At 46.4% G+C, this 57671-nt stretch carries 49 protein-coding genes, 2 tRNA genes and 1 riboswitch (2 of these 52 running past the window's edge); of the genes, 11 read left to right on the forward strand and 40 right to left on the reverse strand.

Annotated elements, in window-relative coordinates; genetic code table 11:
- From rsmH to AC1DLI_RS15780, 8 genes are all read right to left on the reverse strand, one after another.
- A protein-coding gene (gene rsmH, locus AC1DLI_RS15745; protein WP_477604087.1) for a 16S rRNA (cytosine(1402)-N(4))-methyltransferase RsmH crosses the window boundary here: on the reverse strand, positions 1-380 show its start. Its footprint begins 571 nt before the window's first position; 380 of the gene's 951 nt are visible here — the first part of the coding sequence; its start codon is at positions 378-380; the stop codon falls past the left edge of the window.
- A 29-nt stretch (positions 381-409) separates the two neighbouring features.
- Positions 410-847, reverse strand: coding sequence for a division/cell wall cluster transcriptional repressor MraZ (gene mraZ, locus AC1DLI_RS15750; protein ID WP_308997985.1), 438 nt, complete (start codon positions 845-847; stop codon positions 410-412).
- Between the two features lie 146 nt (positions 848-993).
- Positions 994-2019: a DUF4349 domain-containing protein gene (locus AC1DLI_RS15755; RefSeq protein ID WP_477604090.1), complete on the reverse strand. Its 1026-nt coding sequence runs from the start codon at positions 2017-2019 to the stop codon at positions 994-996.
- A gap of 114 nt (positions 2020-2133) precedes the next feature.
- Entirely contained in the window at positions 2134-3399 is a 1266-nt protein-coding gene (locus tag AC1DLI_RS15760; RefSeq protein WP_308997983.1) for an adenosylhomocysteinase, read from the reverse strand.
- 22 nt (positions 3400-3421) lie between these two features.
- Positions 3422-5062: a bacillithiol biosynthesis cysteine-adding enzyme BshC gene (gene bshC, locus AC1DLI_RS15765; protein ID WP_477604092.1), complete on the reverse strand. Its 1641-nt coding sequence runs from the start codon at positions 5060-5062 to the stop codon at positions 3422-3424.
- A 148-nt stretch (positions 5063-5210) separates the two neighbouring features.
- Complete coding sequence (locus tag AC1DLI_RS15770) at positions 5211-5606, reverse strand: DUF3397 domain-containing protein (protein ID WP_477604094.1); 396 nt, start codon at positions 5604-5606, stop codon at positions 5211-5213.
- A 6-nt stretch (positions 5607-5612) separates the two neighbouring features.
- Positions 5613-6608, reverse strand: coding sequence for a ketopantoate reductase family protein (locus tag AC1DLI_RS15775; protein ID WP_477604096.1), 996 nt, complete (start codon positions 6606-6608; stop codon positions 5613-5615).
- A gap of 152 nt (positions 6609-6760) precedes the next feature.
- Positions 6761-7411: an RsfA family transcriptional regulator gene (locus AC1DLI_RS15780; protein WP_477604098.1), complete on the reverse strand. Its 651-nt coding sequence runs from the start codon at positions 7409-7411 to the stop codon at positions 6761-6763.
- Between the two features lie 276 nt (positions 7412-7687).
- Between AC1DLI_RS15780 and AC1DLI_RS15785 the strand changes: the two genes are divergently transcribed.
- Entirely contained in the window at positions 7688-7924 is a 237-nt protein-coding gene (locus tag AC1DLI_RS15785) for a DUF2626 domain-containing protein (protein WP_053375484.1), read from the forward strand.
- Positions 7925-8059: 135 nt separating this feature from the next.
- Here the strand turns inward: AC1DLI_RS15785 and AC1DLI_RS15790 are convergent, their stop codons facing one another.
- Positions 8060-9220, reverse strand: coding sequence for a class I SAM-dependent methyltransferase (locus tag AC1DLI_RS15790; RefSeq protein WP_477604100.1), 1161 nt, complete (start codon positions 9218-9220; stop codon positions 8060-8062).
- A gap of 81 nt (positions 9221-9301) precedes the next feature.
- On the opposite strand from AC1DLI_RS15790, the gene AC1DLI_RS15795 reads away from it, so the two are divergent.
- On the forward strand, positions 9302-10402 hold the full coding sequence (locus tag AC1DLI_RS15795) for a coiled-coil domain-containing protein (RefSeq protein ID WP_477604102.1): 1101 nt from the start codon (positions 9302-9304) through the stop codon (positions 10400-10402).
- A 77-nt stretch (positions 10403-10479) separates the two neighbouring features.
- On the opposite strand, the gene AC1DLI_RS15800 is transcribed toward AC1DLI_RS15795, so the two are convergent.
- Positions 10480-11772 (reverse strand): ABC transporter substrate-binding protein, encoded by a 1293-nt coding sequence (locus AC1DLI_RS15800; protein ID WP_477604104.1) that lies wholly within the window; start codon positions 11770-11772, stop codon positions 10480-10482.
- A gap of 138 nt (positions 11773-11910) precedes the next feature.
- Positions 11911-13242 carry a PhoH family protein gene (locus AC1DLI_RS15805; RefSeq protein WP_477604106.1) on the reverse strand — a complete coding sequence of 444 codons (1332 nt, stop codon included), beginning with the start codon at positions 13240-13242 and terminating at the stop codon, positions 11911-11913.
- 119 nt (positions 13243-13361) lie between these two features.
- Here AC1DLI_RS15805 and AC1DLI_RS15810 point away from each other — a divergent pair, with 119 nt between their 5' ends.
- Positions 13362-13901, forward strand: coding sequence for a YhcN/YlaJ family sporulation lipoprotein (locus tag AC1DLI_RS15810; protein ID WP_308997974.1), 540 nt, complete (start codon positions 13362-13364; stop codon positions 13899-13901).
- Positions 13902-13940: 39 nt separating this feature from the next.
- Here AC1DLI_RS15810 and AC1DLI_RS15815 read toward each other — a convergent pair whose 3' ends face one another.
- The 7 genes from AC1DLI_RS15815 to AC1DLI_RS15845 form a co-directional block, all read right to left on the reverse strand.
- Positions 13941-14183 (reverse strand): hypothetical protein, encoded by a 243-nt coding sequence (locus AC1DLI_RS15815; protein ID WP_477604109.1) that lies wholly within the window; start codon positions 14181-14183, stop codon positions 13941-13943.
- 81 nt (positions 14184-14264) lie between these two features.
- Positions 14265-15314 (reverse strand): LCP family protein, encoded by a 1050-nt coding sequence (locus AC1DLI_RS15820; RefSeq protein ID WP_477604111.1) that lies wholly within the window; start codon positions 15312-15314, stop codon positions 14265-14267.
- Between the two features lie 17 nt (positions 15315-15331).
- Positions 15332-15604 carry a hypothetical protein gene (locus AC1DLI_RS15825; RefSeq protein ID WP_477604113.1) on the reverse strand — a complete coding sequence of 91 codons (273 nt, stop codon included), beginning with the start codon at positions 15602-15604 and terminating at the stop codon, positions 15332-15334.
- Positions 15601-15912, reverse strand: a complete 312-nt coding sequence (locus AC1DLI_RS15830) for a YlaH-like family protein (protein WP_477604115.1) — start codon at positions 15910-15912, stop codon at positions 15601-15603. Before AC1DLI_RS15830 ends, AC1DLI_RS15825 begins: the two co-directional genes overlap by 4 nt.
- Positions 15913-16091: 179 nt before the next feature.
- A complete protein-coding gene (gene typA / locus AC1DLI_RS15835) occupies positions 16092-17933 on the reverse strand; it encodes a translational GTPase TypA (protein ID WP_477604117.1) in 1842 nt (613 codons plus the stop codon).
- Between the two features lie 38 nt (positions 17934-17971).
- Positions 17972-18454, reverse strand: coding sequence for a hypothetical protein (locus tag AC1DLI_RS15840; protein WP_308997968.1), 483 nt, complete (start codon positions 18452-18454; stop codon positions 17972-17974).
- A gap of 164 nt (positions 18455-18618) precedes the next feature.
- Positions 18619-19284, reverse strand: coding sequence for a TerC family protein (locus AC1DLI_RS15845; RefSeq protein WP_477604119.1), 666 nt, complete (start codon positions 19282-19284; stop codon positions 18619-18621).
- 137 nt (positions 19285-19421) lie between these two features.
- Here AC1DLI_RS15845 and AC1DLI_RS15850 point away from each other — a divergent pair, with 137 nt between their 5' ends.
- The gene (locus AC1DLI_RS15850) at positions 19422-20117 is read left to right on the forward strand and encodes a TerC family protein (RefSeq protein WP_477604121.1); all 696 of its coding nucleotides are present in this window, start codon (positions 19422-19424) and stop codon (positions 20115-20117) included.
- A 285-nt stretch (positions 20118-20402) separates the two neighbouring features.
- Here AC1DLI_RS15850 and AC1DLI_RS15855 read toward each other — a convergent pair whose 3' ends face one another.
- The 19 genes from AC1DLI_RS15855 to AC1DLI_RS15945 form a co-directional block, all read right to left on the reverse strand.
- On the reverse strand, positions 20403-22052 hold the full coding sequence (locus AC1DLI_RS15855; RefSeq protein WP_477604123.1) for an MGH1-like glycoside hydrolase domain-containing protein: 1650 nt from the start codon (positions 22050-22052) through the stop codon (positions 20403-20405).
- 97 nt (positions 22053-22149) lie between these two features.
- Positions 22150-23481: an ABC transporter substrate-binding protein gene (locus tag AC1DLI_RS15860; RefSeq protein ID WP_477604124.1), complete on the reverse strand. Its 1332-nt coding sequence runs from the start codon at positions 23479-23481 to the stop codon at positions 22150-22152.
- Positions 23482-23614: 133 nt separating this feature from the next.
- Entirely contained in the window at positions 23615-24451 is an 837-nt protein-coding gene (locus AC1DLI_RS15865; RefSeq protein ID WP_477604126.1) for a carbohydrate ABC transporter permease, read from the reverse strand.
- 7 nt (positions 24452-24458) lie between these two features.
- Positions 24459-25373: a carbohydrate ABC transporter permease gene (locus tag AC1DLI_RS15870; protein WP_477604128.1), complete on the reverse strand. Its 915-nt coding sequence runs from the start codon at positions 25371-25373 to the stop codon at positions 24459-24461.
- A 63-nt stretch (positions 25374-25436) separates the two neighbouring features.
- Positions 25437-27038: a response regulator gene (locus AC1DLI_RS15875; RefSeq protein ID WP_477604130.1), complete on the reverse strand. Its 1602-nt coding sequence runs from the start codon at positions 27036-27038 to the stop codon at positions 25437-25439.
- Entirely contained in the window at positions 27013-28833 is a 1821-nt protein-coding gene (locus AC1DLI_RS15880) for a sensor histidine kinase (RefSeq protein WP_477604132.1), read from the reverse strand. Before AC1DLI_RS15880 ends, AC1DLI_RS15875 begins: the two co-directional genes overlap by 26 nt.
- 180 nt (positions 28834-29013) lie before the next feature.
- On the reverse strand, positions 29014-30234 hold the full coding sequence (thiI, locus tag AC1DLI_RS15885; RefSeq protein ID WP_477604134.1) for a tRNA uracil 4-sulfurtransferase ThiI: 1221 nt from the start codon (positions 30232-30234) through the stop codon (positions 29014-29016).
- A 2-nt stretch (positions 30235-30236) separates the two neighbouring features.
- Positions 30237-31385 carry a cysteine desulfurase family protein gene (locus AC1DLI_RS15890; protein ID WP_477604136.1) on the reverse strand — a complete coding sequence of 383 codons (1149 nt, stop codon included), beginning with the start codon at positions 31383-31385 and terminating at the stop codon, positions 30237-30239.
- Positions 31386-31478: 93 nt separating this feature from the next.
- Complete coding sequence (locus AC1DLI_RS15895) at positions 31479-32153, reverse strand: lytic transglycosylase domain-containing protein (protein WP_477604138.1); 675 nt, start codon at positions 32151-32153, stop codon at positions 31479-31481.
- A gap of 81 nt (positions 32154-32234) precedes the next feature.
- Positions 32235-32975 carry an HAD family hydrolase gene (locus AC1DLI_RS15900; protein WP_477604140.1) on the reverse strand — a complete coding sequence of 247 codons (741 nt, stop codon included), beginning with the start codon at positions 32973-32975 and terminating at the stop codon, positions 32235-32237.
- 174 nt (positions 32976-33149) lie between these two features.
- Positions 33150-33752 carry a nitroreductase family protein gene (locus AC1DLI_RS15905; protein ID WP_308997961.1) on the reverse strand — a complete coding sequence of 201 codons (603 nt, stop codon included), beginning with the start codon at positions 33750-33752 and terminating at the stop codon, positions 33150-33152.
- A 147-nt stretch (positions 33753-33899) separates the two neighbouring features.
- Positions 33900-35504, reverse strand: a complete 1605-nt coding sequence (locus AC1DLI_RS15910; RefSeq protein ID WP_477604142.1) for a DUF2339 domain-containing protein — start codon at positions 35502-35504, stop codon at positions 33900-33902.
- Complete coding sequence (locus tag AC1DLI_RS15915) at positions 35501-36232, reverse strand: YwaF family protein (protein ID WP_477604144.1); 732 nt, start codon at positions 36230-36232, stop codon at positions 35501-35503. The genes AC1DLI_RS15910 and AC1DLI_RS15915 overlap by 4 nt, the downstream gene beginning before the upstream one ends.
- A gap of 85 nt (positions 36233-36317) precedes the next feature.
- Positions 36318-37016: a response regulator transcription factor gene (locus AC1DLI_RS15920; RefSeq protein ID WP_477604146.1), complete on the reverse strand. Its 699-nt coding sequence runs from the start codon at positions 37014-37016 to the stop codon at positions 36318-36320.
- Between the two features lie 31 nt (positions 37017-37047).
- Entirely contained in the window at positions 37048-38418 is a 1371-nt protein-coding gene (locus AC1DLI_RS15925; protein ID WP_477604148.1) for a sensor histidine kinase, read from the reverse strand.
- Positions 38419-38557: 139 nt separating this feature from the next.
- Positions 38558-39601, reverse strand: a complete 1044-nt coding sequence (locus AC1DLI_RS15930; RefSeq protein WP_477604150.1) for a hypothetical protein — start codon at positions 39599-39601, stop codon at positions 38558-38560.
- Between the two features lie 2 nt (positions 39602-39603).
- Positions 39604-41379, reverse strand: a complete 1776-nt coding sequence (locus tag AC1DLI_RS15935) for an HSP90 family protein (protein WP_477604152.1) — start codon at positions 41377-41379, stop codon at positions 39604-39606.
- A 167-nt stretch (positions 41380-41546) separates the two neighbouring features.
- Entirely contained in the window at positions 41547-43313 is a 1767-nt protein-coding gene (locus AC1DLI_RS15940; RefSeq protein WP_477604154.1) for a methyl-accepting chemotaxis protein, read from the reverse strand.
- A gap of 85 nt (positions 43314-43398) precedes the next feature.
- Positions 43399-43483: riboswitch (cyclic di-GMP riboswitch) on the reverse strand.
- A 74-nt stretch (positions 43484-43557) separates the two neighbouring features.
- Positions 43558-44328, reverse strand: coding sequence for a DUF1836 domain-containing protein (locus tag AC1DLI_RS15945; RefSeq protein WP_477604156.1), 771 nt, complete (start codon positions 44326-44328; stop codon positions 43558-43560).
- 255 nt (positions 44329-44583) lie between these two features.
- Between AC1DLI_RS15945 and AC1DLI_RS15950 the strand changes: the two genes are divergently transcribed.
- Positions 44584-45903, forward strand: a complete 1320-nt coding sequence (locus AC1DLI_RS15950) for a hemolysin family protein (RefSeq protein WP_477604158.1) — start codon at positions 44584-44586, stop codon at positions 45901-45903.
- Between the two features lie 67 nt (positions 45904-45970).
- Here AC1DLI_RS15950 and AC1DLI_RS15955 read toward each other — a convergent pair whose 3' ends face one another.
- Complete coding sequence (locus AC1DLI_RS15955) at positions 45971-47092, reverse strand: glycerate kinase (protein WP_477604160.1); 1122 nt, start codon at positions 47090-47092, stop codon at positions 45971-45973.
- Between the two features lie 95 nt (positions 47093-47187).
- Between AC1DLI_RS15955 and AC1DLI_RS15960 the strand changes: the two genes are divergently transcribed.
- Positions 47188-47263 (forward strand) — tRNA-Thr (locus AC1DLI_RS15960).
- Positions 47264-47272: 9 nt separating this feature from the next.
- Positions 47273-47349, forward strand: a tRNA-Pro gene (locus tag AC1DLI_RS15965).
- Positions 47350-47416: 67 nt separating this feature from the next.
- Here the strand turns inward: AC1DLI_RS15965 and AC1DLI_RS15970 are convergent.
- Together AC1DLI_RS15970 and AC1DLI_RS15975 are read right to left on the reverse strand one after the other, a co-directional pair.
- Positions 47417-48796, reverse strand: a complete 1380-nt coding sequence (locus tag AC1DLI_RS15970) for a M48 family metallopeptidase (protein WP_477604162.1) — start codon at positions 48794-48796, stop codon at positions 47417-47419.
- A 424-nt stretch (positions 48797-49220) separates the two neighbouring features.
- The gene (locus tag AC1DLI_RS15975) at positions 49221-51977 is read right to left on the reverse strand and encodes a glycoside hydrolase family 2 protein (RefSeq protein WP_477604164.1); all 2757 of its coding nucleotides are present in this window, start codon (positions 51975-51977) and stop codon (positions 49221-49223) included.
- A gap of 339 nt (positions 51978-52316) precedes the next feature.
- On the opposite strand from AC1DLI_RS15975, the gene AC1DLI_RS15980 reads away from it, so the two are divergent.
- The 4 genes from AC1DLI_RS15980 to AC1DLI_RS15995 all read left to right on the forward strand — a co-directional run.
- Positions 52317-53312: a substrate-binding domain-containing protein gene (locus tag AC1DLI_RS15980; RefSeq protein WP_477604166.1), complete on the forward strand. Its 996-nt coding sequence runs from the start codon at positions 52317-52319 to the stop codon at positions 53310-53312.
- Entirely contained in the window at positions 53309-54760 is a 1452-nt protein-coding gene (locus AC1DLI_RS15985; protein ID WP_477604168.1) for a sensor histidine kinase, read from the forward strand. Before AC1DLI_RS15980 ends, AC1DLI_RS15985 begins: the two co-directional genes overlap by 4 nt.
- The gene (locus AC1DLI_RS15990; RefSeq protein ID WP_477604170.1) at positions 54735-56078 is read left to right on the forward strand and encodes an AraC family transcriptional regulator; all 1344 of its coding nucleotides are present in this window, start codon (positions 54735-54737) and stop codon (positions 56076-56078) included. The genes AC1DLI_RS15985 and AC1DLI_RS15990 overlap by 26 nt, the downstream gene beginning before the upstream one ends.
- 226 nt (positions 56079-56304) lie before the next feature.
- On the forward strand, positions 56305-57671 hold the 5' portion of the coding sequence (locus AC1DLI_RS15995) for a sugar porter family MFS transporter (RefSeq protein ID WP_477604172.1). 7 nt of this gene lie beyond the right edge of the window; only the first 1367 of its 1374 coding nucleotides appear in the window; the start codon lies at positions 56305-56307; its stop codon lies beyond the right edge, outside the window.

The following is a 57671-nucleotide window of genomic DNA, read 5'->3' on the forward strand; positions in this document are numbered from 1 at the left end:
GCATCATGATTGTAGCTGAAACCTCGCTCCGCCTCGTCTAACTGCGGACTGGAAACTCCTAAATCAAACAATATTCCGTCGACCTGCGGTATACCGTCAAGCATTGGAACGTCACAGCCTCTTAGCTCCTGCTCCAAATCTCGGAAATTGCTTCGGACCAGCGTTACTTTATCCATATAAGGAGCAAGCCTAACGCGAGCATTGTCCAGCGCCAAGTCATCCTGATCGAATGCGATTAACCGCCCTCCTTCGCCTAAACGGGACGCAATAAGCTCGCTGTGTCCCGCCCCTCCAAGCGTACAATCGACGTAGATGCCGTCCGGCTTAATAGCCAAACCGTCAACCGCTTCTTCCAAAAGTACTGTAATATGCTGAAACACGCCTCAGCCCTCCATTCTTGTTGTCCATTCTAGAAGTTGAAATCGAAATCAACGAGCTTCTCAGCGATTTCGTTAAAGGTTTGCTCTGATTGCTCGTAATAGCCGTCCCATGTCTGCTTGCTCCAAATCTCAACGCGACTGGATACGCCGAGCACCATACAATCTTTGTCCAGCTTTGCATAATCGCGAAGATGGCTAGGTATATTTACCCTTCCCTGTTTATCAAGCTCACATTCGGTCGCCCCGGAAAAGAAAAACCGGGTAAATGCCCGTGCGTCTGATTTCATCAGCGGCAGTGATTTTAGCTTTTGCTCCAATACGCTCCACTCACTCATGGGATATACGAATAAGCAATTGTCTAAACCGCGGGTAGCAATAAACGAGGCGCCAAGCGAATCTCGGAATTTGGAAGGTATGATGATGCGGCCTTTCTCATCAATGCTATGTTGATATTCACCCATAAACATGATTTCGAACCACCCCTTCCCCCATATCCACCACTTTGCCCCACTTTTCCCCACTAAGATACAATAGTTCGCCACCTAAAATAAAAATCCTGCTCCATGAGCAGGATTTTTCTAAAATATTTCATAGTATTAATGATTATTAATAATTAAAGAATTGGCTCCTGGCGATCATCTTCCTTATCATCAGTATTCGTCTTCTTATTATCTTTTCGTTTACCTTTGCGATAAAACCACAAAACAGGAACTCCGATTATAGCTAGCAGCACCAACACGGGAACGGCACCAGCCAGCACCACCAGCAAAAAGTTAATTGCATCCCACACGACTTTCGTGCTGTTTACTAAAGCATCCGACATCCGTCCGCCTAATTTCGGATACTCATTGCTTTTATTTTCTAGTGTTTGATTCGTTTGGTACATCCGCAGTTCGACTGTCGAGAAGGCTACATTATTATCCAAATAACGGATTCGGCCTTTTATACGTTCTATTTCCTCCTGCACCTCAGAGAGCTGCTGCGAAAATTTCAGCAAATCATCAGCCTTTACCGCTTTATCCATCATGGATAACAGCCTTGTCTCTACCAGCTGTCTAGCCTTCAATCGGGATTCGAGATCGACATATTCTTCCGATACGTCTTTCCCTCCGATATTCCGTTCAAAATCATTATGTTTGATTTCCTCGATTCGGTCTATGAAAGACATGAATCCGGAAGCTGGCACTTTAATGGTGTAGCTCGCGCCAATTTCTCCTTCATGCTTCGTGTCTTGAAACTGCAGGATATAAGCTCCGCTCTGATGGATGGCATTGCGCAGCGAGGTTCCGGCAGCTTCCAATTCATCAACCTGCATGCTAAGTGTAGCTGTGTAAATAATTTTTTGATTAATACCATTCCCATCCGCAGCCGTCTCCGATGCGAACCCTCCGCCAGCTGTCGCAGTCGTTCCACTTTCTTCATCAGGAGCAACATTACTGGCAGCTTCAGCTTCACTTCCTGCCATGCCCGCATTTTCATTGCCTGCCGCCATTGAATCGGATTTGGAATCCGATCCTCCCCATCCGTTTGAAGACGACGTATTCCCGTTAGCAGATGAGCAGCCCGCCATCGCCATGAAAGAAATCAAAAGCAGAAAAATGAACGCATTTTTAACCAACCCGTTTTTATATTTAAGCATCGTGAAACCCCCTTCTGTTTATTACCCTTCAGACGATGGCTGGGAATAAAAGGTTACATGATTATGTAGTCAAATAAAAAAGAAGCCGCGAGCAATCGCGGCTTCTCTGCTTTATTATTCCGTTTCTTTCCAGCTATCCAAATACGACTTCTGCTCATCTGTCAGCTTATCAATGCCGAAGCCAAGCGACTGCAGCTTCAGTCTCGCAACCTGTTCATCAAGCTCGTAAGGAACATTGACAACTTTACTGCCAATTGCTTTGTACTGCTCGTTAACGTATTTCAAAGCTACGGCTTGAAGCGCGAATGTCATATCCATAATTTCCGCTGGATGTCCGTCACCCGCAGCCAAGTTAACTAACCGGCCTTCCGCAAGCAAGTAAATGCTGCGTCCGTCCTGCAGCTTATATTCTTCGATATTCCGTCGAACGGTTCGAACGCTTGAAGACAACGCAGCAAGCTCAGGCTTATTCGCCTCCACATCAAAGTGTCCGGCGTTGGAAATGATAGCTCCATCCTTCATAACCTCATAGTGCTCGCCGCGAATGACATCACGATTTCCCGTAACCGTAACGAAGAACTCGCCAACCTTGGCTGCTTCGATCATCGGCATAACCGCAAAGCCGTCCATGTATGCCTCAACCGCTTTAATTGCATCAATTTCCGTTACGACGACGTTTGCGCCAAGACCCTTCGCACGCATCGCAACACCTTTTCCGCACCAGCCATATCCTACAACAACGACCGTTTTACCAGCAACCATCAAATTCGTAGTGCGGTTGATACCGTCCCATACCGATTGGCCTGTGCCGTAGCGATTATCAAAAAGATGTTTGCAATAGGCATCATTTACCGCTACCATTGGGAACCGCAGTGAACCATCCTTCTCCATCGCTTTCAGCCTAATGATCCCTGTCGTTGTTTCTTCCGCACCTCCGCGAAGGTTTTCACCGAATTCAGGATGCTCCGAGTTTAGAATCGTCGCAAGGTCTCCGCCATCGTCTATGATCAAATCCGGCTTCCATTCCAGCGCTTTTACGTTGAGGGCCTTAAACTCCTCTGGACTTGGATTGTATTTCGCGAACACCGTAATACCGTCTTCAACTAGCGCAGCGCACACATCATCTTGCGTGGACAACGGGTTGCTGCCTGTAATCGTAACTTCAGCGCCTCCGGCTTTAACCACCTTAGCCAAATAAGCGGTTTTCGCTTCCAAGTGGAGGGCGATTGTTACTTTTAGACCTTTAAATGGCTGTTCCTTCTCGAACTGCGCGCGTATCGTATTCAATACCGGCATATGTGCTGCTACCCAATCAATCTTCAAACGTCCTTCGGGTGCCAAAGACAAATCGGCAACGATGCTTTTTTCTGCAGTACTCATATTATTTACCTCCTATTGATTTCTATAAATAAACGATTTCATGTCCGCCGGTGCGGTAGTATGGAGCCTCAAGCAGCTTCTCCAGCCAGCTCAAGCTGTACCGATTCCAATATGCCGTCATATTCAGCACGCGCTCCTGCGGTTTTCCATGAGGTTTAATCGAAAGATGGATTCGGTCGAGCTGGCGGGTGGAAGCTTCAAATTGTTTATTGAACGCATCTACTGTCTTCGAAGACATGTAGTTGATTTGCTCCACGATTTTTTGCAGATTCGTATCGCCCAGTTTAGAGAGCGAAGGCTGAACGGATGTTGCCAGATCAAGCAGCGGTTTGTACAGCTGCTCAAACGTCTGTCTCGCTTCCGCAAATTGCTCTTCGATCGATAATCCGTCCTGCTCCTTCAGCCAATTCCCCTTACGCTCCTCAAATCGGAGCATAACGTCCTCGAACGTAAGCTCATATTTGCCCATATGCTTAGCTACCGTTCCCTCTATCAATGAATAAGACATACGGGGAACGATGATCGGCATTTCCATACCGAGCGTCCGGAAAGCTTCTCCGGTCAAAGCCCAATAAGCGATCTCGCCGGGACCCAGCACGGTTGCAAGAACAGGAAATAAATAATCCTGCATCAACGGTCTAGTAAGGACGTTATTGCTAAGCTGCTGCGGCTTTTCATCAGCGATGGATAACAATTCCTCCCGTGTCAACGACAGCTGACCCTTACGATCCTGAAATAAACCATCCTTCTTGTGAAGCAGCGTCCTATCCCCTCCGCTCGCCCCGTTGAAGAGGAACAGATTTGCGCTGCCTGGCGTTACATCCGCTTGCAGCTCATAACCGAACTTCTTGACCTTGGCGGCAGAAGCGGCATACGCCTTCTCTAACTCATCATTCTTTGCAATGATCATTCTGAACATTGGAGCTTCTAATCGGCGGATGCCCTCAAAGTCGGCATCAAGCAGCACTAAGCCCTGCTTTCCAAATAAATGACTTATGATCATCGCAAAAAAATCAGATAAAGACTTTGCCTTATGAGACATCTGTTTTAATTCCTCGAGCAGAATAGGTTTAAACTCAGAAGGAGGCAGCGCTTGCTCCAAGTCTTGCAGAAGCTGCTCCCATGTTTCTGCGTCGATGCTCGTACGGCTTACCGATGTACGACTTCCTTCCGGGCGCTGCACGTTCAGCTTGCGGAGCTCATGCTCGGCTGTAAGCACATAAGCATGATTGGCTTCGTCCCAATCATGATCCTCGCCGGCAATCCAGAAAACGGGCACAACCGTTTGTCCTAACTGCTCACTTGCAGATTTCGCAGCTCCAATAATGGATACCGCCTTATGTATAACGAGCAACGGCCCCGTCCATAATCCCGCCTGCTGTCCTCCGACGACGACAGGAGCTCCTTCCGCTATTGCTGAAATGGATGCAAACACTTCCGGTGCGGACGTAACCGCCTCGTTATATGTGCGCAGCACGCGTGCGAGTTCAACAGCCTCGACACGTACATCACGGCTTTGCTCCAATCGTTGATAACGTCTTTCCCAATCCTCTTCCGCTCCCGCATGATAGCCATACAAGGCATCGATACGGTCATCTGTCCGATGTATATAAGCCTCTGTCAAAGGCTGAGCGCTTGGCAATGAATACGTTTCTTTTCTCATAGCGCAGCCTGTAACCTCCCGCTTTATAGTCGTCTAAGCGACTTTATATGAAAAAAACTTAACCCTTTAATTGTACACAAAGGGGAAGCCGTCCGTCAAAACAAAAACGCCTCTATTAAAAAGAGGCGCTTAGCGCGTCGTTCTTCAGTTAAGCGGTGAACACCAATTTGCCAATTCCGATGCACATGAAGACGATGTACAGCAAGCTCATCGTAAAAAAGCTAAGCCGCCAAATCGTCTTGAAAATCTTTTTTCCGTCAATCTTGCCTCTCTTGCGAAACTGAGCATTACCGAGCAATCCCCCGCCAAGCAGCATAAACAACAAAATACCGTAGATACCGAATTGGCTGTTGAAAAGCTTATCGAATAATACGGCCACGCAGCCAATTAATAACGCGGTGGTTATGTCCATGGCCATCCGGAACGCTTTTTTTCGATCTTGAATATACGCGCCATAACCAAATAATACGATTGCGAAAGGTATGATTGGAATAACAGCCAAATAAGCATATACATGCTTGATGCTTTCCCATATCCATTCCATTGTGCTTCACTCCCCCATACTCGGCATCGGATGCAGCGCTTTAACGAATTCTATTACGGCTTGATTTAGCGGCGCTTGCAGCCCGAATTTCTCGGCTAACATGACAACGCCACCATTAATTGCATCTATTTCTGTCGCTCTTCCTGCTCGAATATCGCTAAGCATAGAGGATATGTTACGGCTGGTGTTCCTGCATACGTCTAAAACTAGCTGCCAACCGTCCTGTTGTAAGGCCATCCCTGCTCTCTCAAGAATAAACTCGGATTCCGCATATAATGCTCGCATCAGTTTCTTGCGGGATGGATGAAGAGGCAGCTCCCCGTTCTCCACATCGAATAGAGCCGTCAACGGGTTTATTATCGCATTTATGAGTAGTTTATAATAAATTCGATTCTCCATGTCATTCGACAGAAAGGTGGCAAATCCTGCCGATTGCAGCGTGGAAACCAACATTTTTAGCGAGATATCTTGGGTATTGTCTGGATTGCGCTCATTTCCTGCCCATTCACCAAGCCACAGCTCTCCCCTGCCTGTATGCTCAACCGAACGAGCATCGAGTCGTTTAGCGCCTTCTGTTGTGACCGCGGCAAACAATGGATTGTTAGGAAGCTTGGACTTAATGCGATCCAGATGACCAATGCCGTTTTGTAAACAGATAATCGGTGTATGCCCATCATTTGAGCCAGCAGCAAGCTGGTCGAGCAATTCTAGAAGCAGCTCGTCCACATCCGTTTGCTTAACGGCGAGTACGAGCCAGCGTAATCCATTACCGTTATTCTCGGTTCTCATTCCGGCACGGTCAGCATGACCGCCCCATACGCCTTTTACTCGGACGACATGTTCCCTTGTTCCGCCGAGCTCACGAACCATCGCTCCCTGATCGGTTAACAAAGCTGCTTGTTCCTTGCTGCGCGTCCAAATGGTCACATCCGCGCCTGCCTCTGCAAGCTTCGCTCCGTAGAGCAGACCTAGCGAACCTCCGCCCACCACATCAATTTGCACCCCGTACTCCTTCCGAACAACGCTGCTCAATACTATTTAGCAAATATCGTATCAAATTTACAGAAAATATGGCAACTCATTTTAGCATCCGTGCAAAAAAAGCGAGACCAGCCTATTGTTTAGGCCAGTCTCGCTTATTTTCATTTTATAACTTATTCAATACGTTCCAAATTACCATTAGCATCCATCTTAAATCTAGGTTTTGCTTCATCTTCGTTCGTCAATACGGTGAGCCTTCTCGCGCGATCCATGATCTGGATCAACGTTTTGTAATCGTCATTCACGGCGCGGTAATCGGTTTGAACGTTGTTAACCTCTTTGGACAATCTCTCATTCTGATCTCGCAAACGATACAGCTCATCCTCTTTTTCTTTCAGTTCCTTCWCAAACCATTTAATTTGACGCGTTAGATCCTGATAGGTCGTCTTCCATCCACGGAGAAAACGAATAACTGCATCAACCGACAGACCTTCTTCAATGGTTCCGCCCTCTTGCTTGAAACCACGTTCATCCGTCTCAAAAACGGCAATTGATGAAACATGAGGCGTAGCGACAATCGTTTGTTTTTTCAAATAATTGCGCTTCTGGCGCTGCTGCTTAGCGATTTGAATGGCATCCTCATACCTTTTGCGAACACAGCTGTTCCAACGGAATCCGCAGGCTGCAGATGTACGACCGATTCGTTCGCCAACTTCTTCAAAAGCTGCCAGCTGGGTACTTCCTTCGCGAATATGGCGTAGTGTAACCTCGGCGAGAATTAAATCATCGTCCGGACTCCACGCATCTTGTCTGACTGCTGTCATGCAACGAAAACCTCCTAACGTAAAGGCGCTTACTTTATCTCTATGCCCTTGGTAGAGTTCATAGAATCTATTGGATACTAATTTGTATAACCATTTTTTCTTCTGCTCATACATGTTAGCTCGTATATTTGAGCAAACTATATCTAAGTCTGCAGGCATTAACCGTATGAATACAAAAAGTTTGCGATTTCGTCACTGATTTTGGTTTACACTTATTTCACCAAACGTTATAATGATCATTAGAAAATCGGGTCGCAGCGAGAGGGGGATATTATCATGGCACGCATGTATCGGGTACTTGGCTTTTGGACCCTGGTAATCGGACTAATGGCTTTCGCAGGCCATATGACGGAATTTGCGCTATTGTTTTTCGCGCAGGCCGTTGCTTTCGTATTTCTAGGCTACTTGAATTTCTCCGAAAGAACGTACATCGTTATGTTCTGGGGATATATGATCATTTCATTCGTGGGTTTCACGTATTGGTCTGTCTTCAAGATGGACTTGCCGTTCTAACCAAGGCAAGCCGTTCCAAGAAAGCTTATGAGGTACGGAGTATAAGTGACGTGACAGCAGCTGCTGTACATACTTGTATTTGATTAGAAAAAGGTGCCAATCCTATAGGATTGGCACCTTTTTTCTATGTACTGGCTATATTTTGTCGAGCACCATGACTTTAAAGGATTCACTCATCTGATCGCTAAGAAGCAGCTGCCTAATCGCACGGTTTTTTCGCATTTCCTCGCTGAAGGGATCCGTACCATTATAGTTTTGAAGCATCTCCAGCACTCCGTTTTCGATCAAGAACTGCTTTTGGGTCATGTAGTCGATCACTCTCCATCCGCTCTCCTGTGCCTCGTTCCGCACAAAAGTAAATGGCACATGCGAGGTAATATCCTGTTGTCCTATTCTGATATACGGGTTATCGCTAGCTATATGCCGCCAGTAACACATCAATGTCCCCCGCATCCGATGCTCCGCCGCGTATTCGTCAGCCTCATGGCCATAATCGATGAGAATAAGACGTCCCCTCGTCATCATAGATCCAAGCCTCTTCAAAAAATCGGCTGCGCCTGAATGAATTTCCGTGCGCTGACCTTCCCTAAGCTTTATGCCATCCCTTTCCAGCCAACCGCTAATTCTCGCGTCCGTAAGCGGCATGTATACCTCATAAAAGCCTTGCGCTGCATCGCCGGCAACGCCAATTTCAACGAGCTGTCCATCTATACAAGCGACGAGATGTACCGGAAATGCATCCAACAGCTCATTAGCAAGCACCAGAGCCGGCTCTCTCAGACAGCTGGCTTCCCATGCCTCATTGGATGAAAAAAAAAGCGCCTTCTGCCCAGCTTCACCCAAGCTGATTAGGTCGGCAAAGGTTTGCCTCGCCTCTTGCATGTGCAGAGGATGATCCTCGATAAGAATCGACTGGAAGCTCGAATTCCAGTCATGGCTTCGCTTTCTGCCGGCGGCAGCAATTTGCGCAGATAATCTGCCTGTTCCCGCTCCCCATTCGATAAGCTTCAATGGTACGTTTAACGTTTTCCCATAAGTTATAGCATAACCCCCAAGCACTTCCGAAAGCACCTGTCCTATGCCTGAGCTTGTATAAAAATCGCCCTCCTTCCCCACACGGGTTGGCCCAGAAGTATAATAGCCGTGTTGGACATCATATAGGCAAGCATTCATATAACGAAGGAATGAAATACAAGGCACGCTGCGGTCTTCACCGCGTGAATTGACAGGCCAGCCTAATAAGGATGAAGCTGCAATGTCTGTTCCAATGGAAGCTGCCAGCTCTTTTTCGTTCATGATAAGGTTCATCCTTTTCCAAATGTAAGATATAATAGAATGGATTGCCGCATAAAATCAATGCTGAGGAGGACGATGCCGTTGACTTTGCCAGCCAAGCGTAATCGTATTTCCGTAGCAGCCACGGCGATGCTAGTTGTCGTATTGCTTCTGTTTCAGGCCCCCGCATGGGCAGAGCCACTGCCTGTTGATGAGACGGATATTCATTCCTTACTTGAAAAAAGCTTATCCGTCGTAGAAATCGACAAAGAGATAGAGCGCATCGGGGAACAGAAAGAGCAGCTCACGCTGACCATGACGGAGACGGAGAAGCAGCTGATGCTGCAGGAGCAGCAAATATCGGACAAACAAGATGAAGCAGGCAGCGTCCTGCGCGCTTATTATATGGGAGAACGGGACTTTTTGCTTAGCGCTCTTCTATCGTTCGATTCATTATCAGAGCTGTTTCAAATGCTGGATTATGCCGAAATTATACTTACCCATGACAAGCATACCTTGAATACATACGTTGAGCAATATCGCAAGGTTAAGGAAGGTTATACGCAGCTTGAAACGAGGCAGGACGAGCTGATTGCCATAGAGGAGCAGCTCAGAACGCAGAGAGAGCGAGTGCTGGCTCTCGAAAAACAGCTTGATGAAGAGCTGTCGGGCCGATCTGATGCGGATCGAATAAGGATCTTGATGAAAGAGCTCACCTCATACTGGGAAACCGCTGGCATCGATGAAGTCAAACAGTATTTCCGCGCGTTGTCGAAAGCAATGCGAAAGCTGCCAAGCTGGGTACAGGACAATAAGGAGCTGCTAGAAATTAAAGGTTTTCAGTACACCATTCATGTGCCTGAAGACGATTTGAATTCTTTTTTGCGGGAGCAAAATGACATTTTCAACAATTTCGCATTTGAATTCGTTGATGGTAAAGTCATAGCACAAGGCAAACGCGATAATATGGAAATTAAAATAAGCGGTCATTATACCATTGAGAATGATCCCAAAAATGCTATCCTATTCCATGTCGATGAGCTGCTGTTTAACGGCTTTACCCTGCCCGACACGACAAGAAGTGCATTAGAGGAGGAGTTTGATTTGGGTTTCTATCCTGATTTGATTGTCTCCTTCCTTAAAGCCAATTCCGTTGAAATGAAGGATGGCGAACTCACTATCAAGCTTAGTCTTAAGCTTTAGCGTCTTCCTCCTTTCTCCCTTGCCTGTTGCAACAAGAAAGAGCCTGTCCTCCATAATGATGAGGGTCAGGCTCTTTTTCATTTAACCAGAGCTTCTAACGCGTCAAGATACGCTGTAATTTCAAAGCGGTTCTCGGAAAATTGTTCCCATAGCCTCTCTCGCTGCTGCCATTTTTCGGGCCAAAACGGATCCGGGCTTGCAAGCTGCACATCCGCTTTATTCGTATCCAGCACGTTCTTCCACCATGCAGGCGGTATATGGGATTGTACACTTTGAAGCGAGCTGTTAAAAGCATACAGCGATGCCCGGGCGGGCAGCTGACCTGAACGGTCATAGCTGACTTGTTGGTTGTTTATATCGGTCATTTCCTGTATCCATTGCATCGCTTCTTCTTCGCTTTTGCTGCTCGATGAGATCACATAACTGCGCCCGTTTAACCAAGGATAATATATTTGTTCGCGGTCGACGGTCAGTTTATTTCGGGTAACCTCATTAAGCATCTCGTAGTCGTTCCATGGAATAATAGCTGCAAGCAATTGATTATTTTGAAAAGCCTCTTCTAATCGAGTCCTCTCTTCGCTATTTATTCGGCTAATCTTCGTCACCTTATCCTGAAACCATTCAAGCTGATGCGCTTGGCTTTCAGTTACCGACAAAACATTCAGCACGTTGCTTTGTTCAGATTGAAAGGCTGCAAGCCATGTCAGCTGCTGCTGTAAATCACCAGCGGTCCAGTTTACTATGTTTGCCTGTGGATGGAGCTCGATTATTTTTAAAGCGGCCGACTGATAAGAATCCCAATCCGCAGGCGGATCCTTTAACCCCGCCTCGGCAAGAAGCGAACTGCTCCATACGATCATATACGGATTTAAATCCTTGGGGATGCCCCATAAGTATCCGTTCCATTTGAGCGGATCCAGCAGGCCGGACATCTGGTCAGAAAGCGCGTCTCCTGTTAAAATGCTGTCTGCAGGCTTTAGAAACCCGCGAACGGCGAACGGTCTCACCCATCCATTATCAAGCAGGATAATATCTGCAGCTTCACCTTGCTGGCTCTGAAGCGCCCATAGGTCGTATGCTTTATTTTTAGACGGCTCATTTGTCAGCTTTACTTGAATATGTGGATATTTCATCATAAAATTTCTGTTTAATTCCTGAAGCTGCTGAAACTGCGGATCCGATAAGGAAACGTTTACATGAATGTTGGCAAGTTGATCGACGACAAGCTCTCCCGGAACGGGCTGGACATTTGATTTCCCGTCAGGCTTCTTTACGCTTGTTGGATTCGCATCTCTCGAGAAGGGGATAAGCAGCAATGCGGCTAACAGTAAAGCGCCTAATAAAAATGGCACATATTTTCTGGGAGTCACAGCTTTCTTCCTTTCATCCTTAAATCTACTAAAAATAGGATAACAAGAAATAGCCGTTTTGTCCAAATGATCGTGATGCCTACCAGCTTGATATCAAAAAAAGACCCCCTCATCGATGAGGGGGTTCGCCTTCTATGATTACAATAAATCAGCCGCGAGCTGCGCCAGCTTGGAGCGTTCGCCTTTCTCCAGCGTCATATGACCGCTTGTGCCTTCTCCTTTAAAGCGCTCCACGATATGGGTCAAACCGTTGCTTATGGAATCGAGGTAAGGATGATCGATTTGCTCCGGGTCACCCATGAGCACGATTTTACTTCCTTCTCCCACACGAGACACGATCGTCTTTACTTCGTGTTTCGTTAGGTTTTGCGCTTCGTCGATTATGATGAACTGTCCAGGAATCGAACGTCCGCGGATATAGGTTAGCGCTTCGACTTGAATACTTCCCATGCCCATTAGTATTTTATCGATATCGCCCGACTTCTTTGTGTCAAACAAATACTCTAAATTATCATAGATCGGCTGCATCCACGGACGAAGCTTCTCTTCCTTCTCACCTGGCAGATAACCGATATCCTTGCCCATTGGAACAACCGGACGCGCGATAAGCAACTTCTTATACTTATGCTCATCCTCCGTCTTCAGAAGACCCGCTGCAAGCGCGAGAAGCGTCTTACCTGTCCCTGCCTTTCCCGTAAGCGTTACGAGCGGGATATCATCATTTAAAAGCAGCTCCAGTGCCATGCGCTGTTGGGCATTGCGTGCCGTTATGCCCCAGACGGGATCATTGCTTAGAAACAACGGTTCAAGTCTCGCCCCATCCTGGCTGACTTTCAGCAGAGCTGATTTAGAGGTTCCCATTTCGTCTCGTAATATGACAAACTCATTCGGATTCAGCCGGATGTTTAAATGCATATTGTTCACTGTTAGAAAGCGATAGGTGTAAAATTCATCAATTACTGCAGGATGCACATACAGCGTCATGTAGCCTGCGTAAAAGTCCGAGGATACGACTACTCTGTCTGATAAATAATCCTGAGCCTGAAGACCAAGGACATCCGCTTTAATTCGTACGAGCACATCCTTGCTAACTAATACGATGCTTTGTTTCTCCGTTTCATTTTCCTGCTCTATGTGGTAATTCAGCGCAACCGCTAAAATCCGATTATCGTTTGTCATTTCTCCAAACATTTCTTGCACGCGCATAAAGCTGCGGTGATTTAATTCAACCTTCAGCAAGCCGCCGCTTGGAAGCTCGATGCCCTCGTGCAAATGCCCTTTTTCTCTCATCTTATCAAGCAGACGCGAGATTTGGCGCGCATTTCTTCCTAATTCATCAGCCAACCTCTTCTTAGAATCAATTTCCTCCAACACTACCGCGGGAATTATGACTTCATTATCCTCGAAAGCAAAAATTGCTTGCGGATCATGAAGCAGCACATTTGTATCGAGCACGAATATTTTTTTCATGAGAACCCTCCCGGCGTTGGATATTCTTTAGAGGCCATACATAGCATAACGCTGCTGCGGGTAAACTATGGCGGACTGGTGACATTTAGTTTTTCAACGAGAAAAAAGAGGTGGCAAACATGTTCAAATGGCTTACTTCAGCGATCATTGTTGCGATTGTAGCGACAGGATGCAGCACCGTCGCACGTAATGAGACATCACCCTCTCCACGAAATAATGGCCGTGTCCAGGCTCAGCAAACCGAACCAAGGAAAAAAGAAATTAAGAACTCGGAGCAGGTTGCGGCACATCTGGAGCAGTTGGCCAAAGGAATTGAAGGAGTAACGAACGCGCACTGTGTCGTGTTCGGAAATACAGCTATTGTCGGCATCGATGTAGATGCCAAGATGGAGCGCTCTAGAGTCGGGACGATTAAATACTCTGTTGCAGAAGCCTTTCGCAAGGATCCTTACGGCATAGACGCTCTCGTAACAGCTGATATGGATTTGTCCCAGCGAATCAATGAAATCGGTGCCGATGTTAAGCGCGGCAGACCTATCGCCGGATTTGCCGAAGAAATGGCTGATATTATGGGAAGATTAATTCCACAGCTGCCGCGAGATATCATGCCTCAGGAGCCAGAGAAGCAAGATGCTCCAAAAATGAATAAGAAATTGTAAAGATGCCCTGAAGACACAAAAAGCCTAGTGAGCTAACCACTAGGCTTTCTTCATTGCAGCGAAAACTTGTACATCCAAGTTGTCCCCTGCACGGTTCTTATTCGGTTTGTCGCACGCAGCAACAGCGGACAAGCACGCGGCGTTATTCATCGCGTCCCCGCCTTTTGCAATGCTCGAGGTCAAATCATCAGAAGCCGCATCGATCTTAGGCAATAGAACGAATGCTTGTTTTGGCAAAACTTCGATCGCAAGTTCGAATTCTACGGATACGGTATTGGTCATTCGCATGACCTCCTTCTGAACAGATTTCAAAAATGGCCTCTGTAGATGTATTATATCTAACATATTAGCTAGAGTCTACGGTTATTCAGCCAATTTTCCCTGCAGCGCAGCCCGTGCTTCATCCAGCTTCGCATCGTCCAGATAAACATATGGACTTCTCCAGGTTCCCTCAAGCGGAATGAAGGTGATATCCTCCCGACTCATGCCCAAGTAGGTGGTCATCATATTTTTGATTTCTTTGGAGGGCATATCCATTGTTAAATTCGCCCCTACGGCTTCGATCACGGAACCGATTTTTGTCACGCCGTCAAACGACTTCAATTTGTCCGTTAGCGCGCCGATGACTTGGCTCTGACGTGCGTTTCGTTCAAAGTCACTTGACATATTCTTGCCGTTATTGGACTTCCGGTAACGGACAAAGTCAAGCGCCTTATCTCCGCTTAACACTTGAACGCCTTCTTCAAGATCAATGTTCGTGCCATCTGCGGAATCTTTATATTTCATCCGCATATCGACATCTACTTCGACGCCGCCTAACGCATCTACAACATCTGCAAAACCTTGAAAATTAATGACTGCTGAATATTTTATGTCAATACCAAACAGTTCGCTCATTACATTACGCACTTCTTGCTTGGCGTCCGCATAAGCTGCTTCTTTTTTCAATTTCTTCTCATTAAGGGCGTTCATATAAAAATCAGCATAAAAGCTATTCGCTTTGCGTGCACGATAACCATCCACATCGATGTTCGAGTCACGCGGAATAGTTACCACCGTCGCCGACTTTGAATTCGGATTAAATACCGCTACCATCATCACGTCCGTATTCAAACCGCCGCCGTGAGAACGCGCGTCAATGCCCATCAAGAGCATTGCAACAGCTTTCTCCTTTACAGACTCGCCAGCAGGAATAACGACCTCCGTATCCGCAGGCGCGGAAATTTGGTCAACTGCATTATCTGCTTTAAAAACGAGATACGCAAGACCCGCAGCCACGATAAGGAGTAACGCAAACAGCAGTCCAAAGAATGTTTTTAGCACCGAGCGTTTCTTGCGCGGCTTCTGTTTTTTTGGTTTTGCCGGTTGGCGTGAGCCCGTTCTTGGAGGTAACGCCGTCGATCCTTTACTCATATGCTCCACCTTCAAGTTCAGTTATATTTGGGATTCGATTCGATGTCCGCGAGCAGCTGTTCGCCCAGTTCGCGAGGATAAAACTGCAGTTTAACGCGTCCATCCTTTTCATATTTTATATGAATCATCGTATCGTCGGTCTTCGTTATAGCAAAGTCCGTCAAGCCATGATCCTCCGTTAATATCTGCTCAAAAAAAGCAAGTGTATCGAGCGCCGCTTGGTCGTCTTGGCGAGCCGTTGCAACGAGCTTAATCTGCAGCCAGTTAAATAGAGCATCCTCCAGCTTCATTTGCCTGACTCCGTATTCTGAGGTGCATTTCCGCCGGATTTGCGGTCCTTCCATTTGTCATATAGCTGACGGCCCCGAAGCATTAACATCATAAGGACTGCTACACCCATACACTGAATAATCGGAAGTTTATCCACCTGTAAAATCATGAGAACGAACGAACCGAACGCAATTAACGCATATACAAGTATTTCTTTCAACAACGGTAACTTTTGCTGAGCACGAAACACTTTATTGAATATGTATATCGTGAAACCTAAAATAATCAGATAAGAAATGAGCTTATGGTCGCTAAGCCATGCCTGCATGCCTTAATCCCCCTTCTGAAATTGTAAACGGCTTTCGCCGCCAATTAGTTGCACAGCGCGAGTATCACTGTGAAATATAAGTGGGATTATAAGTTTCATCACTTATAATCCCACATATTTTCAAAGAAAACGTAAGGCTCTGCATTTGCAAAACCTTACGTTTGTTTAAAGTTCAGCTCTTAAACGCTTGCTTGAGCATTTTTACGGTTTTTGTCCGCACGCTCGCGCTCGCTCTTATTCAAGATCTTCTTGCGAAGACGAATCGATTTCGGCGTAATTTCACAATACTCGTCATCATTCAAGTACTCAAGCGCTTGCTCAAGCGAGAATAGACGCGGGCTTTTAAGCGTTACGGTATCATCTTTACCAGCAGAACGAATGTTGTTCAGCTGTTTCACTTTACAAATGTTAACGATGATGTCATTCTCACGGGTATGTTCGCCCACGATCATGCCTTCATAGATTTCAGTACCCGGCTCCAAGAACTGGATTCCGCGATCCTCAACGCCCATCATACCGTAGAAAGTGGAAGTACCATTTTCACTCGCTACAAGAACGCCTTGGTGACGGCCGCCTACGCCTGATCCCGCAAGTGGACCATAGCTGTCAAATGCGTTGTTCATAATGCCGTAGCCGCGTGTCAATGTCAAGAATTGTGTACGGTAGCCGATCAAGCCGCGTGCAGGAATTCTGAATTCTAAACGAACTTGGCCGTTTCCGTGATTGATCATGTTAAGCATTTCTGCTTTACGCGTTCCTAGACTTTCCATAACAGGGCCCATGCTTTCTTCAGGCGTATCGATTAGTAAGCGCTCGTAAGGTTCTTTCTTCGAGCCGTCGATCTCCTTGATAATTACTTCAGGCTTGGATACTTGAAGCTCGAAGCCTTCACGACGCATGTTCTCGATTAGGATCCCTAGGTGAAGCTCACCGCGTCCGGAAACGACAAAGGCATCCGGGCTGTCTGTTTCATCTACGCGAAGCGCTACGTCAGTCTCAAGCTCTTTGAAGAGGCGCTCACGAAGCTTACGGGAAGTAACCCATTTGCCTTCACGTCCTGCAAACGGACTGTTGTTAACAAGGAATGTCATTTGAAGCGTAGGCTCGTCGATTTTGAGAACCGGCAAAGCTTCTGGCTTCTGTGGATCAGCAATCGTTTCACCGATATTGATTTCGCGAATACCTGCGATTGCAATGATATCGCCCGCTCCGGCTTCCTCAATCTCCACGCGCTTAAGTCCTACGAAACCGAAAAGTTTCTCGATGCGCGCTTGTTTATTGCCACCCTCGCGTGTCATTACCGCAACGGTTTGACCTTGCTTAATAATTCCGCGGTTGACGCGGCCTACGGCAATACGGCCAAGGTATTCATTGTAATCAAGCAGCGTAACGAGGAATTGCAATGGCTGCGTTATATCCTCGGTAGGTGATGGAATGTTGCTTACGATCGTTTCGTAAAGAGCTTCCATGTTCTCATCTTGCTTCTCAGGATCGAGGCTTGATGTACCCATAAGCGCTGAAGCATAAACTACAGGGAACTCAAGCTGCTCATCGTTTGCTCCAAGCTCGATGAAGAGGTCAAGCACTTCATCTACAACTTCTTGCGGTCTTGCGTTCGGACGGTCAATCTTATTTACAACCACGATCGGCGTTTGATTCGATTCAAGCGCTTTGCGCAATACGAATTTCGTTTGCGGCATACAGCCCTCAAAAGCATCGACAACCAAAAGCACGCCGTCAACCATTTTCATAATACGCTCAACCTCGCCGCCAAAGTCAGCATGTCCAGGCGTATCCACGATGTTGATCAAATAATCTTTGTAATTGATTGCCGTGTTTTTTGCCAAAATCGTAATACCGCGTTCACGCTCAAGATCGTTTGAATCCATTGCGCGTTCCTGTACTGCTTCATGATCGCGAAACGTACCTGATTGTTGTAGCAGTTTGTCAACCAATGTTGTTTTACCATGGTCAACGTGGGCAATAATGGCGATATTCCGTAAATTCTCTCTTGCTTGCATAACTAGTAATCCACTCCAATTGTTTTTTATTTAATTCCTTACCAACGTCTGCGTTTGCTTAGCATCATCCAAACACCTGCCGCAATTAACGCAACAGCAATCGCATAAATCCCCCAGCTCCACAAAAGCACAAGAACGACAAACACAGCCGATGCGGCAGCAAGCGCAATCGATGCCGTGAGTACAACACGCGGTCTGGATGAACCGAACAAATAATATTCGTAAAGGCCGGCTGCCACTCCAAAAATAAACAGCGGCCACAAATATTTCAAGCTATCCCATCCAAAAAGGTTGCAAACGACAAACAGCAGGGCATATACGACGAGCATTCCGCCTGGGACAAGCACAACCGCCGGAACTAATCTGCCGAAGTACAGCACATGCAGAAGGACTCCGGGAATCAAGACGAGCAGCGGCCAGAAGATTGCGCCCAAAAAGCTGAATACACCTAACTTGCCCAACAAAATAACGACCCCGGCTAACAGCAAAATAATTCCAGCGGAATATTTGTTATTAGGCATTCGCGTTCCGCTCCTTACAACGCCAATCGCATATTGCGACGAAAGACGACAGTTTTTATCTATATTAGTTTATAGGAACTGAGACAAAAATACCAGTACGTAGCGGGGGTCTGAACAAAAAAAAACCGTTCCGCATTATTTTGCGTGAACGGAGCGTGTCATAATCATGTTGAAACTGGCTTCTTTTTGACAACTGCAAGCGCGATTACAAGCGGTACGCAAAGCAGCGGAACCGCTTCGGAAAGCGTCTTGGAACCGTGAAATAGCAGCTGATCGAGGCCTGGATCATGCATGAGCATCTCTCCGGCTGCATAGGCGAGCAGCGCTGCTCCAATGTAAGAAAGAGCCGGAAATTTTTGCAGCAGCGTACCCAGCATTTGGCTTCCCCAAATGATCATCGGAATGCTAAGTGCTATGCCTAGCAAGATCAAAATAGGGTCTCCCTCGGCTACGGCCGCTATAGCCAGAACATTATCTAAGCTCATGACAAAATCAGCGACAACAATTGTCCAGATTGCCGCACCGATCGTTTTCGCTTTTTTAACGTTGTGATTATCTTGCTGCCCCCCTGCCTCTGCAAGCAGCTTCACTGCGATATAAAGCAAGAGCAGTGCTCCTATGGCCTGTAAGTACGGCACCTGGAGCAGCTTGATGGCTACGAGGGTCAACAAACATCTTAGGCCGACAGCGGCAGCAGCGCCCCACCACACGGCTCGTTTGCGCTGCTCAGGCGGCAGCTGCCCGCTCGCCATGGCAATGACGATGGCGTTGTCTCCGCTAAGCAATACATTAATAAGCACGATTTCGATAAATATTATAAGGCTGTCCACGTTTCACACCCCCTCTATCAGAGGTATGAACAAGCTGTGGGGAATATGTCCAAAAAAAAATGAATCCCTCTTCTCTACCGCCCGTATTTAATGTAGACTTCAAGAAGTGTTAGTTAATGGAAGGAGGGAAATTACTTATGGAATTATTCTCAGTTGAGTTTTTCTCCGCCCTGTTGACCATCGTTTTCATCGACCTGATATTGGCCGGGGACAACGCCATTGTAATAGGGCTGGCAGCTCGGAATCTGCCAAAGGATCAACAAAAGAAAGCGGTCATCTGGGGAACTGCCGGTGCGGTCGGTATACGGATCATCGCCACCCTTCTCGTCGTGCAGCTTCTAAATGTACCTTGGCTTAATCTTGTCGGAGGTCTGCTCTTAGTATGGATTGCTTATAAGCTGCTTGTACAAGAAGACCCGCATGACGGGATTAAATCCGGTAATACGCTTTGGCAATCGATTCGAACGATAATCATAGCTGATGCGGCAATGGGGATCGATAACGTTATCGCCGTTGCCGGTGCGGCACACGGGGACACGCTGCTTGTTATCCTTGGCCTAATTATCAGCGTCCCCGTCGTCGTATGGGGCAGTACCCTCTTTATCAAGCTGATCAACCGCTTCGAATGGATCGTTTATGTCGGTTCTGCGGTTCTCGCTTACACAGCCGCAAAGATGATTACGCATGAAAAAGCATTCAAGGAATTTTTCGAAAACCAGCTGTACTTCTGGGCTTTCGTCATTCTTGTAATCATTATCACCATCGCAGCCGGTTTGTGGACGAACTCACGGAACAAGAAAAATGCGCAAGAAAAAAGCAGCGAATCCCATTAAGGGGTTCCTGCTTTTTTCTTTCTCAGCTTCACCTAACATTAAAGCTGGTTCACGATCACTATCTGACCGTCCCTTTCAGTTATCTCCACGAAAATCGGCCTTTCTTCCGGTGTGCGGTTTGGCGTATGAATGGTGAGCATAAGACGCCCATCGAAGGTGCGGAATACCATACCATGTCCTCCATCCGTATAAATAGTATTTCTTCTGTTCTAGCACAGGCAGCACAAAAGGGTCGCGAATCTGAATATCTTTGCTATTCAACACAACAAGCTTCCTCCTTTTCCTTTACCGATAACTTGGATTCACAATGCCGATATCGGAGGAAACGATAAATTTCCCCCTATCATAAGACAGTACTTCATTTCCCTTCACTTGGAATTGAATGTTTTTCCCGTCATATTGAATGCATCCGCTTACCACTCGAACAGTCATACCAACGATGCTTCTAAGTCTCCCGTCTCGATCCGTAATGACTCGTATTCCGCTGGGAAAGCGAATATGGGAGTTGCCGTTGCGATAAATCTCAGAGCCTTCCCTCAAATTCAGCAGCTCATAAGAGCTGCCGTCAATCGTTCGGCTATACCCGGTCTCGCCGGTAATTTCTTCACCATGGTCCATATCGTATGGAACAAGTCCCGTAAACCACAAATCACCTTCAGGTGTTGGTAAAATACCGCATAAACGTTCTACGAAATCGAGCAAGCAAAGAATAGACGGTGAGTAAGCCTCCGTGAAGCCCTCATCTCCGGTCCACGGACTGACTGCCTGAGCGAAGCGCACAGCTTTTGTGAAGGACGCGAGAATCGGATACAGCACCCAAGTCAGTTCCACATGTCGACCGTGATGCTCAAATGCATGAGGCGCCCGAATTAAGCTTAGAAAATTCGATGATCCGCCCCAACTGTTATAGTTCGAGAACGGATCAAATCGCGGATCATCCATCGCCATAGAGGTAAACGGATACTTAGCAAAAAACTTGCTTGTATTCAGCAAATAACGCTTCAGCATCGTATCAAAGAATGAACGGTCTCCGACCTCGCAGGCCATGACACGAAGCAGCACATCTGATTGCACGCGAACAAATTCATCGTTGCTATCACGGTCATAGAAGAAATGATCCACTTCATCAAAGCAATAACGGTATAAGCTTTCTAGACTATCCTCCGCTTTATTTAGCCATTCCTCTCCGGATCGACCAAGCTCCTGCGCAATACGCGCCAGATATAACCGCTGACAATACACATTGGCAGTCAGGTCAGGTGCGAGAAAAGGTAAAATTGGCGAGTCCGGATTCACCTTTGTGGCATCATTTTGATGAGGGGTGTCAGGGACATGCCAGAAACGGGGGGAAAGATCATGCCCCGTATCGAAAGTGCTGAATGCTTCTATGCATCCAGTGCCTCGCGTATTACGGTAAGTAACCAGCCAATCATCGTACCTTGCCATTGCCTCGTACATCGTTTGTAAAAACTCTTGGCTGGCATGATTGAGTTTATAGTGATTCCAGACGCTGCGCGCAAGCGGCGTTACCAACTGAATCTGTCGATAGGCAGGCCCATGCTCGGTCACCTTGTAGGGGAGCATGCCGTCTTCGCGCTGATGAACGGCAAACGACCGATATGTCGTTTCTGAAACGGAAGGGATAAAACGCGATAGCAGCTCAGCGTTAATCGTTCCGGTACTCTCGAGCCAACAGCCGAGATAAATGCCGCCTTCGTGTAAAATAGGGTCTTCTCCGCCAGTCGGCACAATGCAGTCAAGCAGCGTCCGCAATGCCGAATAATAGACCTGTTCTAACTTGCCTGAACGCGTCGTAAACCGGATTCCGGATTTCTTCCATTCCTCTATGCTTTTTTTATCCGATGGTTTTTTCAACTGTCCGATTTTGCTGTCTATAGAAATCTCTCGCAGCTGCTTCAGCAATGATTCGCTCACAATTGTCGCCTCGCTTTTCTTAAAATAATTGAACATTTTCAAGTTAGAAATGAAACAGGCTGCCGCGAGGCAGCCTATTCATAAAAGTGTTTATAGATTATTGATTATTATTGAAAATTTTCAAGGTTCCGTTATAAAAATCTTTTACAGCTTGCTCTACGTTTTTGCGTCCAAAGCCAATTTCGTACATGGTTGTTTCTGCGAGCTTTGAATATTCTGAGAACCCCGGTGGGTTGTAGCTGACTGCGAACGGCTCTTTCTTTGTCGCCTCGGAAACCCGGCTCGTGTAATCATAAACAATTTTCTCGACTGCATTAGCTCCGCTTTCAAGAAGCGTGCGATTCGCCGAAGTGACAGGTACCCCGCGGTCATTGCCTAAAATTTTGGCAACATCGGGATCATTTATGAAGAAACTCAAAAGCTTAGCTGCTTCTTCAGGGTGTTTAGACTTTGCATAGCCTGAAAGCCCTTGACTTGACTCGAATACCACGCCTGTTCCTTTATCGCCTCTTGGGAGCTGTATCATAATAAGTTCATCCTGTGTCAAGCCTTGCAGTGCAGCCAATTGATTGGACGGAATCAGGCTCATTGCGACTTTTCCTGTCACAATCAATGACTTGCTCGTATCGCCTGGAGGATTTGAAACCTGAAGCTCAGAAGGCACAACTCCTCCTGCTTTTGTTGTTGCATCCCAGTATTGGAACCATTTCAATGCGTCAGCCTCTTCGAACCCAAGCGTCCCCTTATCCATATCATAAAGCTGTTTCCCCTGCTGCTTTAAGCCAATGTCCATGCCATCAATAGACATGTTATAGGTTCCATAAAAACCTTTGCCCAGCTTATCGGAAATTTCTTTACTGATGCGGGCAAAGTCTTCCCAATTCCAGCCGTCAGCCGGCACTGGTAAACCTGCCTTCTCGAATAACGTTTTATTAACCACGATTCCTCGAGCATTGGCACCGGCGGAGATGTGTAGCAGTTTACCGTTTATCGTGCCGTATTCAATCATGGATTGATCCATGTCACTAAGATCGAGCTCTTTCTCGACGTAAGGGGTTAGGTCAAGCAGCACTTCCTTGTTCGCGTAATCCACTACGTTTCCTCCGAGAAAAAAGATGTCAGGAGCCGTACCCGATGCAAGCTGTGTATTAAGCTTATCGAAATAACCTGTCGATGGGGCAAATTCGCCGACTACCTTGATTGTTGGATTTTTCTCTTGAAATATTTTCAGTGCTTCATTTGTAATATCTGCTCTTTTTTGATCTCCCCACCACATAATGCGCAGTTCAACTTGCTGAGAGCCGCTTGTTTCCCCTGAGTTTGCACCGCTCTCATCGCTTGCTGCTCCGCCACTGCTTGTACCGCCGGAGCAAGCAGCCGTAAACACCATCAAAAGCCCTAATACCAATAGAAGTAACCTATGTTTCATTTTAATCCCCCTATAACCTAATGTGAATTCGCTTTCACTTCAAATGCTACCCTTATTTCCAACCATTCGGAATTTCATTCCTTCGGGTTTTCGTTATCAAATTTTTCGGTAGTCTCTTTCTGTGAACCATCACTCACTTCAACCCTGTAGTCGCGATTCCATCTAAGAAATAACGCTGGAAAATCAAGAAGATGAGTGTAATCGGAACGAGTGATAGTGCAGACATAGCTAGCAGGGCTCCCCAATCCGATTGGCCAGTAGGGTCAAATAAAGACCGAATACCCAGCTGTACGGTAAACAGCTTAATATCGCTTAAATAAATCATTTGGCTAAAGAAATCATCCCATGACCAGATAAAGGTGAATATAGCGGCGGAAATTAAGGCCGGTACGAGCAGCGGCATTATGATTCGGAAATAAATTTGCCTTTGATTGCAGCCGTCGATCGTCGCGCTCTCATCAAGCTCTCTTGGAATTCCGCGAATAAACTGAACCATCATAAGGATAAAAAAGGAATCATGCGCAAGCCATTTTGGCAATACAAGCGGAAAGTAAGTATTAATCCATTGAAGCTCATTAAAGATGACGTATTGCGGGACAAGCGTAACATGATACGGGAGCATAATCGTCACAAGCATTAATGAGAACCATATCTTTTGAAATTTAAAATTCAATCTTGCAAAGGCATACGCCGCAAAAGAGCAGGTAATCACGTTTCCAAGCACGCTTAGAATGGAAATCAACCAAGAATTTGCGAAAAATTTGCTAAATGCGACACCTTGGAAGCCTCGCCAGCCATTTAGGTAGTTGTCTAATGTGAACGAACTCGACCATAATCCAGGTTCTGTGAAAATCAGCTCGTTAGGCTTAAAAGAACTGCTTATAAGCCAAAGCACAGGATACAGCATCGCGAAACCGAAGATGATAATGAGTGTGTGCTTAACGGCTCCATTTATCCGTTTTGTCTGCATGACTCCGTTACCTCCCTTCCTTGCTGTCGCCGTAAAATACCCAAAATTTCGATGTCGCGAAAATTAATGCAGTAAAGGCGCCGATAATCAGCAGCATAATCCAGGCTAATGCCGATGCGTAGCCCATATCGAAGAACGAGAAGCCCTTCATGTAAAGATATAAGGTATAAAACATCGTCGCATCAAGCGGGCCTCCCCTACCGTCACCAATAACAAATGCAGGCGTAAAGGCTTGGAATGAATTAATGATGCTCATAACTAAATTAAAGAAGATAACGGGTGACAGCATGGGCAATGTAATGCGGAAAAATTGTCGAACCTTATTCGCACCATCCACTTGAGCCGCTTCGTAAAGATCAGCCGGCACCTGTTTTAGACCTGCAAGAAAAATGACCATGGCTGACCCGAACTGCCAAATGGACAAGGAAATTATGGTGTACACAATATAGCTGGGATGGGAAATCCATGACGGCCCTTGAATCCCGAACCACCCAAGAAATTGGTTCACCAAACCGCTGCCATCAAAAATCTGTCTCCAGACGATTGCTATTGCGACACTCCCCCCTAGCAAAGAAGGAATATAATATATCGTCCGGTAAATGCCTAGCGCTCGGATTCCTTTGTTTAAGACCATGGCGACCAGAAGCGCGAAGATTAGCCGAAGAGGCACGGAAATAAACACGTATTTGATGGTTAGCCACAAGGAGCCTGAGAAGGTATCGTCTTCTTTAAAAATTTCTAGGTAGTTGGCAAATCCAATCCATTGCGGCGGTGTTAGCAAATTGTACTTGGTAAGCGACAGATATAACGAACCGAGCATCGGTCCAAGCGTTAGAAAGAAAAAACCGATCAGCCACGGCAGCAAAAAAGTATATGCTGTTAAATTGTGTTGATTAGCAAGCGGTTTGCGGCTTGTTCTCATCGCGAATACCCCTCTCTTAGTGATGTAGTTCCATCATAAGGGAGAGGTAAAAGAGATAGAATGCTATTTTTTCGGGTATTCGCTATCAATTTTTTCAGATGACTGCTGCCGGAATTCGGAGGGGTTCATGCCGTACATACGCTTGAATTTGGAGCTGAAATAACTGGCGTTTGAGAATCCTGTCAGCTCCGCAATATCCCAAAGGCTAAGCGTAGTGGACTTAAGCATCCGAATCGCCTCCGCCATACGCACCTCATTTAAATATTGAATAAAGGTCTTGCCTACCTTTGCTTTAAACATTTCGGAAAAGTAAGACGAGTTATAATTAAACTTCTCTGAAATTAACGTCAAATTCAAATCATACATATAATTCTCATCGATAAAATGCTGCGCGGCTAGAATCATAGAAGGATCCGTCTCTTCAGATTCGCTTTGCCGCTTATTCTCAATTTTTCCTGCTATCCGCATCAGGAACCGCACAGCCTTCTCAACGGTATCAAAACTTAATGTCATTTCGGGTCTTAACCACAGCTGTTCCCCGCTCTCAAGGTTTATTCCTGATTCTTGAGCCATTGGCTCGAGCATCAAATACAGCTGGAATATCACTTTAACAAAGCGCAGCTGAGATACGACGGCTTGCTGCAATTCGTCCCTAATGGCTGCTTCAAAGGATGCAAGCTCTCCGCGAGCCAAATAACGTTGAATAACCTTTATGGTATGTTCAGGAAGCGCAGCTTGCCCTTCTTGGCCATTCGTATTTCCAGTGACATTATCCGATGGCAAATTCCACGCTAGCAAAGAGTTAATGTACCCTTCCTTCCACTGCTTGAAGCCCGCCACCGATTGCCCGATGCCCACTTTAACCTCAAAGTCCATAAAGGTTCTCACATTATGATGAAGCTCTTCTATAAACTCCCGTTCGATACTTTCATTCGCCTTTATTACGAAATGCATTAAGCCGGGATAACTAGCGTCGCGAAAGGCCTCAATTGAGCCTTGGAACTTCTCTGCGCATTCCCTTGATATGATATCAAACGGAAGACGGAACTTATCCGGCGTACGTTCTATCGAGCTGCTTGAGATCACATGCTCTTTTAGCCCCGCGGTAATAAATTTCACCTCACGCGCTTCCCAAGCGTCCAGCTCGAACAATCGGGATCGATCCTTAATAACGCTCGCTTGATCGATCTCCTCTTTCACAAGATGAACGATGAAATGCTCCTTCATCTCTTTGTAATATTGGGAAAGCCTCCATTGTATCAAAGCAGCCTGGTCCTGATTGTGACGTTCCTTGTCCAGTTCCTGCTTCACGTTCGTTAATGCTGTCGTCAGCTCGCTTCTAGCAACAGGCTTAAGCAAATAATCCCGAGCCTGATTTCGAATCGCCGCCTTAGCATACTGAAAATCCTCATAACCTGTTATGACGATAAAACGCAGAGATGGATACTGCTCATGACAGGTATCAAGAAACGACATTCCATTCATTATCGGCATATTCATATCCGTTATTACGATATCAATGGCTTCGTTAGCGAGCCTTTCCAGCGCTTCGACGCCGTTTGAAGCTTCTCCGGCTATTCGAAGTCCAAGATTTTCCCAATCTACCTTGAGCTTTAGACCTTGTCTAATTTCCTGCTCATCATCCACGATCAATACTCGGTACATGCTGGCGCTCCTCCTGTGCAGGTAGTATTAGCTCGATTGTCGTGCCCTCGCCAATTTTCGAATCAATATGAACTTCAAATAGAGACTCGTAATACAAACGGCAGCGGGAGAGGACATTTCCCAGTCCGATCTGACTGTTTCGGCTAGTGAGAATTTGCTCTAGCTGAATGGAAGCTGGACGTTCAAGCAGCTGCTGCTTCTGTTCAGCCGAAATACCCGGTCCATTATCAGAGACAATGAGATGAACTCGGCCATCGATATATTTCACTCTAATGCTGACGATAGCCTCTGTTTGATGCATGAAGCTGTATTTAACGGCATTTTCAATCAGCGGTTGAATAATGAACTTCACCATTGTCAGTCTTCCAAGCTCGCCCTCTTCTTCAAGCTTAATGTTCAGACGGTCGCCAAACCGGATTTTCAATATCGACATATAATAGCGGACATACACCAGTTCTTCATCCAGCTTAATGAGATCATCGCTAATTTTAAGCGAGAAACGCATCATTTTCCCAAGTGACTCGATAACCGCTACGGTATCATCCGTACGTCGCTGCATAGCCAAGCTGCTCATGAGCTCAAGCGTATTAAAAAGAAAATGCGGGTTTATTTGCATAAGCAGCGCCTTATACTCCGCCTGCTGCCTCAAAAGCTTCAGTTCAAATTCTGTCTTTATATGCTGTCGCAGCTGAATGACCATATTGCGGAATGTCTCCGTCGCGAAGCCAACCTCATTCCGAACCTTTTTCACAGGTGCCAATCGGCTCTCTGCATGAACAAAATCTCCTCTTTGAACATGCCTCATAGCGAGCACCAGTCGTGAGAGAGGCTTTGTAATGCCGTACGAAAGCCAAGTTGCAAGAATTAAAGACAACAGGAGCAGGACCGAGGCGACGATCAAAATCGTATTTCTCAGGCGAAAGAGCTGCGAATACAAATCCTCCTCCGAGACGAAACCAACAAGCATCCAATTCGTCTGTGACAGTTTTTTATAAACTAAAATAGTCTTCTCTCCGAGCTCGTTATTCAAGTACACAACACCTTGCTTCCTCCAACCGCTTCGTATTTCCTCCACCTGGCGCACCATATCCGAATGGACGCTGTATTCGTTTTGAGACAGCATCGGCTTGCCGAACTGATCCAATAAATAAATCGTTCCGCTCTCTCCAAGGTGAATACGCCCAAGCGGTTCAAGGAAATAGTCTGCGCTTACATTTACCTTCATCACACTTTTGGTCAAAGACGGCTCAAATGAACCTATGGGCATTAGCATACTGATGACGGGATGCTTATTGTTATTTCGAATTTCAGCCGCATCGGTGTGAGCCGGGATCCAATACTCGTCTTTGGTTTTAAAATCGCGGTACCACTCCTCCTGCAAAAAAGAAGGATTCATCTCAACTAAATTTCCGCTGCTGACCCACATGCCCTCCTGGCGGTAAACCGCAACACTCGAAACACTCGAGTAGCTATTTGTTGTCTGCGTTAAAAACTGGCTCATGCGGTAGTGGGCGATGTTTTTCTCCCCTTCCGACGAGGCCTTGTCAGAGACTGCAGCATCCCAATTGTTTGTAATATCGCTATTAAATACAATAGAAGCTAAATCGTAAATTTGTGTTTGCACCATATCAATATAAGAGCCGTATTCATCCATTTTCTCTAATGCCGAGGATTCAATATAAGAGCGAATAATCGATCGCGATTGGTTGAACAGAAGAATAGACATCGTGACGAAGGATAAGACGAAGAGTAAAAAAAAGATAGCGATCAAACGGCTTTTAAGCGAATAAAACACAGTCTGTCCCCTCTCAATCCAGCCTTTCTGCTGCTTTTTTCATTATCCCCATTATATCCATCATGCTTGAACATGCAATGAGCGTGTTGAAGCCGGAAATGAGGGAGCAACCTTTGCCTATGTAAAAAAAGGACATTCTCAAAAGGTAAATTACCTTCTGAAAATGTCGATTTAACTTCATTAAAACCAGCTGTCTTCGCCTGCAGTTTGCACAGCGGTTTCAAGCTGCGGAGTGAGCAGAAGCTCCTCCGTTCCTTCGACGGCAGCAGCTAGCAGCTGTTTATAATTCGGGATGAGCGACTCAATCTTCTCAACAATTCTGAGATTCGGATTCGTGCTGGGCGATTTCGGCAAAAATAACGTGCAACAATCCTCGTAAGGCAAAATMGACGTTTCAAACGTGCCTATTCTCTCCGCCAAACGAATGATTTCATGCTTGTCCATCATGATTAATGGCTTAAGCTGCGGAAGATCCGTTGCTCGTCCAATCACATTCATGCTCGGCAGCGTTTGGCTTGCCACCTGGCCCAGGCTCTCACCTGTAACGATACCGCTCGCTCCATTGCGCTCGGCAAGCTGCTCCGTAATGCGCAGCATCGCTCTCCTCATCAACGTGATAATGAGATTATCGCTCTTCGCCTGCACCAAAGTCGTTTGAATTTCGGTAAAAGGCACCAGATGAAGCTTTATGGGCTCACCGCTAAAATACGAGAGCCGTTTAGCCAGCTCGACAACCTTATCCTTTGCTTGCTCGCTGGTGAACGGGTAGCTGTGAAAATGTACGGCCTCTACTTCCAGCCCTTTGCGCAGCGCCAGCCAGCCTGCTACAGGGCTGTCAATGCCGCCGGAAAGCAGGAGCAAGGCTTTCCCGTTTGATGCGAAAGGAAAGCCGCCGGCGCCTTCTATAACGTCATAGAATACATAGGCTGCTTCCTCCTGGATATCAACGCGCAGCTCGACATCCGGTTTTTTCACGTTCACCTTTAGATCCGCCATGGCGCGAAGTACATGGCTTCCCACCAGGTGATTCATTTCTTGTGAATTATGAGGGAACTTCTTCCACGCGCGCTTGGCGCTTACTTTAAAAGTGGCAGGCTTCTCCGGCAATGCTTGCATCAGTGCAAGCGCGGCTGCCCTTATTTCCTCAAGATCCAGCTCCGTGCTTACAACCGGGCTTAAAGATACGATACCGGACAAATCTTTTAAGCGATCTGCAATCGGCTCAAAAGGGTGGCCGTTCAGCTTAACAAACAAACGTCCGAATGATTTAAAATAAGTAATATTTTCATAAGGAATTAACGCTTGCTTTACCTGCTCAAGCATTCTCTTTTCAAATTTATTGCGGTTTCTTCCTTTTACCATTAAATCTCCGTAGCGGAGAACAATTTGATCGTAAAGCAAAATTAAGTCAATCTCCTCTCAAGCGGCTTCAACTGCTCGACAACATGGCGCAAGCCTGCTGCCAAAGCGGTTATATCCCGCTCCTCATGTTCATCTCCAAGACTAATTCTAACGCCTCCTGCTGCCTGCTCATGGCTTGCGCCTATGGCCAGCAGCACGCGGCTCGGCTTATCATCCTTCGAGGAGCAAGCCGATTTGGTCGATGCCATTATACCATGCTGCTCCAGCATATGAATGACAACCTCAGGCTTCATGCCCGGATACGAGAAATGTATGATATGTGAGGCGGCCGGCTCTGCTCCGTTGAGCTTTAGCTCAGGTATCTCCCCAATTAGCTTAACGAGCATTTGCTTCAGCCGTATCATCTTGCTCTCTCGCTGCGCCATCGACTCCATTGACATTCGAAGCGCCTTCGCAGAAGCGACAATGGCCGGCACGTTCTGCGTTCCTGCACGAAATCCGTTTTCTTGCGTCCCGCCTGTAAGCATCGGATAAAGTGAAACGCCTTCGCGAACAAACAAAAAACCTACACCTTTAGGGCCTCTTAGCTTATGGGATGATCCGCTGAGTAAGTCAATGCCCCAGTCTTTAATCTGAATAGGCAGCTTACTTATGCTTTGAACCGCATCAACGTGAAATATTACTTTTGGAAAACGCTGCAGCAGCCTGCCGATTTGCTCAATAGGCTGAATGGTTCCGATCTCATTGTTAACATGCATGATGCTGACCAAAATCGTTTCTTCCGTCAAAGCGTCTTCCAATTGCTCGATCCGCACATGCCCTGTTTTGCTTACAGGTAAATACGTGACCCGAAAACCTTCTTGCTCGAGCTGCGCGAACGATTCATAAACCGATGCATGTTCAATTTGAGTCGTTATTAAATGTTTTCCACGGCCGGCATATTGGCGTGCGACCCCTTTTATAGCCAGATTATTGGACTCTGTTCCACCTGATGTAAATAACCAATTGCCATGCGATGCTTGCAGCCGCTCAGCAAAAACGGAGCGCGAGCGCTCGATTAATTTATCCGCGTCGGCGCCGGCACGGTGAAGGGATGACGGATTTGCATAAACGGACTTCATCACTTCCATCATCGTTTGCACGACTTCATCGTAGGGCGGAGTTGAGGCGCAATGATCAAAATATAACATAATAATACTCCCTCCTTTGCAAAAAAGAAAAAGATCATCGATTGCTCCAGCCTTTGGGGCAGTGAGCTAAACCGTGATCTTATTGCTGCCGTATCACTTCGCTTGAAGCACTTTAGCGACATATCGCTGGGTTTCCTCCGGAAGTGATTCGAGATTTTCTATCAGCTGCTCGTTCGTTCTAATGCCCGTACGGTCAACCCTGCCCGGACCGGCATTATATGCCGCTAATGCAACCTGTTCATTCCCGTTGTATTTCTTTAGCAGCATGGACAAATATTTAGTTCCGCCATCAACATTTTGCGCGGGATCAAATGAATTGGTGACACCTAGTCCTCTGGCCGTACCGTCCATGAGCTGCATCAGCCCCTTGGCGCCAGAGCCTGACTGCGCATCCGCATTAAACCCGGATTCGGTCTTGATTACGGCCTGAATCAATGAGGGGTCGACACCGTATTTGGCTGATGCTTGTTGGATAAGATCATCATAGGCGGATGGAGCGCTGTTCGAATCCCCTTCGCTGCTATAGGAAATATTCGTTAGGCCGTTAAGCGATTGAAGCTGGGCAAGCGCATCCGCAGGCAAGACCTGCGCCGCCGTTTCTTCCTCTGATGCGCTGTCCGACATATATTGTGATAAAAGAGTATCGAATAAGGAAGCAGAGCCATCCCCTGAAGCAGCTTGCAGCGGGTTAGAAGCAACCTTTAAATCTAAGCTTGGAGCAAGCTGAAGCTGCAATAATGTCTTAATAATACGAGGGTCAATACTCATGATATCCTCCTGGCTGTCTGTTTATGTGTTTGTACGAATGATCCAATTATTATAGTTTATCGGTTTTCATTGTACATTTTTTTAGAGCAAACAGCCAGTTTCACTTTTGCCGTTGGAAGGAATGAGGGGCATTATCTCATTGATCGTCCGACATTCCACATATTCCACGTCACTTTCCACCGCACCCGGCTGCTGCAATCTGCCATTTAACCAAATGGAATTCCAGCCTGCCCGGTAGGACGGCACAATATCATTATGCCAAGCGTCACCGACATAAACCAGCTGCTCCAGCTCACAGCAGGATTGCAAACGGACATGGTGAAACACCTCTGGATCAGGTTTCGCGATGCCTATTCCGTCCGAGATGTATATCGCTTGTTCGTTCATCCAATTCAATAGCCCAAGCGCTCTTATTTTGATCATTTGATGCTCAACGGGACCGTTCGTGATCAAGCCAATACGAATCCCGCATGCTTCGAGCTGCTCAAATAACGGCTCCACTCCTTCTCTCAGACGGATTTGCTTCTGCTCCCGCTCGTAGTGTTGCTGCAGCTGCAAGGCGGTCTGTTCCGATATGTTTATTCCGAAATCCAAAAAGGCTGCGGCAGTCCGTTCGATACGAAGCTCCTCCAGCGACATTAGCCCGCTTACATGCCGCTCCCACAAACGGTCGCTATGCCGTCTTAACCGTTTATATAAATCTTCTTTTTGCACTCTATCGCTAAAAAGCCCGCCTATGCCAGCAGTCTTTATCGCCATCAGAAAAGGCTGTAGCTGATCGTATAATGTATCGTCCAAATCGAAAAAAACCGCTTTTATCACAAATTACACTCCTTACTCGCTTTTACCGCTTCAGGCATAAAAACCATCTCCATTATAGAGCTTTCCACCAGCATTGACCAGTAAATGCTGTTCATCCTTCAAGCCAAAAAAAAGACCGCTCCTAGAAAAAAGGAACGGTCTTGATGGTGAGATCAAGGTATCAAAAGCAGCTGCTTACTTGAATACCTTCACACGCTCTTCGATTGGTTGGAAAGCTTTCTCGCCCGGCGCCGCTGTCGGTTTGCCGAATGGCATTTGAGCAACCAACTGCCAAGAATCGGATAATGACCACGTTTTCTTAACTTCTTCGTCAATCAGCGGATTATAGTGCTGGAGCGAAGCGCCAAAGCCTTCATTTTCTAACGCTGTCCATACTACGAATTGATGCATGCCTGAAGAATGCTGCGACCAAATCGGGAAGTTTTGCGCGTAAGACGGGAAGCTTTCCATTAAGCCGTTAACGACGTTCTTATCCTCGAAAAACAGCACCGTGCCGTACCCGCTTTTGAAAGCACCCATTTTTTGCTCGGTGGGCTCGAATTGATCGGCTGGAACGATTGCCCGCAGCGTATTTGTCGTAATATCCCACAGCTTATCATGATTTTCGCCAAGCAGCACGACTACCCGCGCGCTCTGGGAGTTAAATGCGGACGGCGTGTGCAATACCGCGTCTTGTACGATTTCTACGATTTTCTCATCGGAAATTACAGACTCTTTGCTGATCCCGTAAATCGTACGTCTTGTTTTTACTGCTTCCAAAAATGCTTGTGATGTCATTATTTTTCCTGCCTCCCAATTGTGGTGTTATGTTATCGAATGCGAGTTCATAGCCCATCTAACTCAATTACTTTATGTAAGTAACTTTATATTATTATCAACATAAAGTCAAGCCGAACAGATACATTATCCCCATCACGTTCAGAATTATGATTCATGGACAGCATCATCCGTTAAACTCGCAGCTTCACCGTCACGCATACGCCATTTCCCATTAATCCATGTCACAAAAAACGAAATTGCTCCAAGTGTCAGCAGCACCCCTACTTTATAAAGCGCTTCTTGCCCGCTCAAATCCATAAATATGGCTTTGATTGCAACAATCAGCAGGACAGCGGAACCAAACCATTTGAACAACAGCTCCCGATAAAAAGCACCCCATAAAATGAGCAGCAGCGAATAGCAGCCCCATGATACGGATAAAGCCAATGCCAAGTAAACGGTAGAAGAATCCGGCATATATTCTGTAAAAATATTTTCAATTTGTCTTGTCAACAATCCGCCTACGATTAAATGGGCTAGCAGCGCATAAACTCGTGCCAAAATGATATTAGCTTGATCTGTAAGCTGAGGAATGATCAGCTTTCTCGAGAAATAAAAACCAAGCGCCGCAAGCAGAATCCAAGCGAAAGCTCCCCAGTTCAAGAATGGAATATACATGCCGAACCACTCGCCACGAGGCGTATCCCAAGTCACGACATACCAATAACAGCCCACCACAAACCAGGTAACAAGCGAGCTCAAGCTAAGCAGCTGCCAACTTTTCGCATGACCTATCGCAGCGGCAAGTACGGCAATGATGCCCCATAGCAGTACCGTAACCAAAGGTTTGGAATCATAACCGCCTCCAATACTGCTCAAAGAGACGAGAAGCAGCAGCAACCCTCCTAGAAAAAAGCCGGCTGCTGAGGGAGTTATCTTAGCTATTGCTTGATAAATGACGAAGCTGACCAGCATGTAGACAATGCCGATAAAAGTAAGTACGTAGCCATAAGGCACCTCGCCTTGCAAAATCAGCAATGCCCAGAAGCCAAACAATATACCGTTAACTCCATTAAGGTAAAGATCGGTCCCTTCGAAGATCAACTTATTTCGCCACGAGGAAATCATTAAGCCGATCGTATAAAAAAGAAACGCGGCTAACGCATAACGAATTGGCATGCTCCACAAGCCTTCGGTCGATGGGTCGTAATGGATAAAATAAACGATATACATCAGCCATGAGCCAATAAAGCTAATGATTCGAAGCTCATGCCATCCGCGGGTTATGCTGAGAAAAAAGAAAGCGACGTTAAGTACAAGCATGTATAGAAATAAAGCAAAAACCTGATCTGTTTCCGGCCGCATAAGCAGCGGAGACAACAAACCACCCAACATAGCCATGATCATCAGCAATCTAGCTTGATACTTGAAGGCATATAACGAAATACCAATCGTAACTGCACTCATTCCAAGCAGGATCGTCATGGGATCCCAAAGTCGGTAATAAATGCCGGCAAACGCAAAGGTGGCATATAAAATACATGCGCCCATCCCGATCATAATCTCGCCGATCGGATTTCGAGGCACCCGGCTTGCCAGTTTTAAGCCAATAACGCTAATGCCTGCCCCGCCTAAAAGCCCAAAGCCTATTTTCATCGCTTCCGTTATCCATCCCTGTTCCACCGAATATTTGAACAAGGTAATAAACGCAGTCATGACGAATAAAACGCCCAGCAGTGAGGTCCAATGCTTATACACGATTTCCTTCATTTCTCTTCCTCCGTTTTATTCATTTGAGTTCTCCCGTCAAGTCTGCCCCGCCAATAGTCCAGTGCTTTTACGGCTGCATACAGCAGAACGAAACAAACAAAGGCAATGACCTCAAGCTGCAGCAAATACCAAGGCCAAGGTGCTAGTAAATCGAGCAAGGAGGCGGTGCCTGGCTTATTCGCCAAGAACATAAAATTCGTTGTGCCGGTGATGCTGTTTGTGATTGCCGCCGGTATGGCGAGGACATGCAGCCAAAGCATAGCCCGCAGCACCGATCGAAAGGTTGGTCGGTATCGTTCGACAGCCATAATGAACAATGTGGAGCCGATAATGCCGATATGCGCAATGAAAAAGTGGAAATATCGGAAATGTGGAAAAGCCTCGTCTAGATTCGGCGTTAACAAGGCTTGCAGCGCGCCCATGCTTCCAAGAAAAAACAGCAAATCATAAAAACCTTCGCGTTTCTTTATCAGCACTAACGCGCTTATTAGCACCATCAAGCTGCACAGCTGGAACGGCAGAGAGCCAATCCCCCAGCGATGTTCAAGAACGTAAGAAAGCTGAAGCGAAATCTCGCTGCATAGGAGCAGGATTGCCAGTCCATAGCGCATGGCTTGATTCAGCTTCGGCTTGCGCATATGCTTTCTGAAAATAACGATAAAAACAGATGCTGCGATAAATACAGCCAATGCCGCATAATGTGCAGCCGAAAACATCTCAAATGCCATGATGACTGCCCTCCCTTTCCATTTTTATATTCATACTTCTTAGCTTCATTTTGTAAAAAATGGCATAAAAAAAATAGTACCAACTTTATATGGTACTATCCTCGTCATTCTTCTTATGAAATAAGCCCATTTCTTTGGCTTTATTTGCTGCTTCGCGCGAACCGCTCAGATTCAGCTTTTTTAAAATATGATTGACATGATTTTTGACTGTGCGTATGGATACGACCAGCTTATCGGCAATTTGCGGCTGCGTGTAGCCTTGATCAATTAAATCAAGCAGCTGCAGTTCCGACGGGGTAATAAGATCACCAAGCTTCTTGGCCTCAAATTCGCGTTCAAGCTGCTTCAGCCTTCGGAACTCTTCCCGCATGCGTTCCGCAACGGCCGCGTTAATGGGCGATTGGCTTCGAGAGGCTGATCTGATTGCATCCGGCAAGCTTTCGAAATCGGATTTGATCTGATAATCTATGGCCCCTGCCTGAAAGGAGCGAAAGATAAGATCTTTTTCCTCCATCGAGGTAAGCATGATAACCTTTGCTCCAGCCGTTATTGAGGCCTCCTCGGCGAGCAAAACACCCTCCGGACGGCCCTCCAGCATGATATCCATCAACACTACATCAGGCGGCAAGGTTTGCTGTATTCCCTCCTGCAAGGCTTGCCTTACGTCTTCGGCTTTGCTGGCAGTCCAAATGACCTTCATATCCGGCTCTTTATCGATATAGGCAACTAAACCGCGAAGCCAATCGAGGTCATCCTCTACAATCCATACCCGAATATTATCCATTTATTTCCCTCCCTTTTTCATGAATTTATTCTTATTCTGATTTTCCTGCTTGGACTGCTCGTTTAGGAAAAGTCAAATAAACAGAAGTCCCGGCCTCCGGCTTGCTTCTAAGATTGAGAAAGCCTTTATGCTTTCGCATGACATGATAGGCATAGGGCAGCCCCAGGCCAAAATTCGTATCGCTGCCGCTTTTGGTCGTATAGAAGGGCTCGAGAACCTTGGTCATTTCACTCTTGCTCATTCCAGGGCCTGAATCTTTTATTTCGATGATAAGCTCACGTTTTGTCTCGCTTAATTGGATAAACAGCTCACCTTTACCCTTCATCGCTTCAAGGGCATTAGCAACGATATTGCCTAAGGCTTCACTTACTTGCGCTGGATCAATGCGACAGATCCAACCTTGGCTGAGGGAAGTACTCAGCTTAATTTGGCCAAGTACAGGTTCGTATCCCTTTATAGTCTGCTCGATAAGCGCTGCCAAATCCGCGGGCTCGACACGCAGCACCAGATCTTCCGTGCGCCGATGGACTCGTTGAAGCATCTCCTGCATGTGACGTGAAGCGTTTAGCACCGTTTCAATATCGGCAAGCAGTTCTTGCTGATCCGTAGCAACCGCATAAGCCTTCATCTTCTCCGAGAACAGCCGCATTTTCCCAGCATCATTCTTGATTGCGTGGTTGAGAATAGCCGTTCCTGACGTGACCGCTCTAAGCGTGGAATCATATCTCCGACGATCGATATTGACGCGCACACCCATGAATCCGTATGTAAACAACGCAATAACAAATACGGTAACCCCTAGCCCGACAATCCACGTATTATAGACCCACATGCGCAGCATCCCGAAGCTTGGCAGCACGTAATTCATGACCATGCAAAACATGACCGGCGGAAGAACAGCTGAGCATATGATCCAGTGCGTACGTGAAAAGGAGGCGTGAAGCTGACGCTTCAGCAGAACCTGAACTGCCCCGTACAAAATATAAGGCACTGCCCACCAGACTACAGTTTTGAACGAGATTGGGTAGACGATGGTATAAAATGGGGTAAATACGACACATAAAACGATTGGTATAAGCAGCAGGAAAGGCAATAGCCCCTGAAAACGCTTAGACAAACGAACAGGCCGATACGCAATCGCGAATAAAACGAAGGAATAGGGCAATCCATAATACGAAATGAGTGAGGAGACCGCCTGCAAACGGTAAAGCAGCTGCTGCGCAACCTCATTCATCCCAGCTTCCGCCGCTGCAGGCAGCCATTGCAGATCCAACACGGCAGCAAGCGCACCCGCTCCTCCGCTGAACGCGACAGCGCCCAGCCAATGATTAACGGATGCTCTCCGATCGGAAAGCCATATGATGGCTGCAATAGCCCACAATGCGATAAGAACGAATAGCATAACGCAGCTCCTTCACTACCGTTACTCTGTTATTTCAATTGATACGGAGGACCATTCACCAAAAATAAAAGGTAAATAAGCACTCTGCAGCCGATCGTTCAATTGAACCACTTCCATTCACTATACGTCAACAAACGGATTAAATGCGGCTCAGCTTTTCTACCTGCTTCAGCTTCTGCGCAAGCAGCTCCGCGCAATAATTATTTTGATTCCTTTGATCAAAAGCAAGGGCAAGCTGTTCGGTTTCCTGTTTTAACTGCTCATATGATAGCTCACTGCTAATTTTAAGCTTACGGCGCCGCTTCTGCTGCTGCCATAATTGCAGAAAGGCTTGAGCTGAGCTCATGTACAAGAAGCGATCCCACCCGACCCTCGTTTCCATCGCAAAGCTGATGGTATTCTCAAACCACTTCGCCGCCTTGTTAATGTCCGTTACGGTGTAATAAGCAAGGAAGCTCCCGTATTCCGTCAGGAAACCAGGACCATTTAATAGGCGTGCTCCTTTCTTCGCCATCTTCACCGCCTCATCTGCTTGATCGGTCTCGAGGAGCGGTAGTAGCAAATGGCTGTACGTGTTTTGAGGGATGGTTTTACAAGTCATTCGGCCATCCATGATCGGCTTCATCGTCTGCAGCCCGCGGCGGTATCTGCCAGCTGTAAAATGATAATAGCCGAAGCTATTTTGTTCGCATGCTCTGCAATCTGACATGCCGTCCCTCGCTGTTTTGCGCCAGAGCTCGTAATACTTCTGTGCCTCTCCCAAATCGCCTCTCGAGAGCGCATAGCGGTGCTGGCATTGATAATAGGGACGCAGGCTGTGTCCGTATTGTAAGCATTTTGCCTTGAAATCATCAAATATTAATACGATCTGGGCAGCGCCAAATTGCGGGAAGCGCCAAATTTGATTGATGAACCATTTATAATGCCAGATGATCGAGAAACTCGAATAAGCGCCAGGATCTTTTTCGAACTGCGTCAAGCACCATGTAAAGGAGACAAGAAACCTTTCTTGGAAGCCGGAATCGAGCGCCGCTTCGGAATACGTCATCCGCGCGAAGTAGGCATCCTCTTTTGTCATATATTGATCGGCAATCCGAATCGCTTCTTCCAAAACAGCAAGCTTTTGTTTGCCCTGCGGCAAACTCCAAGCTTCGTTTCGCAATTGATTGTAGCGCTGCTTCATCCTTAATGCTCACCTGCCTGACTGAGTCCGATATCCAGCACCTGCATAAACGATTGATTTAACAGCCTCAGCTCATCTGGACCGAGCGGATAATTGCCAAGCAGCAAAGCTTGCGTATACACGGTTTCAATGCAAAGTTTCTGCATTTCGGAATTGTCACAGGCAATGGCTTTGCGAATAAGCGGATTGTTAAAATTGTAGCAAATTCTGGCGAAAGGCTGTTCATAAAGCTCGTTTATGACAATATCCATGATCTCTGAAAATAAATCATTCGCTTCTTCCTTCGTTTGCTCCGCCATGCGCAGAAAATTCACTTCATCATTTGTATTATAGAGCGCTGCTAACTCAGCAGGCTCAAAGCGTTTCAGCACACTCCTGCATTGAAACGGCGCAAGCAGCCGATCAGACAGCTCTAAAAACGCTGCTGCACTCTGCTGATCCGTTTGATCGATTGTGATAAAAAAATTCGAGAAGTTAATCGGATCAAGGACGAGCGCTTCAATATTCTCATCCAGCTCGGAAAGCTTGCGCACCAGTTCAAAGTCATGCACATACCCGCCGTTAATAACCATGACATCCTGTGCTTTTGCTACTCGGGCAACTTGGCGGAATTCATCAAGCGTAGAAGAAACGACGATATTCCGGCTCTTCGCCAATATATCGCCCATTTTCATCTCCCCATACGAAGTCTCGAACGTTAAGAATCGAATGAACAACCGGTACAGTTCATCATCCTGGGAGGCCATCGCTTTGATGGACGAATAATGGATTCTAATTATTTTCTCGAACAAGTCGGGATCCGTTTCCGAAAGCATAATCATATGCCGCTTAATACATTCGCCAAGCTCATCCTTTACGCTGTGGAACAGCTCATTTTCCATAAACGCTTCACGGGACGCCGTCGGCTTGAGACCATTCGTATTCATGATGCAAGTTACGAAAAATGCCCATTCCGGCAGCATATTTTGAATTTGATCCGAGAGCAGCATTCGCTTCACATAAACCTTATGTTTCTTCTCCGCTTGCAAGCTGACTGCATAAGGTAGAATATATGCTACGCCTTCCAGCTCGCCCATGCCTGATTTTAATGGGATTGCGTCTAGGAAGTTCTGATACATATGATATTCCCCGTAGGTCAGCGCTTCTTTCATGCTCATCGCCCATGGAGGCGTGTCCTCATTGACGATAATCTCGTTTTTCCCTTCGGATAACTGGATAGGGACAGGCAGAAATTGGCCGTAATGCGTCATTAAATCCGACATGCTATCCCATTCGTAGTATTCCTCATAGCCTTCCTTGCAGGTCAAAAATACGGTAGTGCCGATTGGCGCATCTTTTTCAAGCTTACGAATCGTATAGGTCCCGTCCGAACGGCCTCTCCATTCGAGAGTATCGCCTTCCAGCGCGGATCGTGTAATGACAACAATCTCCCCGCTAACAACGAAGCAAGACAGCAATCCTACACCAAATTGTCCAATGAAATCATCTGCCGAATCAAGATCCTCTCGCTTTGAGGTGCTGCCGATTTGCGCCAGAAAACGATGGATCTCCTGCTCCGATAAACCGATTCCGTTGTCATGAACGGCTATCGTGCGCGAAGCGTATAGCTCCACGCTTACGCGGGCATCAAAGCGATGACCGAGCCGTTTGCGTGCGGTCACTGCATCTACGCCATTTTGAAGAAGCTCCCTTACGAATACGCCGGGATTTGCATATAAATGCTTCGATAGAAGCTCAATCATGCCTTGTAAATTAACTTGAAAATTCAATTCGCTCATTTTATCTCCTATGGACGTTATGTCATTGATATAGATATCGGTAATACCTTTCGTTTTATTTCGTCATATTGCAGATTTATCCTTTTTTTCTTTATGAAGTAGCAGGCAGAAATAGCAACAAAGGACGATCAGCTCACGGCTAATCGTCCTTTATATGGTTATTTTGTTTATAACTTAAATACAGACGCCTTTTCCTTCAAATCCTGCGAGGAGCCTGTCAGCTTCTCTGCAAGCGTACGCAGCTCATCTGAAATATCATTTTGCTTAACGGACAGCTCACTCATATGCTCCATCTTTCCATTAACATCCGATGAAGTATTAAGAAGCTTGTCGACCGCTGATACAATGTGGGTCATACCGCTCGTAATTTCACTGATTGCCGTGGAGATTTCGCTCATTTGATCAGACAGCACGCTGCTTTGGGACTCCAATGCCTGAAACGTGCCGCTCGCCGTTTCCGAAGCCTGCCGCGTCGAATGAATCACATTCGAAAAGGTGCTGATCGTCCGGCTGCTTGCTGCTACATCACTTTGGATGAGTGATAATTCCTTCGTAATCTGCTTGGAAATGGAATCCGTTTGGCTGGACAACTTTCTAATTTCCTCTGCCACGACTGCAAAACCGCGGCCATGTTCGCCTGCTCTTGCCGATTCAATGGATGCGTTCAGCGACAGCAGATTCGTCTGGGTATTTAAATCTTGGATGCCATTCAAAAATTTCGATACATTATTATAACGGTCATTCATCGATTCGAACGCTTCCGTGAGCTTAGCGAACTGCTCAACGGTCTCGTTGACCATGGTTACGACTCCAGCCATCTGGTGGGAACCGTTCTGCGAGGACTGTTTCATTTGGCGCATATCATTGTTTATGTACTCGCTTGATGCAGCGATTTGCTCAGAGCTCGCGGAAATTTGCTCGGTTACCGCTGAAATGGATGATGCATCGTCATATTGGGAGAGCAATGCCTCTCGGCCTAGATCCACTTGGCCTTTCACATCTTCCGAAGCCTTACGGTTGCTGCCGATCATCGTATCCATATTGCGCGAAACATGCAGCACCGACTCGCTCACCTGAAGCGTCGCGCTTATCGTATCACGTAAATTGTCGCCCATTTCAGCTAAGGCTTGATCGATTTCTCCGAATTCATCGGTGCGTACGAGCTTCTCTTGACTTGTAAAATCATTACTGCCGTATGCACGAATACGACGTGTAATACCCGCAAGCCCCGTTTTGATGGATTGCGTAACGCTAAAAATCATGATGGCTGGCAGCACAGCGAGCAAAATTACATTGACGAGAACAATAATGTTTGCGCTGGATACATCCTGATTCAAATTGTTCTGAGTGATACTCGCGTCATGGGTTAAACGCTCGTGCATAGTGTCGTTCGAGTAGTTCAGAATGACCGTATATACGCTGATCAAATTACTAATTCGCAGTGATTTTTCTTCTGCCGTCAATCCAGTAATATCGGTATTCGTTTGCTGTAAATTGTCAAAGGCCAGGCGGATTACGCCGACTTGATTAGCATACAAGGGACCGTCTTCAACAGCCGGAGGGTATTTCTTATCCATTTCAATAAGCTGTTTTTCTAATTCTTCAATATTGGCTGGCAGGGTTTCCAAATCCTTCATGATCGCAGTTGCGTCGCTTTTGCCATTCTCGATCGCATCAACCATTAACAGCATTGCCTTCAGCAGTTTATTAGAGATGCCTTGATAATTGCGTTCCGCGCGGGACAACTGCTCTGAATCCTCAATTGATCCGGCAACCGAAACATTTTGAAAATAAATAAATATGCCGGAACCTACATTAAAAAGAGTAATGATTGCTGTAATAACCAATAACCTGGCCGTTATTTTCCTCATTCTCAGTTTCTTTGACAGCTTGCCCATCTTGCCCGTTCTCCCCAACCATGCCTTTAAATCCATCCGTCTTTCTCTCCTCGGTCTCTCTAAAAAAGCAAAAAAGCTACCCAGCCACAGGAGGCGGATAGCTTTTTTAGCTTTATATCCTTCCGGCGGTCTGGCAGCCATAGCACATACACCTTAGGCCCATAACTTTGCGTCCTTGCCTTTCGGCAAGTTTGCCATTTTCAGATTGTCTATGTTTGTATTTACAACATAAACCAGTATAGGACATATCAGAGAGTCTGTACATACCTTTAGAACTAATTTATTCGGGACTTAGAAACAAAGTCGCATTACAATAACGTCTTGACAAGGAATGAAAATAGGACGTTTGTATCGAAATGACCGAGATCAGCAAAATATTGCGCACGGCCTCCCATTGATTCTCTGTTAGATTCGGCAGCCTGTTCGCAAATTGATTCGCTGACAAACGAATAGCCTGCTCCGTCAATAAATCCTGATGCGGATTTTCCTTCAAATGACCGGATATATCGAGAAGCTGATCGTTATTCGCATCCAGCTCTTCAAACATACTGGTATAAGATGCATATAATTCTAAAGGACCGACTAAATCATCCGTTTCGTCCTCTGGCTTCTTAAATACGATCTCAAATAGCTTGCGAATAGATTCAAAATCAAGATTTGACTTTAAATCATCAATAATGAACAATAACGCGGCTTGATTTAGAGAATATTTTTTCCCTGCCTTCGGACAATCGAAATAAGGTTTAAAATCTCGCTTTACCCAATTTTGCATGGATGTAATCGACAGATTGGAATATTCGATTAACTGGCCGAGCGCAGCAATCTCATGAAGCGAGAAGCCTTTCAGCTCATTGCCTTTTATAAGCTTCTCAATAATTGGAGGCAGCAGCGTAGACAGAAATGCAGGCAATCCCGCGCCCTTCTCCAAATCGTATTGATGAGTTTTTGTCCATGCGGCTTGCAGCACCTGCAGAGGCTTCTGATTATGCTTTCCATCTAAGGAGAGCAGCAAGCAAGCCATCTCTTTTCGAGTAAGCGTAAAGGACTCCATTTCCGTTCCTCCTCGCGCTTTCTTCATACGTTCTTATATTATAAGTTCATATGAACTCATCATATGCCGGAGAATGATACTTGTAAAGGCTCGAAAATCAATGAGAATAAGCTTTTCCATCTCGTAAAATCGCTCTAAAAGCGCATAAAAGGCTGTTACCGTTGGATACGGCGTTTGTCATAAGCTGTAATCATTCGTTATAGTAGAACATAAGAATACAAAAATATAAATATAAAAGGGTAGTGAGAAACGAAAATGGGTATAGGATTCAATTTATTCATGATTGCTCTTCTTATTTTATTAACTGCTTTTTTCGTCGCAACGGAGTTCGCCATCATTAGACTTCGCTCCAGTCGGATCGATCAGTTAGTGCTTGAGGGCCGGAAGAACGCGCTTGCCGTTCAACGGGTTACGAGTAATCTGGATGCCTACTTGTCAGCCTGCCAATTAGGTATTACCATAACAGCACTAGGGCTTGGCTGGCTGGGAGAACCGACAGTTGAAAAAATGCTTTTACCCTCGTTTGAGCGTTTGGCAATAAATGATGACATTAGTCATATTCTATCCTTTTTCATCGCATTTATTTCGGTAACATTCCTGCACGTCGTTGTCGGAGAGCTCGCGCCAAAAACCTGGGCAATCCAAAAAGCGGAGTTTATCAGCTTCTTAACCGCAAAACCGATCATTTTGTTCCACAAAATTTTATACCCTTTCATTTGGTTGCTTAACGGCTCGGCTAACGCACTGGTTCGCCTGTTCGGTTTAAAGCCTGCCACAGAGCATGAAGAAGCGCATTCGGAGGAAGAAATTCAAATTATTCTTAACGAAAGCTACCAAAGCGGAAAGATTAACAATACAGAGTATGGCTACGTGAGCCGCATTTTCGCATTTGATGAATTGTTAGCCAAAGAAATTATGGTGCCCCGCACCGATATGATCTGTTTATTCACAAACAAATCGTTATCCGAAAACATGGAAATCATACGGAAAGAACAATATACGCGTTTCCCGGTCGCGCTTGAGAGCAAAGATAACATCGTGGGCATGATAAACACGAAACAGCTTTTCCTGGAATATGAAACAGACCGTGATTTAGATTTCAAAAAGCTTGTACATCCCGTACTTAGTGTGTCCGAGGTTACACCGGTCAAAATGCTGCTTAAACGTATGCAGCTCGAACGCGTCCATATCGCGATCCTCGTTGATGAATACGGCGGCACTTCCGGCCTGATTACGATCGAAGACATTTTGGAAGAAATCGTCGGTGAGATTCGAGATGAATTCGACGCTGACGAACGCAAGGAAATCGAACAACTGGCAGACAACTGCTACCTGCTCGACGGTAAGGTATCCCTTAGCGAGCTGAGCGATCTAACAGGCATGAACTTCGAGGAAGAAGACGTGGATACGGTTGGCGGCTGGTTGTACAGTCAAGTTCCCGATCCAAAACCGGGCAAAGAGCACTTTTACGAAAATTATAAGTTCATTATTCGTGAAACAAGCAAAAATCGGATCCGCAAGGTTGAAATGCTCATTCAGCAGCTTGAAGAGAGCATGGAAGGCGAAACCGCTTAAATATCAGAAAATGAAGAAGCAGCTCCTGCATCGCGGAGCTGCTTCTTTTTGCTACCCAAAACAAAAACTATAAAAGACTAAAAATATGCGAAATCCGCTCTTGCATCCATTCCTCGGAATGACCCATTGCTTCTTCTACCGTACATGGACCCGGCACGATCGAGAAGCAAGCTCGCAGTCCAAGATTGGCAGCAGCAGCACGCTCAGCCGCAATCGACCCGCATACGGCAATAACCGGTATACCTTGTATGGCCGCGGAAGCACATACCGCTTCGATTACTTTGCCTGATCCGGTTTGGCCATCGAGCCTGCCCTCACCCGTCACGATCCAGTCCGCATCTCGAATTTTCTCATCAAAGCAAAGCCGATTCATAACTAAACGCGCGCCAGACTGCATTGAGGCTTGAAAAAAAGCGAATAAGGCTGCCCCGGTCCCCCCCGCTGCTCCGCTTCCAGGCAGGCTAGCGATCTCCATCCCTGTATGACGTTGAATAACATCAGCATATTGTTTTAATGCCTCATCCAGCTGCACGACCTTCTCCGCACCCGCGCCCTTCTGTGGTCCATAGATCGCCGAAGCACCCTGCTCCCCGCATAACGGATTACGGACATCGCAGGCTATGGCAAATTCGCTGACGCGAACCAACATATCAAAATCCGCACTATCAATTGAGTGCAACTTGGACAAATGGATACCGCCTCGCTGAAGCTCTGAGCCGCTTTCATCCAGCAGCTTCATACCAAGCGCTTGCAGCATGCCAGCACCGCCGTCATTCGTGGCGCTGCCGCCCAGACAGATGATAAATTTCCGGTATCCTGCTTGCAGCGCATGACGAATCATTTCCCCTGTGCCGTAGGTTGAGGTGTGCATGGGATTTTTCTCATCCTCTCGCAGCAGTGAAAGCCCCGACGCCTCTGCCAGCTCAATGACGGCTGTTATGCCGTCTCCCAGTACGCCGTATCTCGCTTCGATCCATCGATTTAACGGATCACGGACTATCGCCGCTATAAAAAAGCCTCCGCTTGCGCGAACCAAAATTTCCATCGTCCCTTCACCGCCGTCAGCCATTGGAAGCTGAACCAACTCCGCATTCGGATGTACCGCACGGATGCCTGCTTCCATGGCTTGTATCATTTGAAAGGCGTTCCCTGAGCCCTTAAAGGAATCAGGAGCCAATATGATTTTCATCCCATTCACCCTTTTGAAATTATTTTTTAAAAAAACTCTTGCAATTATACTGGGTTCTGTGCAATAATACATCTTGTGTTTAACGAATAAGACGTGCCGTTGTAGCTCAATTGGTAGAGCAACTGACTTGTAATCAGTAGGTTGGGGGTTCAAGTCCTCTCGACGGCACCACTTTTTTTACGGGACGTAGCTCAGCTTGGTAGAGCACCTGGTTTGGGACCAGGGGGTCGCATGTTCAAATCGTGTCGTCCCGACCACCCTATTAAATAATAGCAAATAAATACATAAAAGAAAGAAGCTTGAGCAATCAAGCTTCTTTTTTTTTCATATCTGCTCCCCTATTTCTTCAAGCAGCAATGCAAGCTCCTCAAAACCATATTCCAATGCATAGTCCGCAGCAGTATAACCCGTATCATCCGATTTTAATGGATCGGCCCCTGCTTCAAGCAGCAGCTTAACGAAATCTATTTCGCCTTTGCTGGCAGCAGTCATTAACGGTGTCCAGCCCGAGCTGTCCTGTAAATCCGGGTTAGCGCCTTCGTCAAGCAGCAGCATGACCATATCCGAACTTCCGTTAAATAAGGCAACCGTTAAAGCCGTTTCTTCATAGCTTTGCTCCACTAAATCAAGACTGGCTCCTGCTTTTATTAACGTTGTACCCATGGCAGTATCATTCAACTGAGCCGCCCACATTAAAGCCGTCCACCCTTCCTCGTCCGCAGCATTCGGACTTATGCCTGAAGCCAGCAACGATTCTACGCGTTCCAGATCAGCCTCTGAGGCTGCGGCAAGGAGCTCTACGTCTGATGATGTCTCGGCAATCGTGCTGATAAAGGTACCTATCGATTTGGAGAATATAACCCCGATAGAGATCGATCCGATTAGAACGGCTCCCGCTACCAGCGCGATGATAATTCCAATTCGCGATGATGGAAAAACAATGCTGGAAGCTTGACCTGTAAAAGACTGAATCGCATGGATACGCCTCGGCAAAGGCGGATGGGTCGAAAGCTTCTCCGCTAACCAAACAAACAAGCCTTTCTCATAGCTGCTTTGCACTAAATACTCTTCGCGGTCGACCCGTTTGTAGAGCGTTTTTCCTATCGCTAATACCGTAAGCCCGTTCATCGCGGCTTCTGCGTCTTCAATAAAATAAGCCGCCATGCGATCGCATGTATACTCGCATGCCCTAGAATAGGCCTCACCAAGAAAAGGCAGCCACATTGCCGGAATAATAAACAGCTGCTTAGTCAAATGATTGCGTTTGATGTGTGCCAGCTCATGCGTGATCACGAAAGTCAGTTCCTTCTCGCCGCCCGATTGGATCAGTTCAAACAAGTCGGAATAAAGCACTACCATATTACGTCCAAAAAACCGCGAAGCGAATGCATTCAATATCCCGCTCGATTCCATCACATATAAATCTGGAACAACCGCAAAGCCCATCTTGGCACATTGCTCTTGCGCGATCGCGAACACCTCCGGGAACTGTCGAGGCGTTATTCGTACGCCGTTGATCCGAATGTTCGCCATCATAATTGCTTGCGCAAATAACGGCAATAAAATCAGTACGGGAATCAGGAACATAAAAATAATAGTAAAGAACAATCCCAAATATACGAAAATACTAAAAATAAGCGACAGCGCATAATAGCGCCCTTCTTTCTTATGTACAAGCGATGGTTCATAAACATTGGCGTTCAACAATAGGCAGCTCCTTCAAAAATAATACCCACATTATACACGAATTTCCAACGTTAATGTATGACCAATAAAATGAAAAAAAACTTTTCAGCCGTTTGGCCAAAAAGTCTGTTGTCCTATTTATTTGAAATCTCGCAATCATAATTTACTGATCGGATTCATCCCACTTTTTAGAATAAGCTTTTTTTGTAACCCATAAGGTCAGCCACGTGAGCAATACAACGATAATACCTGAAAAAATCCAAACGCCAGCAGGAACGTTCATCTCTATGTACCCCCTTTATTTTCTCCTTTTATTTTACACGATCCGATTCGATAATTTCACCCAAACCGTTAACAAAATCGTAACTTTTCATATTTGTGGGCCCATAAGCAAAGAGACAGCTGATCTCAGCTGCCTCTTTCTTTAGACGATACGATTTATTTATCCTTTGCTGTGCACGATAATATCGATTGGGTAACGGCCCGCATTACGTCCATAAAGCGCCAATCCGCCATCCTCGGCAGCCAATTGAAGCTTAAAGCTTCGGCTTGCATTCAACTTCGCTGTGAGCGTGCTAGGCAGAAGAACCTTGTAGAGGTAGCCGTAAGAGCCCGCTTCCTCCAACTTAGTGCTAACCGCTTGATAATGCCAGGATAACACGCCTCGGCTATCGGCAGGATTATCGCTGAGTATGATCGTTTCTACCTGCTCACCGTCAATGATGACGTTGAGTTTTCCTTCATGGCGCTTTGAATCCGTCATATAGTAGGTGTTCATGTTATACTCCGGTTCATCTAATGCACCATGCATAAAGGAGATATCCAGCTTTTTCTGAATGCCGCCCTCCAAATTACGCTTCAGCAACCTTTTGGAGCTAGCTTCAAAGATGAGCTCGATGTCATAGATTGCCGCTTGCTCCAAGGTATCCGGGAGCTGTATGTCGTAGGTGAAATGACCCGTCTCTCCGCCATTCGCCTTTTGCTCCTGCAGCGCGTTCCAGCTGTATGCCCATTCGCTATCAGAGAAGCTGGCCACTGGTACGCTGACGACATTGCCATCTGTTGCATATGTGCCGTTAGCTTTCCCAGCGCGCACGTCAAACGTGATGAAGTTGCGAGTAACCGTAACGCCTTCTGGAGTCAAAAGACGAACCGCAAGCACAGCTACCGCATCCTGCTGAGGCATCAGCAAGTTAAGCGATATTAATGATTCTACGCCATAGCCGTTCCACTCCACCGCTTGATTACCGAAATCATGCACGACTCGCGAGCCTAAATTATCATACCAAAGCTCCCATTCAAGCTGAAGCGATTGACCATGGTAACGATCAGAGAAGCTGGAACGAAGAAGCTCCAAAGTTACATTGGCGCCTGCTTTCAATGTCTGGCAAGGAGGAGCGTCTATGACGACAAAATCCGGCGAATGCAAATCAGCCACCATCATGCCTGGCACAAACCATTCATAGCCAAAATGTTTATCCGTTCCATCCAAACGGTAATATCCGTTATATTCATTAACAACATCGCGGAACTCGGTGAATACGAAACCGCACATTTTATCATGACGACGGAATTCGTTCATCATATAACGGTAATGCCAAGCCAAGTCACTTTCGCCTGCCCCGCCTTCAATCCCCCATACGTTGCCGCATTCACTGTTCATTAACGGTGCATCCGATTGCTCGTTGCCGCCGATATAGTTGAAGGTTGAGCCGGGATGCGTCTTTTCCACTACCTCAGTTACATGGCTGCGGAGCTCATTATAGCCGTTGATGTAGAAATGCCAGGTGTTGAGATCAGATTCAACATGATCATAATTGCAAGGCGAATTGTCTTCCACTATGCGTGTCGGGTCAACCTCTTTTGCCCAATGATACATGGAGCGAACCCATTCCTGCGTCTGCGGCAAGTAATTATTCGGATGCGTAACGTCTGTCGTGAGCGAAGACGCCGCGCTGTCCGTCTTAAGGCCCCAAGTTTCATTGAACATGACCCAAGAGAAAATCGACGGGTGATTATAATCCCGGTCAATAACTTCCCGCGCTTCGCTTTCATAGGATTGTCTTGCCTGCTCATCCGGATCTCCCCAGAAACAAGGCATGTCTTCCATGACCAAAATACCAAGCTTATCCGCCCAGTAAAGCTTGCGTGGTTCTTCAGGCTTAATATGGATACGCACAAAGTTCAAGCCCAGGCGCTTCATAAGGTAGATTTCATCCTGCATCTCTTGATCGGACGGATAAGTAAAAAATCCGGTTGGGTGGAACGATTGATCCAGTGTGCCGTTTAAGTAAACAGGCTTGCCATTCAGCGTAATCCAGCGGTAGCTGCGATCTCCAACGATTGCTGTCGAGATCTCGCGAACGCCAAAATAGGTGCTGATGGAATCACATTGCCCATTGCTGGTCAATAGAACATCGCCTTCATACAAATATGGCGATTCCGGACTCCAAAGCTTAGGCTCGGCAATAACGAAGGCGGCTTGAATGACATTGCTTCCTTCTGTCAGCTCTGCTTCCGTTTTATGTGTAACGGCTCCTTCTGCGAAAATAAACGAAAGCTCTGCCTTTCCTGCTTTCTGCGCAACAACCGTCGTAGTAACTTGAATCATGCCGTCGACACTAGTTGTAAACTTCGAATCGCGCACATAGTTTTGCGGACGGGCTTCCAACCACACCGGCTGCCATATCCCGCGGATTTCACCATAGCCCTGCTTGCCACGACCTTGATAGCTATGGTCGAAATCTTCGACTCGAACCGTTATCGAGTTGATGCCGTCGAAGGACCAGACATCGGTTACATCAAATTCAAAAGTACCGTAGCCTCCTGAATGCGAGCCGATTGCTGTACCATTCACCCAAATGTCTGATTTATAGTCAACCGCGCCGAAACGGATAAATAATCGGGAATCCGGAGCCGCAGGCGCCCATTCCACCTCTTTGTTATACCAGGCAATTCCTTTGTCATTGCTGCCGATGCCGGACAATGGGCTTGACCATGAGAAAGGAACCGTAATTTCGGATGAAAGGGACTGTCCTTTGGATTTATGCCAATCAGCAGCCAATCCTTGATCTTCGTGATCAAACGCAAAGGACCAAGCCCCGTTTAAATTCAGCCAATCCGCCCGCTGCCAATCGGGACGAGGATATTCAGCCCGGGGAATGCTAACCTGTGAAGCATGTACTGTATTGGTAACCATTTACATCACGCAACCTCTCATTTGTCATTTGTTTGTTTGCATTCTTTTAAGTTAATTTAAAAGTTAATAATAAACTATAAAAACAACTATTTCGTAACAAGAATACGCCTCCATCTACTATTTTGTCAACTAATACTTTCTTATCGGACGTTTTAATGTATATTGATTAACTTAAAGATTAATTTAAATAGGGTCCTAATGAAATGAAAAAGGAAGCTTCTAAGGTTTATAAGGCTCACTTTACCGCTTGAAACTATGATTGTTAGGTGTGAATTTTGGATTGTAAAAAGGTTCTTGTATAATAATCCAATAGATCTGGTCGTTATAAGGAGCTGTAACATGTCCCATCGAAAATGGAATATCGCCATCGCGATCCTTCTACTTATTTTTATCAGCTTGCTTGCCTGCTTTTACTTATCCACGATGCGCATTCGGCAGCTCATTCAACCAATCCTCTCCGACGATTCCAGCCAAGCAGCGATGCGTCATGTCATACTGATATCGCAGGAGCTGGACAATCCTTATTGGCGCTCGATTGAACAAGGCGCAATTGATGCTTCCGCTAAATATGGCATGCAGCTTGAATATGAAGGCCCGATTCGCATTGACCCGCAAGAGCAAATAAAGCTTCTCGAAAAAGCAATCTCTGCCAAAGCGGATGCGCTATTGGTGCAAGGGATGAATGATCCGCAATCGGTGGCTATCATTAATCAAGCGGTGAGCCAAGGGATTCCCGTCATAACCGTCGATACGGATGAACCAACTAGCAATCGCCTGTCTTACGTAGGTACGAATAATGCGGATGCAGGAAAAACAATGGGTGAGCTGGTTGCCAAATCGGCAGAAAACCGGGGCAGCGTCGCTGTTATGATCGGGAACGAGCTGGCCCCTAATCAACAGCTCCGTCTGGAAGGCTTCCGTTCGGTGATCAGCCGGTTTCCAGAGCTCTCGCTCGTTGACGTCCGTTCATCCGATATCTCCCGCCTGCAGGCAACCGGGGAAACAGAGAAGCTGCTGATTCAATATCCGAACTTAGAGTATATGGTGGGACTTAGCGCGCTAGATGGCATCGGCATAGCAGATGCGGTCGAGCGGTTGCGGCCAAAAGGCCCGCAAATTTTCGCATTTGACGCACTGCAAGAGACGCTAATGCAAATCGCGAGCGGCAGAATTCATTCGACCATCGTCCAGCAGCCCTATGATATGGGTTACGATGCCATCACGCTGCTGAATGATTTTTTCCAAGGGAAGAAGCTCCCCGAGCAGCATTTTACGAAGATCAAGGTGATGGATCAGCCAACTTTAAAAAACGAGACGGGAGAAACGGGCTCATGACCATACGCACCAAGCTGCTCCTCTTTATCCCTTTACTCGTTCTTCTTGTCAACTCCGTTACTTTCTTTTTATTTCAAAGCGGTAAACTGGTCCAGCAAAGCTATAATCAAATGATGGACCGCCTTCTCTTGTACAATCAATCTATACAAACGGTAGAGCGTAACCTTGGCGCGCTTCATACCTATTTACTTAACCCGGATGACAGTAATTACGAGCTGTTTTTGAACAGTTTGAACAAGCTGACGGAACTTCGCGTTATGCTGCAAGACCATTCGGATGCCTCCCTCCACTCTGCAAAATTAACGAGCTATAATCATATGTTAGATACGTTTATTGAGCAGGAGGAAGCAGCTTTTAAGGCAGTAACTGCCGAGACCTTATTAACATCATTAGACCATTATGAGAAAGCGGAGAAAACAGCCGGCTTCATTAGAGAGGATGAGCAGCAGCTCGTCGATCTGGAGTTAAGTATTTATCAACCAATATACAAGAAAATTCAAGCTGAAAATAAAACCATGTATCTGCTTGGAGCCTCTGTCTTCATCATCAACACGTTGCTCAGCATTCTGCTTGCCGTCTGGATTTCTAGAAGCATAACCGTTCCTGTCAGCAGGCTTGTCTCGCGTGTGAAACAAATTTCCAAGGGCGATTTACAGCATAATACACTTACCTATCCTGCTAAAGACGAGCTGGGTCTGCTTACCGGCGCATTCGAACAAATGTCAGGTGACCTGCTCGAAATGATCGAGAAGGATAAAGAAAGCCTGGAGAAAGACCGCCTTGTCAAAGCATTGGAGCTTCAAGCGCTGCAAAGCCAGATTAATCCACACTTCCTCTTCAATACGCTAAATGTATTGTCGAAGCTGGCGCTCATAGAAGGCGCAGAAAAAACGAGCGATCTCATCATCTCGATGTCTAATCTGCTGCGGTACAATTTGCGCAATCTCGCTCATGCGGTCACATTGGAGGACGAGGTTGAGCATGTCAAGGAATACTTCATTATTCAGCAAGCACGTTTTCGCGAACGGATCAAGCTCGAAATGGCCATCGATCCATCCGCGCTGCAGCAGCCGATCCCTGCGTTAACGCTTCAGCCTATCGTAGAAAATGCTTTTTTGCACGGTATTGAACGCATGGAGAAGGATGCTGTCATTCGGCTTGAGATTACACAAGACGCGGACGGCGTATGCATCTCGGTTTCAGACAATGGCAGCGGAATGAGCTATGAGGTTCGTCAAGCCTTACTCCGTCTCGAGGCTGAGACTGAAAACAAACAATCTGCCGGACTTGGCACAAAAAACGTATTTAAACGTCTCCAATTATTTTATGGCGTGAGCGGGCTCGTAAATATTGAAAGCAAACTTGGCGAAGGAACGAAGATCATCATTCGGATTCCTTCCGGTAAGGACGGTGAACATAACCATGTACCGACTGTTAATCGCGGATGACGAGGCGCTTGAGCGCGAAGGATTAGAATGGATCATTGCGCGGATGCTGCCAAATACGTTTCAAATCATCCATGCTGAGAACGGACGCATCGCAATTGAACGGGCCGAGGAGCATCGCCCTCATATCATCTTGATGGATGTAAATATGCCGGGGATTCAGGGCTTAGACGCCATAAGAGAAATAAAATCAAACTTGCCGGATACCAAATTCGTCCTGGTCACCGCCTATGATTATTTTGCTTATGCCAAAGAAGCACTTTCACTTGGTGTAAAAGAATATCTTGTTAAACCAGCCAAGCGCGAGCAAATCGTCCTAACGCTCCAACAGCTTATTCAGGAGCTGGAGCAAGAAAAGCGGAAGCGTTCCGATGAACTCGAGATCCGACATAAGCTGTCCCAGCTGATGCCTTTGGCAGAAAATGAGCTCGCGATGATGTTTATGGTCGATACGGTGACTTATACCGATATCATGCAAATATCAGAATGGTTGAGTTTTTCACTCGAGCATGGCTGCGCCATTGTAATCGCCTTTCCAGAGCAGGTGAAAACAGAAAATAAGCAAAAAACCTACGATACCATTCGAAGCTTTGTCAAAACCTGTGTAAAGAGCAGTATCGTCAGCTCCTTGATCGATCGCCATATGGCAATCTTTCTTAACAAAGCGTCCTTCCACACCGATGCGGATTGGAAAGAAGCTGTACATACCATGGGTGAAGAGCTGAGTGCGATAGCTGCACGTCAGCTGGAGGTTGATATTATGATCGGTATCGGTCAGACGCGCTCAGGTGCGGAAGGACTTCGCAAATCCTATTTCGAAGCGGTGTTTGCATCTAATTATTTCAACAAACATGGAAATATATGCCACTTCGACGAATTAAAACAAGGAACCGGTCATTCTATAAGCAGCGGGGAAATCCAGCTTTCACAAACGGAAACCGTTCCCGATGCCTATGTGCTATCGGCAATGCAGCGCATTCGCGAGCAGCGGGAGCAGCAAACGCAGACCGTTCTGGATCGAGCAAAAAAATACATTCAAGAGAGATTTACTGATGATCTTTCACTTGAAGAGGTGGCTGATTCCGTCCACCTTAATCCCCACTATTTCAGTAAAATTTTCAAACAACAGGTTGGGACCACCTTTATCGATTTTGTGACAGCGCTTCGTATCGACAAAGCTAAAGCGTTAATGGCAACAGGCCAGCTAAGCCTCAAGGAAGTATGCTTCGAGGTCGGTTACAACGACCCTAACTACTTTAGCCGCGTATTTAAAAAAGTAACTGGCGTTACCCCCTCCGATTACCGCGGTCAATCGAAATAAGCAAGATTTGTAAAGTCCATGTCGCTTGACATGGATTTTTTTGTGTTCAGGTGAACAACATAATGCTAGTCCTTCCAAAACGTAACGGCATTCGCCGATCTTCCAAAATAAATGCGGGAACATCACTGAATAATGAAGATGTTTGCTCACTGGCCCCTTCGTTTTGCGTGATATAATAAAATTCGTTTTAAAGCAGGATGGGATTGTCAGAGAGGAGAATAAGAAGGTGCGAACAGAAATAACTAACACAACCGAACAAGTAAGCATGAAATTTGTGACGCTTGTTTCAATAGTATCCGCGCTTGGCGGATTATTATTTGGTTTCGATACAGCGGTCGTATCAGGAGCTATCGGTTTTATGGAGGAGCATTTTGACCTCACAAAACTGCAGGTTGGATGGGCCGTTTCAAGCTTAATCATCGGCTGTATTGTTGGCGCGGCTATGTCAGGCATTTTAGGTGATCGCTTTGGACGGAAAAGAGTACTTATTGCAGCAGCATTTTTGTTTATTATCAGCTCGATCGGTTCAGCCATTCCCGAAAGCTTCTCTGGATTTATTATTGCTCGGATTATTGGCGGAATCGGAATCGGCATAACGTCTACCTTATGTCCGCTTTATAATGCCGAGATTGCTCCCGCGAAATTCCGCGGCAGACTCGTCGCTCTTAATCAGCTCGCTATCGTTACCGGCATCTTCCTTACTTATTTCGTGAATTTATGGATTTCTAACGCTGGCGATGCAGCCTGGAGCGTAACCTCTGCTTGGCGCTGGATGTTTGGGGTTGGAGCCGTTCCCGGTCTATTGTTCTTAATTTTACTATTCTTCGTGCCTGAAAGCCCGCGATGGTTAATCAAGCAAGGACGAGCAGTGGCCGCATTGCCAATTCTTTTGCGTATCCACGGGGAAGAGCTGGCAAGGAAAGAAGTCATCGATATCAAACATTCCTTTGAACAGGAAAGCGGATCAATCAAGCAGCTGTTCAGTCCGGGACTTCGAATCGCTTTGATTGTCGGCGTAGGATTAGCTTTTCTTCAGCAGGTAACCGGCATTAATGCGGTGATGTACTATGCTCCCGAGATATTCAAAGCAACGGGCGCAGGTACAAACGCTTCACTGGTTCAAACGATTTTGGTTGGTTTCATCAACTTCTTGTTCACGATTATCGCTTTATGGCTTATTGATAAAGTTGGACGAAAAGCGCTTTTGCTGGTCGGTTCGGCTTCGATGGCGATTTGTCTGTTAGTCATTGGCATCGCTTTTCAAACGGGTCATTCAGCCGGTCCGCTCGTGCTAATTTTTATTTTGCTCTACGTTGCTTCATTCGCGATTTCATTGGGTCCTGTCGTATGGGTAATTATTTCCGAAATTTTTCCGAATCGCATCCGCGGAAAAGCGACGGCGATCGCTGCAATGGTGCTATGGGCGGCGGATTATCTCGTATCACAAACGTTCCCGCCTTTGCTCGGCTCCGCCGGACCTGCAGCCACGTTCTGGATTTACGGCAGCATGGCGCTGATTGCATTCTTATTCACTTGGCGAATTGTACCGGAGACGAAAGGTAAATCGCTCGAGGAAATTGAATCTTTGTGGGC

The sequence above is a fragment of the Paenibacillus sp. 01T443 genome, assembly GCF_056398325.1.

Coding starts and splice junctions, on each gene's coding strand:
- AC1DLI_RS15915 (WP_477604144.1), bottom strand. CDS start 36,232: ATGGCATTTGAGATGTTTTCGGCTGCACATTATGCGGCATTGGCTGTA.
- AC1DLI_RS15820 (WP_477604111.1), bottom strand. CDS start 15,314: ATGAGTAAAGGATCGACGGCGTTACCTCCAAGAACGGGCTCACGCCAA.
- AC1DLI_RS15930 (WP_477604150.1), bottom strand. CDS start 39,601: ATGAAGCAGCGCTACAATCAATTGCGAAACGAAGCTTGGAGTTTGCCG.
- AC1DLI_RS15975 (WP_477604164.1), bottom strand. CDS start 51,977: ATGGTTACCAATACAGTACATGCTTCACAGGTTAGCATTCCCCGGGCT.
- AC1DLI_RS15990 (WP_477604170.1), top strand. CDS start 54,735: ATGTACCGACTGTTAATCGCGGATGACGAGGCGCTTGAGCGCGAAGGA.
- AC1DLI_RS15945 (WP_477604156.1), bottom strand. CDS start 44,328: ATGGAGTCCTTTACGCTTACTCGAAAAGAGATGGCTTGCTTGCTGCTC.
- AC1DLI_RS15895 (WP_477604138.1), bottom strand. CDS start 32,153: ATGAGTATTGACCCTCGTATTATTAAGACATTATTGCAGCTTCAGCTT.
- AC1DLI_RS15755 (WP_477604090.1), bottom strand. CDS start 2,019: ATGCTTAAATATAAAAACGGGTTGGTTAAAAATGCGTTCATTTTTCTG.
- AC1DLI_RS15985 (WP_477604168.1), top strand. CDS start 53,309: ATGACCATACGCACCAAGCTGCTCCTCTTTATCCCTTTACTCGTTCTT.
- AC1DLI_RS15760 (WP_308997983.1), bottom strand. CDS start 3,399: ATGAGTACTGCAGAAAAAAGCATCGTTGCCGATTTGTCTTTGGCACCC.
- AC1DLI_RS15785 (WP_053375484.1), top strand. CDS start 7,688: ATGGCACGCATGTATCGGGTACTTGGCTTTTGGACCCTGGTAATCGGA.
- AC1DLI_RS15980 (WP_477604166.1), top strand. CDS start 52,317: ATGTCCCATCGAAAATGGAATATCGCCATCGCGATCCTTCTACTTATT.
- AC1DLI_RS15890 (WP_477604136.1), bottom strand. CDS start 31,385: ATGTTATATTTTGATCATTGCGCCTCAACTCCGCCCTACGATGAAGTC.
- AC1DLI_RS15790 (WP_477604100.1), bottom strand. CDS start 9,220: ATGAACGAAAAAGAGCTGGCAGCTTCCATTGGAACAGACATTGCAGCT.
- AC1DLI_RS15840 (WP_308997968.1), bottom strand. CDS start 18,454: ATGCCTAATAACAAATATTCCGCTGGAATTATTTTGCTGTTAGCCGGG.
- AC1DLI_RS15955 (WP_477604160.1), bottom strand. CDS start 47,092: ATGAAAATCATATTGGCTCCTGATTCCTTTAAGGGCTCAGGGAACGCC.
- AC1DLI_RS15910 (WP_477604142.1), bottom strand. CDS start 35,504: ATGAAGGAAATCGTGTATAAGCATTGGACCTCACTGCTGGGCGTTTTA.
- AC1DLI_RS15815 (WP_477604109.1), bottom strand. CDS start 14,183: ATGACCAATACCGTATCCGTAGAATTCGAACTTGCGATCGAAGTTTTG.
- AC1DLI_RS15810 (WP_308997974.1), top strand. CDS start 13,362: ATGTTCAAATGGCTTACTTCAGCGATCATTGTTGCGATTGTAGCGACA.
- AC1DLI_RS15870 (WP_477604128.1), bottom strand. CDS start 25,373: ATGAGAACAAGCCGCAAACCGCTTGCTAATCAACACAATTTAACAGCA.
- bshC (WP_477604092.1), bottom strand. CDS start 5,062: ATGAGAAAAGAAACGTATTCATTGCCAAGCGCTCAGCCTTTGACAGAG.
- AC1DLI_RS15825 (WP_477604113.1), bottom strand. CDS start 15,604: ATGAAGCTGGAGGATGCTCTATTTAACTGGCTGCAGATTAAGCTCGTT.
- AC1DLI_RS15865 (WP_477604126.1), bottom strand. CDS start 24,451: ATGCAGACAAAACGGATAAATGGAGCCGTTAAGCACACACTCATTATC.
- AC1DLI_RS15850 (WP_477604121.1), top strand. CDS start 19,422: ATGGAATTATTCTCAGTTGAGTTTTTCTCCGCCCTGTTGACCATCGTT.
- mraZ (WP_308997985.1), bottom strand. CDS start 847: ATGTTTATGGGTGAATATCAACATAGCATTGATGAGAAAGGCCGCATC.
- AC1DLI_RS15935 (WP_477604152.1), bottom strand. CDS start 41,379: ATGAGCGAATTGAATTTTCAAGTTAATTTACAAGGCATGATTGAGCTT.
- AC1DLI_RS15925 (WP_477604148.1), bottom strand. CDS start 38,418: ATGCTATTCGTTCTTATCGCATTGTGGGCTATTGCAGCCATCATATGG.
- AC1DLI_RS15805 (WP_477604106.1), bottom strand. CDS start 13,242: ATGAAAAAAATATTCGTGCTCGATACAAATGTGCTGCTTCATGATCCG.
- AC1DLI_RS15950 (WP_477604158.1), top strand. CDS start 44,584: ATGGGTATAGGATTCAATTTATTCATGATTGCTCTTCTTATTTTATTA.
- AC1DLI_RS15905 (WP_308997961.1), bottom strand. CDS start 33,752: ATGACATCACAAGCATTTTTGGAAGCAGTAAAAACAAGACGTACGATT.
- AC1DLI_RS15860 (WP_477604124.1), bottom strand. CDS start 23,481: ATGAAACATAGGTTACTTCTATTGGTATTAGGGCTTTTGATGGTGTTT.
- AC1DLI_RS15940 (WP_477604154.1), bottom strand. CDS start 43,313: ATGGATTTAAAGGCATGGTTGGGGAGAACGGGCAAGATGGGCAAGCTG.
- AC1DLI_RS15920 (WP_477604146.1), bottom strand. CDS start 37,016: ATGGATAATATTCGGGTATGGATTGTAGAGGATGACCTCGATTGGCTT.
- AC1DLI_RS15875 (WP_477604130.1), bottom strand. CDS start 27,038: ATGTACCGAGTATTGATCGTGGATGATGAGCAGGAAATTAGACAAGGT.
- AC1DLI_RS15770 (WP_477604094.1), bottom strand. CDS start 5,606: ATGGAATGGATATGGGAAAGCATCAAGCATGTATATGCTTATTTGGCT.
- AC1DLI_RS15830 (WP_477604115.1), bottom strand. CDS start 15,912: ATGCAGGCATGGCTTAGCGACCATAAGCTCATTTCTTATCTGATTATT.
- typA (WP_477604117.1), bottom strand. CDS start 17,933: ATGCAAGCAAGAGAGAATTTACGGAATATCGCCATTATTGCCCACGTT.